At 38.1% G+C, this 57,671-nt stretch carries 44 protein-coding genes (1 of these 44 only partly in view); 26 read left to right on the forward strand and 18 right to left on the reverse strand.

Going from position 1 to position 57,671, the window contains the following annotated elements; translation table 11 throughout:
* Nucleotides 1–29 precede the first annotated feature (29 nt).
* Nucleotides 30–992 (reverse strand): S41 family peptidase, encoded by a 963-nt coding sequence (locus BCL90_RS21765; protein ID WP_121287165.1) that lies wholly within the window; start codon nt 990–992, stop codon nt 30–32.
* Between the two features lie 867 nt (nt 993–1,859).
* Between BCL90_RS21765 and BCL90_RS21770 the strand changes: the two genes are divergently transcribed.
* Nucleotides 1,860–4,304 (forward strand): outer membrane beta-barrel protein, encoded by a 2,445-nt coding sequence (locus BCL90_RS21770; protein WP_121287167.1) that lies wholly within the window; start codon nt 1,860–1,862, stop codon nt 4,302–4,304.
* Between the two features lie 98 nt (nt 4,305–4,402).
* Here the strand turns inward: BCL90_RS21770 and BCL90_RS21775 are convergent, their stop codons facing one another.
* The 3 genes from BCL90_RS21775 to BCL90_RS21785 all read right to left on the reverse strand — a co-directional run bounded on the left by BCL90_RS21775 (nt 4,403) and on the right by BCL90_RS21785 (nt 6,485).
* Nucleotides 4,403–5,512 carry an alpha/beta hydrolase family protein gene (locus BCL90_RS21775; protein ID WP_121287169.1) on the reverse strand — a complete coding sequence of 370 codons (1,110 nt, stop codon included), beginning with the start codon at nt 5,510–5,512 and terminating at the stop codon, nt 4,403–4,405.
* A 62-nt stretch (nt 5,513–5,574) separates the two neighbouring features.
* Nucleotides 5,575–6,153: an HAAS signaling domain-containing protein gene (locus BCL90_RS21780; protein ID WP_121287171.1), complete on the reverse strand. Its 579-nt coding sequence runs from the start codon at nt 6,151–6,153 to the stop codon at nt 5,575–5,577.
* Nucleotides 6,150–6,485, reverse strand: a complete 336-nt coding sequence (locus BCL90_RS21785) for a PadR family transcriptional regulator (protein WP_121287172.1) — start codon at nt 6,483–6,485, stop codon at nt 6,150–6,152. The genes BCL90_RS21780 and BCL90_RS21785 overlap by 4 nt, the downstream gene beginning before the upstream one ends.
* An 850-nt stretch (nt 6,486–7,335) precedes the next feature.
* Here BCL90_RS21785 and lat point away from each other — a divergent pair.
* Nucleotides 7,336–8,667 (forward strand): L-lysine 6-transaminase, encoded by a 1,332-nt coding sequence (lat, locus tag BCL90_RS21790; RefSeq protein WP_121287340.1) that lies wholly within the window; start codon nt 7,336–7,338, stop codon nt 8,665–8,667.
* 2 nt (nt 8,668–8,669) lie between these two features.
* Nucleotides 8,670–9,074: a hypothetical protein gene (locus BCL90_RS21795; protein ID WP_121287174.1), complete on the forward strand. Its 405-nt coding sequence runs from the start codon at nt 8,670–8,672 to the stop codon at nt 9,072–9,074.
* Between the two features lie 673 nt (nt 9,075–9,747).
* On the opposite strand, the gene BCL90_RS21800 is transcribed toward BCL90_RS21795, so the two are convergent.
* The 4 genes from BCL90_RS21800 to BCL90_RS21815 all read right to left on the reverse strand — a co-directional run bounded on the left by BCL90_RS21800 (nt 9,748) and on the right by BCL90_RS21815 (nt 13,166).
* Complete coding sequence (locus tag BCL90_RS21800) at nt 9,748–11,109, reverse strand: acyl-CoA dehydrogenase family protein (RefSeq protein WP_121287176.1); 1,362 nt, start codon at nt 11,107–11,109, stop codon at nt 9,748–9,750.
* Nucleotides 11,110–11,308: 199 nt separating this feature from the next.
* Nucleotides 11,309–12,025 (reverse strand): bacillithiol biosynthesis deacetylase BshB1, encoded by a 717-nt coding sequence (bshB1, locus tag BCL90_RS21805; protein WP_121287178.1) that lies wholly within the window; start codon nt 12,023–12,025, stop codon nt 11,309–11,311.
* Between the two features lie 7 nt (nt 12,026–12,032).
* Nucleotides 12,033–12,545: a glutathione peroxidase gene (locus BCL90_RS21810; RefSeq protein ID WP_121287180.1), complete on the reverse strand. Its 513-nt coding sequence runs from the start codon at nt 12,543–12,545 to the stop codon at nt 12,033–12,035.
* 6 nt (nt 12,546–12,551) lie between these two features.
* Complete coding sequence (locus BCL90_RS21815) at nt 12,552–13,166, reverse strand: DUF4294 domain-containing protein (RefSeq protein WP_121287182.1); 615 nt, start codon at nt 13,164–13,166, stop codon at nt 12,552–12,554.
* 110 nt (nt 13,167–13,276) lie between these two features.
* Between BCL90_RS21815 and BCL90_RS21820 the strand changes: the two genes are divergently transcribed.
* The 4 genes from BCL90_RS21820 to BCL90_RS21835 all read left to right on the forward strand — a co-directional run bounded on the left by BCL90_RS21820 (nt 13,277) and on the right by BCL90_RS21835 (nt 19,247).
* Nucleotides 13,277–15,484, forward strand: a complete 2,208-nt coding sequence (locus BCL90_RS21820) for a RelA/SpoT family protein (RefSeq protein WP_121287184.1) — start codon at nt 13,277–13,279, stop codon at nt 15,482–15,484.
* Nucleotides 15,485–15,690: 206 nt separating this feature from the next.
* Nucleotides 15,691–16,188: a Fur family transcriptional regulator gene (locus BCL90_RS21825; protein ID WP_121287187.1), complete on the forward strand. Its 498-nt coding sequence runs from the start codon at nt 15,691–15,693 to the stop codon at nt 16,186–16,188.
* Nucleotides 16,189–16,226: 38 nt separating this feature from the next.
* On the forward strand, nt 16,227–17,507 hold the full coding sequence (locus BCL90_RS21830) for an adenylosuccinate synthase (protein ID WP_121287189.1): 1,281 nt from the start codon (nt 16,227–16,229) through the stop codon (nt 17,505–17,507).
* 483 nt (nt 17,508–17,990) lie between these two features.
* A complete protein-coding gene (locus BCL90_RS21835; RefSeq protein WP_121287191.1) occupies nt 17,991–19,247 on the forward strand; it encodes an anthranilate synthase component I family protein in 1,257 nt (418 codons plus the stop codon).
* Nucleotides 19,248–19,591: 344 nt separating this feature from the next.
* Here the strand turns inward: BCL90_RS21835 and BCL90_RS21840 are convergent, their stop codons facing one another.
* From BCL90_RS21840 to BCL90_RS21855, 4 genes are all read right to left on the reverse strand, one after another.
* Entirely contained in the window at nt 19,592–20,398 is an 807-nt protein-coding gene (locus tag BCL90_RS21840; protein ID WP_121287193.1) for a M48 family metallopeptidase, read from the reverse strand.
* Between the two features lie 95 nt (nt 20,399–20,493).
* On the reverse strand, nt 20,494–21,141 hold the full coding sequence (gene plsY / locus BCL90_RS21845) for a glycerol-3-phosphate 1-O-acyltransferase PlsY (RefSeq protein WP_121287195.1): 648 nt from the start codon (nt 21,139–21,141) through the stop codon (nt 20,494–20,496).
* Nucleotides 21,142–21,190: 49 nt separating this feature from the next.
* Nucleotides 21,191–22,033, reverse strand: a complete 843-nt coding sequence (gene nadC, locus BCL90_RS21850; protein ID WP_121287197.1) for a carboxylating nicotinate-nucleotide diphosphorylase — start codon at nt 22,031–22,033, stop codon at nt 21,191–21,193.
* A gap of 159 nt (nt 22,034–22,192) precedes the next feature.
* Nucleotides 22,193–22,591 (reverse strand): DUF4783 domain-containing protein, encoded by a 399-nt coding sequence (locus BCL90_RS21855; protein WP_121287199.1) that lies wholly within the window; start codon nt 22,589–22,591, stop codon nt 22,193–22,195.
* Nucleotides 22,592–22,764: 173 nt separating this feature from the next.
* Here BCL90_RS21855 and gpmI point away from each other — a divergent pair, with 173 nt between their 5' ends.
* The gene (gene gpmI / locus BCL90_RS21860; protein WP_121287201.1) at nt 22,765–24,288 is read left to right on the forward strand and encodes a 2,3-bisphosphoglycerate-independent phosphoglycerate mutase; all 1,524 of its coding nucleotides are present in this window, start codon (nt 22,765–22,767) and stop codon (nt 24,286–24,288) included.
* Nucleotides 24,288–24,818, forward strand: a complete 531-nt coding sequence (locus BCL90_RS21865; RefSeq protein WP_121287203.1) for a hypothetical protein — start codon at nt 24,288–24,290, stop codon at nt 24,816–24,818. Before gpmI ends, BCL90_RS21865 begins: the two co-directional genes overlap by 1 nt.
* A gap of 53 nt (nt 24,819–24,871) precedes the next feature.
* On the opposite strand, the gene BCL90_RS21870 is transcribed toward BCL90_RS21865, so the two are convergent.
* Nucleotides 24,872–25,492 (reverse strand): tetratricopeptide repeat protein, encoded by a 621-nt coding sequence (locus tag BCL90_RS21870; RefSeq protein ID WP_121287205.1) that lies wholly within the window; start codon nt 25,490–25,492, stop codon nt 24,872–24,874.
* A 316-nt stretch (nt 25,493–25,808) separates the two neighbouring features.
* Here BCL90_RS21870 and lon point away from each other — a divergent pair, with 316 nt between their 5' ends.
* Together lon and BCL90_RS21880 are read left to right on the forward strand one after the other, a co-directional pair.
* Nucleotides 25,809–28,280, forward strand: coding sequence for an endopeptidase La (gene lon / locus BCL90_RS21875; protein WP_121287207.1), 2,472 nt, complete (start codon nt 25,809–25,811; stop codon nt 28,278–28,280).
* Nucleotides 28,281–28,363: 83 nt separating this feature from the next.
* The gene (locus BCL90_RS21880) at nt 28,364–29,314 is read left to right on the forward strand and encodes a lipid A deacylase LpxR family protein (RefSeq protein WP_121287209.1); all 951 of its coding nucleotides are present in this window, start codon (nt 28,364–28,366) and stop codon (nt 29,312–29,314) included.
* Between the two features lie 125 nt (nt 29,315–29,439).
* Here the strand turns inward: BCL90_RS21880 and arfB are convergent, their stop codons facing one another.
* Entirely contained in the window at nt 29,440–29,847 is a 408-nt protein-coding gene (gene arfB / locus BCL90_RS21885) for an alternative ribosome rescue aminoacyl-tRNA hydrolase ArfB (protein ID WP_121287211.1), read from the reverse strand.
* A gap of 136 nt (nt 29,848–29,983) precedes the next feature.
* On the opposite strand from arfB, the gene cmk reads away from it, so the two are divergent.
* The 7 genes from cmk (at nt 29,984) to BCL90_RS21925 (ending at nt 40,208) form a co-directional block, all read left to right on the forward strand.
* On the forward strand, nt 29,984–30,664 hold the full coding sequence (gene cmk / locus BCL90_RS21890) for a (d)CMP kinase (protein ID WP_121287213.1): 681 nt from the start codon (nt 29,984–29,986) through the stop codon (nt 30,662–30,664).
* A gap of 381 nt (nt 30,665–31,045) precedes the next feature.
* Nucleotides 31,046–31,876 (forward strand): 3-keto-disaccharide hydrolase, encoded by an 831-nt coding sequence (locus BCL90_RS21895; RefSeq protein WP_121287215.1) that lies wholly within the window; start codon nt 31,046–31,048, stop codon nt 31,874–31,876.
* A 56-nt stretch (nt 31,877–31,932) separates the two neighbouring features.
* Entirely contained in the window at nt 31,933–33,435 is a 1,503-nt protein-coding gene (locus BCL90_RS21900; protein WP_121287217.1) for a TPM domain-containing protein, read from the forward strand.
* 184 nt (nt 33,436–33,619) lie between these two features.
* Nucleotides 33,620–34,600 carry an SH3 domain-containing protein gene (locus BCL90_RS21905; protein WP_121287219.1) on the forward strand — a complete coding sequence of 327 codons (981 nt, stop codon included), beginning with the start codon at nt 33,620–33,622 and terminating at the stop codon, nt 34,598–34,600.
* 522 nt (nt 34,601–35,122) lie between these two features.
* Complete coding sequence (rpsA, locus tag BCL90_RS21910; protein ID WP_121287220.1) at nt 35,123–37,057, forward strand: 30S ribosomal protein S1; 1,935 nt, start codon at nt 35,123–35,125, stop codon at nt 37,055–37,057.
* A 481-nt stretch (nt 37,058–37,538) separates the two neighbouring features.
* Nucleotides 37,539–38,537 carry a S41 family peptidase gene (locus BCL90_RS21920; protein ID WP_121287224.1) on the forward strand — a complete coding sequence of 333 codons (999 nt, stop codon included), beginning with the start codon at nt 37,539–37,541 and terminating at the stop codon, nt 38,535–38,537.
* Between the two features lie 6 nt (nt 38,538–38,543).
* Nucleotides 38,544–40,208 carry a beta-N-acetylhexosaminidase gene (locus BCL90_RS21925; protein ID WP_121287226.1) on the forward strand — a complete coding sequence of 555 codons (1,665 nt, stop codon included), beginning with the start codon at nt 38,544–38,546 and terminating at the stop codon, nt 40,206–40,208.
* Here BCL90_RS21925 and BCL90_RS21930 read toward each other — a convergent pair.
* A complete protein-coding gene (locus BCL90_RS21930; protein ID WP_121287228.1) occupies nt 40,205–41,131 on the reverse strand; it encodes an AraC family transcriptional regulator in 927 nt (308 codons plus the stop codon). The genes BCL90_RS21925 and BCL90_RS21930 overlap by 4 nt on opposite strands.
* 323 nt (nt 41,132–41,454) lie before the next feature.
* Here BCL90_RS21930 and BCL90_RS21935 point away from each other — a divergent pair, with 323 nt between their 5' ends.
* The 3 genes from BCL90_RS21935 (at nt 41,455) to BCL90_RS21945 (ending at nt 43,984) form a co-directional block, all read left to right on the forward strand.
* A complete protein-coding gene (locus BCL90_RS21935; protein WP_121287230.1) occupies nt 41,455–42,960 on the forward strand; it encodes an aldehyde dehydrogenase family protein in 1,506 nt (501 codons plus the stop codon).
* Between the two features lie 199 nt (nt 42,961–43,159).
* A complete protein-coding gene (locus BCL90_RS21940) occupies nt 43,160–43,534 on the forward strand; it encodes a DUF779 domain-containing protein (RefSeq protein ID WP_121287232.1) in 375 nt (124 codons plus the stop codon).
* Between the two features lie 243 nt (nt 43,535–43,777).
* The gene (locus BCL90_RS21945) at nt 43,778–43,984 is read left to right on the forward strand and encodes a hypothetical protein (protein ID WP_121287234.1); all 207 of its coding nucleotides are present in this window, start codon (nt 43,778–43,780) and stop codon (nt 43,982–43,984) included.
* Here BCL90_RS21945 and BCL90_RS21950 read toward each other — a convergent pair.
* Nucleotides 43,981–44,382: a thiol-disulfide oxidoreductase DCC family protein gene (locus BCL90_RS21950; RefSeq protein ID WP_121287236.1), complete on the reverse strand. Its 402-nt coding sequence runs from the start codon at nt 44,380–44,382 to the stop codon at nt 43,981–43,983. The two genes, BCL90_RS21945 and BCL90_RS21950, sit on opposite strands and share 4 nt — an antisense overlap.
* 272 nt (nt 44,383–44,654) lie before the next feature.
* On the opposite strand from BCL90_RS21950, the gene pyrR reads away from it, so the two are divergent.
* From pyrR to BCL90_RS21975, 5 genes are all read left to right on the forward strand, one after another.
* Nucleotides 44,655–45,203: a bifunctional pyr operon transcriptional regulator/uracil phosphoribosyltransferase PyrR gene (pyrR, locus tag BCL90_RS21955; RefSeq protein WP_121287238.1), complete on the forward strand. Its 549-nt coding sequence runs from the start codon at nt 44,655–44,657 to the stop codon at nt 45,201–45,203.
* A 2-nt stretch (nt 45,204–45,205) separates the two neighbouring features.
* Nucleotides 45,206–46,135 carry an aspartate carbamoyltransferase catalytic subunit gene (locus tag BCL90_RS21960; protein WP_029279355.1) on the forward strand — a complete coding sequence of 310 codons (930 nt, stop codon included), beginning with the start codon at nt 45,206–45,208 and terminating at the stop codon, nt 46,133–46,135.
* Between the two features lie 306 nt (nt 46,136–46,441).
* Entirely contained in the window at nt 46,442–49,465 is a 3,024-nt protein-coding gene (locus tag BCL90_RS21965) for a tetratricopeptide repeat protein (protein WP_121287240.1), read from the forward strand.
* A gap of 4 nt (nt 49,466–49,469) precedes the next feature.
* On the forward strand, nt 49,470–51,167 hold the full coding sequence (locus tag BCL90_RS21970; RefSeq protein WP_121287242.1) for a porin family protein: 1,698 nt from the start codon (nt 49,470–49,472) through the stop codon (nt 51,165–51,167).
* 1,383 nt (nt 51,168–52,550) lie between these two features.
* Entirely contained in the window at nt 52,551–53,048 is a 498-nt protein-coding gene (locus tag BCL90_RS21975; protein ID WP_121287244.1) for a hypothetical protein, read from the forward strand.
* 69 nt (nt 53,049–53,117) lie between these two features.
* On the opposite strand, the gene BCL90_RS21980 is transcribed toward BCL90_RS21975, so the two are convergent.
* The gene (locus tag BCL90_RS21980; protein ID WP_121287342.1) at nt 53,118–54,713 is read right to left on the reverse strand and encodes a SusD/RagB family nutrient-binding outer membrane lipoprotein; all 1,596 of its coding nucleotides are present in this window, start codon (nt 54,711–54,713) and stop codon (nt 53,118–53,120) included.
* A gap of 8 nt (nt 54,714–54,721) precedes the next feature.
* Nucleotides 54,722–57,671, reverse strand: partial view of a SusC/RagA family TonB-linked outer membrane protein gene (locus BCL90_RS21985; RefSeq protein ID WP_121287246.1) — the 3' portion only. It continues 149 nt past the right edge of the window; only the last 2,950 of its 3,099 coding nucleotides appear in the window; its start codon lies beyond the right edge, outside the window; its stop codon occupies nt 54,722–54,724.

Raw genomic sequence — 57,671 nt, forward strand, 5'->3', positions numbered from 1 at the left:
ACAAAGCAGCATCTAGTTACCTTGGATTTCTATTTTATCAGTTTTAATGCTGTTTCAAGAGCTTTATCGCCTATCACTTCCTTATCAGGACGTACACCAACGCCCTCCCAGTTCGTTTTCGTAATCGGGTTTATTGCTCTGGAATTGGGAATATTAGCCGTAAATTCGTTACCTACCGGTTCTGGAGCTACGGGATGCGCACCGCCTCCGGTACGTTCTCCAACGATTAGCGCCCGGCGCTGGGCTTGAAGATCGTAAGCCAATTCCTCTCCAGCTGAAAAGGTTTGATTATTAGTTAAAATATAGATTGGGATGGTCTTAAGCGCCTGTAAAGAAGTTTCTGGTATTGCCCAGAATTGAGTATAAGAGCGGTCGTTACGGCAATAAAGGTCGTTTAGATGTGTTTTTTCTTTGAAGAAGAATCCGCAGAAAAAGCTTACAGCAGCCGGATCTCCACCCCGATTATCCCTGAGGTCGATTATTAGTGCATTACTATTGCTAACAAACTGCAATGCCGCTGTAACTGCTACCTTAGTCTCCTGGTCAGGCGAAAAAAAACCTTTCAACTTTAAATATCCTATATTTCCGGGCATAATTTCAGCTTTTTCCATTCCAAAATTCACTTCTTTTCTGAATTGAAGACGCCTTATCCTCTGTGCAACGGTATCAGATTTTTCTTCTAATTCAGCTGCCCGAGGATCATAGCTAATCGACAAGTGACCATCTTGATAAACCGACAGTAGGTCTGTAGTTATTTTTTTCGCAAAAACACTTGGTGTCTGGATGGTATCGTAGACACCCATTTTAAATTGTCGGCTGATAAAATTCCCCATCCGAATGGCAGTGTCAAGAAAAATATAATTTTCTTTTAAGCTCTTTGAGATACCAGCAATGGTTTCTGCTTTTATCTTCTTTGTTAGAAAACGATTCTGTGAAATCGCCGCAAAAGAACACGACAAAACTATCAAAAGGGACAGTGTAAAAGTTTTCATATGTTATAGTTTAATACAATTTAAAAAAATGCACCATTTGGCGGTTCTTTCTGCCTACATTCATAACATAGTTTCTTTGTAATGGCTTGCCAAGAACGCAAATGTACACTATTTATCCTGTCTGCAACATTAGCCCTCACTTTCATCTAACCGTGTACTTTATATTTAAAGCTACTCATGATGGTAAGGGTATTATATCGTCGGTTCGGGTTTCCTTTGATAAACTAAGTCCTATCCCTGTTATAATATCCTGTAAACTCCGGGGATTTTCGGGCTAAAAAGAGAACTTGATATCAAATCGCTACTGATTGCCTGTCTCATCTACTACCAGTTCATTAATTCCGTAGCTTTCCAGAAAAGAAGCAAAATTATTCATTGAAATTGCCTGCTGATCAATTTCACCGTGGCGGACGTATTAAGCTCTTTTAACGGAATTATTTCTTTGATCACAATGATTTTTTTAAAATTCCTGCAAAATGTACCAGAAAGCCGACACATTCCAAATTTATTTTTGCCGATGAAAATCCAGAATACATTGTGAATCGACGGTAAATATAGCTGATGAAATATGTTACCTATTGAAAATTTATATGAGATCTTTGAAATCTACCATCTTGTAAGTATTTAATATAAGTTCTTATCTTACAGGCCTGTCATAATGCACCCATAATCAAGTATTGAATGAATCCAACTTCAAATATCTGCGATCTGCTTATCCTAGATAACATAGAGATCTTAGTTCTGAGAATGAAAAGGACTATTTTCCTTTCACATCTGTTTTTAGTAACGAAACGCTAAAACAGCAATGGAAATACTAAAATAAATCAATATTTGAATTTTATCCGATTGAACAATATAAAAACTATTATGATAACCTATAAACTAAGGAAAACCTGTCATTTATTCATCATTTTGGCATGTTTTTGTTCGAAGTCTTTTGCGCAAAGTAATCAGGACAATACCTTAAAAGGTATCATTAAAGATTCGAATAATGAGGTTGTAGACGGTGCAACTCTGCTTTTAAAAAATGGGATTGATGGTCTGGCAATTAAACAGACATTGAGCGATAAGGATGGCAACTTTTCTTTTACGGTTAAGGGTGGTACATATCTGATTTTTATTAGTTATCTGGGCACGCTGTCTTACCAGAGTGAGCTGTTAAAATTAACAGGCAACATGGATGTAGGTGTTATAACGATTGAAACTACCGCCCGTAGTTTAAAAGAAGTTGTTATTCAGAGTTCCATGAGTAAGCCGCTTGTTAAAATCGAAGGAAGAAAAATGATTTATAACATTGAAAAAAGCATAACCGCTCAGGGTTTAAATGGCCTGGAAGCTTTAAGAAAAACACCAGGAGTAGTTGTTAACCAGGACAATACAATCACCCTGAATGGGGCCAGTGCTGCGTTGGTGATGATTAATGGCAGACAGACCTATTTACAGGCTGAAGAATTGGCTCAACTGCTTAAGTCAATGTCCGCATCCGATTTAAAAGCTATTGAAGTCATCAAAAACCCTTCTGCTGAGTATGACGCTGCCGGAACTGGTGGCATCGTTAATCTTGTACTTCAAAAATCAATTGCCGAGGGTTTCAACGGTACTATTAATAATGGTGTCGCTTTTGGTATTACCTTAAAGCAAAACACCAATTTGAACCTTAATTTCCGAAAGGGTAAATTTAATGCCTTCGGTAGTTACAATCATAATTTTGGACATTTTGCGATGGACTACGACTATGACCGGACAACAAACGGAAAGGTATATATAAACTCCAATCATGATGTGGACAAAAAACATAGTATTGGATCTACTGTCGGTTTAGATTTCGCAATAGATACCGCCAAAACAATCGGAATGGTAGTGAATGGTAATTTTTCAAGTGGTGGCGGCTTGATCACACCGACAACAAATATTTTTGATCAGTTAACAGGAGCACTTTTACAGACACTTAAAAGTGAGAGTAGCTATCCGGCACAAAGAGCCAGACGTTATAATGCCAATTTAAACTATAGGTATAAAGGTAGTAATCGCACAAGTCTGGACATAGATGCCGACTATGGAATTTTTGATGCCGCTACAGAAAATTTGAGTACTAATGCTTTTTATTCAGCTGAAGGGGAATTCCAGTCCTCAAATAATTTCTTTGTGGCCAATAGCCGAAATATTAAGCTATATGCGGTTAAGGGTGATTATGGCTTTCCAATTGGGAAAGGGCGGATGTTAACAGGCGCTAAGTTCTCTGAGGTAAATGCAAAAAATGTATTTGACCAGTATGATGCAAATGGCAGCGTCAATGTTATTGATATCAACCTGTCCAATACTTTTGACTACAAGGAACAAATAAGTGCCGGATACCTTAAATATGAAACGCCAATAAATGATGTACTGAGCTTTGATCTTGGCGTGAGATTAGAACATACACATTCCGAAGGAAACTTACTACCGACAGCAGGTAGTAGTCAATCTGCAACTTCTGTAGTTAGAAACTACCTGAACGTTTTTCCTACGGCTGCAATAACTTATAAAACTAAGCAAGAAGGCACCTACAACCTAAGTTTTGCACGTCGCATTGACCGCCCGGCTTATAACAACCTGAATCCATTTTCATATCCTGTAGATGAACTCTCCTATTGGAAAGGTAATCCGTTCCTGCAGCCACAGTATGCGAATACATTAGCGCTTCAATATAGTTACAAAAAGACGACCATCTCTGCCAGTTACACGCATACAAGCGATATAAGCAGCACTATTACGGAAGTAATTAAAGAGAGTATCATTAATATGGTGCCTAGGAATATCGGATTTCAGAACAATATAAACCTAACTGTCACACAACAGATCAGGTTGGCAAAATGGTGGAATATGAGTCTGACCGGTATTGGATATCGTCTGGAGAATAAAGTAGGAACTATAGATTATGGGAATTATAACCGGAGCCGTTTTGCAGGGACAATTAATATTCAACAAACCTTCAATCTTCCCAGTCACATTACTGCCGAGGCAATAGGCGTGGTTAACTCAAAAAATATAAGTGGATTAAATACTTATATAAAGGGTAATTCACAGGTTGACATTGGCCTGCAAAAGAATTTGATGCATGAAAAAGCAACGCTTAGAATAGCGGCTTCCGATATATTAAGGAAAAATAAGATTATTACAGATACTCAACTTAACAAGTTACTGCTTCATACCACCTATGTGGGTGAGAGCCGACAGATCAGATTGAGTTTTACCTACCGCTTTGGAAACACCAGGATCAAATCAAAAGACAGGCGCGAGTCTGGACTGGAAAATGAATCGCAACGATTATAGCGTTTTAAAATTATATTTTTTGCGGTTTAAACACTCGAAAAATCAGTAAATAAAACTCCTGAGATCAGAGTATTTCATAGGAATTGGTCAGCCGGTAATTACCTGCGAATAATTGAGTTAATCCAGGTAGCCATATCGTCCAATACTTTTGGCGACATGGTTTGTTCGATAAGCTGATATTCTTCGAAAGCCCCGGTTTTAGCCTCCTGAAAAAGGTGATTGACCCCTGGGTACTCAATTATTTTATAGTTCCTATTCCTGCCTTTATCCAAAGCTTGTTTGATTCCGTGGAGGTTCTCTTTAGATGTAACCTGGGCATCCAATGAGCCGTTAAGTACTAATACCGGACATCTGACAAGGCTTAAATTACGGGCGGGCTCATATTGAAGAAAATACTTAAACCAAGGAGTAGTCGACCGTCGTATCAGCGTTTTGATTTCCTGATCCATTACATCAGCGGCCGGCCGTATTTCAGGCGGCAAACTCGCCATAGCTTTGGTAAGGTAGGCAGTTAACCTGATATTTAAACTATTGGTATGGTTTTTCATGATGATCTCGTACATGCCATGTTCTAGTTTAACATTCTTATCAACCATCTCTTTGGTGCCCCCCGAAAGTATCCCCAAACGTTCCGACTGTAAATCCAGTAGTTTCACTATGGGAATACCAGGTGCAGCCATGAGTATGATAAAGGCGACATCCTTGTTACCTGCAGCAACCATAGGCGCAATCATACCGCCTTCACTATGTCCTGCCAAGCCAATTTGACGAGGATCAACTTCTTTCCGACTTTTTAGATAAGCAACGGCAGCCGCAGCATCGTCCGCGAAGCTGACCGATGTCGACGTTCGAAAGTTTCCCGTTGAATGAGCAGTACCACGATCGTCATAACGGAGCACGCCAATACCCTTCCTGGTAAGATAGTCAGAAATAACAAGAAAGGGCTTATGGTCAAATAATTCTTCGTCCCGGTTCTGCGGACCTGATCCGGATATCAAAATAACGACCGGGTATATTCCGCTATCCGCGGGAAGGCTAAGTGTGCCTGCCAGGGTAACACTGTCTTTGGCATTTGTAAATTTGACTTCTTCCGTATAATAAGGATAAGGGGCTTTTGGTGTCTGCGGACGTTTTGCGGACTTTTGATTCTGGGCTCCGGCAACAAGTACCCAGGTGATCAAGACAAGTGTTAAGAAAGTCGATTTCATTTTATTATGTTTTTAAATATTAAGCTATGTACTATGCAATACTATGTATATAAGCAAAAAAATTATTTGCGCCGGAGTAAACGGAGCAATAGTGTGTTGAGGAGATACGCGATGATCATGATCATGATCACTACTGGCACAAACATATTACCCAGCACCTCGCGGTTCCCAGCTGGCCGGTCCAGAATAAATCCAAACCCGATAAGCCGTCCATTACTTACAAAAAGACCGGTATCAGAAGGGTGGATAAATTTCAAAAATATCAGCAGGCCGAAAGTAGAGATTAGCAGATAGATCGCCGCCAATACCACATAGCCTGCGCCATTAGTAATGTTCAGTGTCAGGGCCTGTAAAATATGCCTTGGATTGAAGGTACGGGTAGCCTGGCGTATTTTCTTATCCGCGACCATGGGTTGAAGTACTTCTTCAGGCATTCCCAGTTTATTCAAAACATCCATTAGAATATCGATCTCTCTTTCCGGGGTACTATTACGGGTAGCTTCATAAACGTGGCTTTTCAGCTCCATGGTCAGTTCACGCTGATCATCTTCCGATAAGATGGCTATACAACGCCTGACCCGCTTAAAGTAATCATCGTATATCTTTTGTGCCGTCTGATTGTTAAAAGTCTGTTCTTTCATTTTTGAATTTTTCTTATAGCCGTTTCCAATGTTGACCAAATAGTGCGCATTTCAAAAAGCGTAGTTCTGCCATCAGCGCTAAGCGTGTAATATTTCCTGGGAATACCCGATTCCTGCTCTACCCATTTGGATTCGACTATACCTTCCGTTTTTAAACGGTTCAGCAGTGGATACAGCGTGCCCTCTGCCACTTCCAGGGTAGTATGGCGTTTGATTTCCTGTACCAACTCATACCCGTAATATTCTTTTTCGGAAAGAATATTAAGAATAATGTATGTCAGTGTTCCTTTCTTTACCTGCGAAAACCAATTCTGTACAAATTCACTATTCATCCGGCAAATATAATACATAGTTATACAATGTGTATTAGCTATACTAAGTATTCAATATAAAACATTGATTATCAGCGTTAATAATTTTTAATAATCTATTAAAAGTGTCCCCAGATAGTAGCATATTCTAAACTATCACATACTTGTTGAAAGCGTATACTAGCAGCTACTGAGATCATAACTACAATTCGTGCTTTGACTATACGGTCTCTTGGCTATTTGGAGGGATTATGGCACTTTTTTTAGCTTTGTATAACCTGCAAATGGATTTTGATTTTTAGAAACGTATGAATTGAGAATAAATCTCACAGCAGGATGAATTAAACCGAAAAGTCATGAGGAAAATGGATTTAGACCCGAAGTGTATATTTGTTCAGAGGGAAGGAACTTAGGTGTGCATCATACGGTAATTAAATTGGTACCCAGTTTGGCCCGAAACAACGGGGTCACTTTCAGATTCTTCGCACTTCCTTTATCCATCTGTACTCAGATTTTTTTACCACACTTTCTAAATGTTGTCAATTATTAAAAATCGGCTTAGGTAATTTTAGGATTTAATGATTTGATATAGATAAAAACAAAAATTCGAACCATAATCATATTAGGAGCAGACAACTGGAAAAGTCTGATCAAAACCATATTAATCTAATGGAGAAAGATGAAATAGAGATGCTTTGAAAGAGATTCCTGCCAAAAAGTTTTCCACACTTGTGAAGTCCAAAACCCTATTTTGTCTATAATCATACTTTAAACTGTTTAAACCTATTTTTTGCTCCACGGGCGCAAAAAGTGCTTAAATTTTGATTTTAGGCACATTTAACTAAATTTGGATTATACCAAAACCAAGTTTATGTATCAATTAACAGTACCTGCAGATCACGTTAACGAATCTTTAAGTAAGCACATTTTGGCCGATGGTTTCGACCTGACCTACGATATGGAAAAGAGTCACGGTGCCTATATTTACGATTCGAAATACAATAGAACTTTGCTCGATTTTTTCACCTGCTTTGCTTCCGTTCCTTTGGGTTATAATCACCCTAAAATGATTAATGATGAAGCCTTTAAAAAAAATCTTTTGCTGGCCGCTTTAGCCAATCCATCGAATTCTGATGTTTACACCCAGCAGTATGCACAGTTTGTTGAAACATTTTCTAAAGTTGGCATCCCTGATTATTTGCCACATGCTTTTTTTATTGCGGGTGGAGGCTTAGCAGTAGAAAATGCAATTAAAGTAGCCATGGACTGGAAGGTTCAGAAAAACTTTGCAAAAGGATATACAGAAGAAAAAGGCTTTAAGGTTTTACACTTCGAAAGAGCTTTTCATGGCCGTACGGGTTACACGCTTAGCTTAACCAATACCCTACCTGATAAAACCAAATGGTTTGCCAAGTTCGATTGGCCAAGAGTAGCTGTTCCTGAAGTTAAATTTCCACTTTCAGGAGATAATTTAAACCATGCCATTGCAACTGAAGAAGCCTCGCTGGCACAGATCAAAAAAGCCTTTGCGGATCATAAAGATGATATCTGCGCGATAATTGTAGAACCGATCCAATCTGAAGGTGGAGATAATCACCTACGGGATGAGTTTTTGATCCAACTTAAGACTTTGGCCGATGAAAACGATGCCTTTTTAATTTATGATGAAGTACAAACTGGTGTTGGCTTAACCGGCAAATTCTGGTGCCACCAACATTTTAGCGAAAAAGCCAGACCTGATATTTTGGCTTTTGGTAAAAAAATGCAGGTTTGCGGTATCCTTGTTGGGAATAAAGTAGACGAAATTGAAACCAATGTATTTAAAGTACCCAGCCGGATTAACTCAACATGGGGAGGCAATCTTGTAGATATGGTACGTTCTACCCAGATTTTACAGATCGTAGAAGAAGATCAGCTATGCGACAATGCTGCAAAAATAGGCATGTATTTAAAAGAGCAGTTGAAAAATCTGTCACACAAGTTTGATCAAATGACAAATATACGCGGAAGGGGTTTGCTGTGTTCGTTTGATTTCCCGACAAAAGAAATGCGCAATGCATTTATTGGTAAAGGATTGGAGAACAATGTGATGTTTTTGGGCTGTGGCGATAAAACCATACGCTTTCGTCCGGCACTTTGTATTGAGCAAAAGCATATTGACGAAGGCTTGACGGTTATGGAAAAAATATTGCCTTTATTGTAGGCATGAATAGAAAATCGTTAGTTTATTTCTTCGTTGCAGGGATTTTAGTATTGATCATTTTCATGGTTAAAGATGTTTTCGACCAACCTGGGATTGGGGATATGAAAGCTGGCTTTAAGGAAATTATCAAGTATAGAAACGCCAATAACACTGGGCCGGTACAACGGATTTACATCGTAACGGTTAAAGATTCGATATGGAAAGAGATGGAAGATTATGGTAACCTAATGCCCCATACTAAATACGGGAATACGAAAGTTTACTTCTTTATGCAAAATGGAAATGTTCCAAACACATTAGCGCCTGGAGAAGTAAACTTCGACCCAACATTTAACAAATCATGTATTGCCCTATATGAAAAAAGTGCGATGAGCCAGGTGGCGTTTAATAAGTATCCATTCAAGTAAGAGTAGAGACATTAATGGATACCCCCGTCCTTATTCTGATCGATGATTTGAAAATGAGCGGTTCTGAGCATTTGGCAACTATAGTCCCGCTCCCTCCTGCCAATTTGATCCCGATGTAAAATCGGGAGGCATCCGTTCCAATCGGGTTTATGAACAATGTTTTGTGCATTGAAAAAAACACTGTTCAATAAACCTGACAGCAGCGAAAATCCTTTTTGCTTGCAGCAACCCTTAATATGCTGTCATGCTGAGGCACGAAGCATCTGCAAACTATGGAACAGAGCCCTCATCACTTCAAAACCCGTAAAAAGATTGCAGCAAATGGCAGGACTGTAGCACCTATGAAATGCTAACGTTCATTTTCTAACCCTAAAAATTCATTATTACCCGCAGGAGTCTTCGACTACGCTCAGACTGACAAGTATCTTATATAATTTAGCTCAGGACTATCCCCGGTCTGTGTCCTCACAGAACGGAACACGCAAAATATACGCTACCACTACAGCAACTATGATACACTAGCATTTATTTCCTAACCCTAAAAAATCCTGCTATTTATCATACTACATCAGTCTTCGGCTGCGCTCAGACTGACAAGCAACTAATTGCCCCAGCTCAAAACTAACGAAGTTCCCAAACTGCTCTTACCCTTTAAACTTCGTGAGTTTCCCCTCTAAACAAATGCTGAAAATCCGGTTATTGCACGGCCAACAATCAACGTATTAATTTCTTTCGTACCCTCATAAGAATAAATCGCCTCGGCATCGGCCACAAAACGTGCTACATTATATTCGAGTAAAATACCGTTTCCACCCATTACTTCCCTTGCTTTGCTTACTACATCACGCGTTCTTAATGAACAGAAAACTTTGGCTAGCGAAGCATGCTCATCTTTCAATAAACCCTGATCCTGCAATTGTGACAACCTAAAACATAATGTTTGCATGGCCGTTAAATTCGACAACATTTCAACTAAATGGTTTTGGATCAACTGAAAAGATGCAATGGGTTTACCAAACTGTTTTCGGGTCTGGGTATATTCCAAAGCATTTTCATAAGCACCCCGAGCGCAGCCTACCGCCTGCCAGGCAACCCCTGCTCTTGTCATTTGTAGTACCTTAGCGGTATCTTTAAATGAGTTTGCATTTTGTAAGCGATCTGCTTCTTCTACCTCGCAATTGGTTAAGGTAATAATCCCATTCTGCACGATCCGCAATGCCATTTTATCCTGCATTTTCTCTACAGCAAAACCTGGATTATCTTTTTTCACGATAAAGCCTTTTACTTCTCCGCTTTCCTCATCTCGTGCCCAAATAATTAAGATATCTGCAAAGGTGGCATTACCAATCCATTTTTTTTGGCCATTTAAAATCCATTTACCGGCTACCTTTTTACATGTTGTGGTTAAACCGCCAGCAGCAGCTGAGCCAACTTCGGGTTCGGTTAATCCGAATGCACCAATAATTTTAAATTGCTGCATGAGCGGTAACCACTGTTGTTTTTGTTCTTCCGATCCACATAAATAGATCGATCCCATGGCCAGGCCGCTCTGTACACCAAAAAAAGTAGAAATAGAAGTGTCAATCCGCGCCATTTCCATCGCTAAAATCCCTTCCATTAAATTCGATTTCCCCGGACAACCATAACCTTTATAGGTTAATCCACAAATGTTGAGTTCGGCAAGTTTTGGGATAATTTCGAAAGGGAATTCAGCTTTGTTCCAGTAATGGTTAACTATGGGTTTTACTTCTTTTTCTAAAAAAGCACGTACTTTTAACTGAAGCTCACGGTCTTCATCTTTGAGCGCTTCATCGCCCAAATGATAAAAATCACCTTCAATGGGTGGTAATTCTTTCTTTTTACCCGATCCACCCATCATTTTCATCATCCCCTGGATTTGTTTATCATCCAGGCTTGATATGGTTTCGACCATTTTGGGTAAATCGACTTTTTTCGATAAAGCCTCTAACTTATCGAAATCTACGTGTTTAAAAAGATTGTACGCGTTTTTGAGAGATGAGAATATATTCGCCATTATTATTCGTTTTGAGAATAACAAATAAAGGGCGGTTTTGTTGGACTCCGGGCTTTGTCATTCTGAGGAACGAAGAATCTTTAACCGATGAAAAAGATGCTTTGTGCCTCGCACGATAAGAGTACAAAAAAATTTGTTGTATTTGCGTTAGTGCATTTACCTGAAAGATTCTTCTCTGCGCTCAGAATGACAAATTTTTCTACCTTAAATCAAACAAATTATCAACACCTAACAATTTCCGCGAAGTAAAGCCTTCGCCAAAAGTGGCGCCAATGCTTTTACCGAATTCTCTTGAACGGCCAATTACGCTTTCGAAAAACTCCGGCGATGAAATATAAGTTTGCAAATCATCTACATCAGGATTATAAAACTGTGTTTTAAAAGCTTTGATCGATTCAATTTTCTTATCCATGTGGTCAGATATATCTACAATAATATCAGGCTTCAAGTATCTGTCCTGGATGTATTGCAATAACAACCTCGGGCGGTGGGCCTCTTGTTTAACACCATCTATCAACGTTTCAATTTTTGGCAAACCTGATAAAAAAACCGAATCATAAACCAGGTCTCCTGCCCTTCCATGATCAGGGTGACGGTCTTCCAAAGCATTGCTTAAAATAATTTCGGGTTGATATTTTCTGATGGCTTTAATTACTTCTAAACGGTGAAATTCATCATTCTGAAAAAATCCGTCTCTCAATCTTAAATTTTCGCGAACATGTAAGCCCAAAATTTTTGCAGAGTCTGCAGCCTCTTCATCTCTTGTTTCTGCTGTACCACGCGTACCCAGTTCGCCTCTGGTTAAATCTACAATTCCAACTTTTTTACCAAGGGCAATATGTTTTAAAATAGTACCGGAACAGCAAAGCTCTGCATCATCAGGATGCACGGCTATAACTAAAATATCTAACTTCATGATGTAATTATTGGGTATTTTGGCTCAGCAGCTGCTGAACTTTCTTTTTAATTTTCGAACTCAACGGCTTGGTGAAGGGCAAGAAATAATCTTCCAGTTCGCCATTTTTGTTTAGCAGGTATTTATGAAAGTTCCAACGGGGTTTCGAACTTAATTTTGTGTTTTGCTTTTTATCGCTCAGGAACTGATAAAGTGGGTGAGCATGTTCGCCACGGACCATAATCTTTTCAAAAACAGGGAATTTTACACCATGGTTAATCTCGCAAAAAGATGCGATATCAGACCCATTTAAAGGTTCTTGTTTTCCAAAATCATTTGTGGGAAAGCCCAGAATTTCAAAATCAGGGCTATTAATCTCATCCTTAAGTTGCTGTAATTCTTTTAACTGCGGCGTAAAACCACATTCTGATGCGGTATTTACGATCAAAACAACTTTGTTGCGATAGGCTGATAAAGGCTGTTCTTCGCCATTAATTTTCTTAACCTTAAAAGAATAAATATTCGGAATGCGATCCTGCATTATATGTTATTGATAAAATCCTGAGGTACGGATAATAGATTCTATATCCCTATCTGTATTTGGATTGTAAGTACTTTTTAAATTATGTCCTACCACGCGGGCAACAATCTGATAAGAAAATGCAGCGAAACCTCCTTTTGTTTGCTTTACTATATCGTATGTTGTTCTGCCCACTTCACGGTCGATCAGTTTTGTTAAAATCTGACCTTGAGTAATTGTTAATTCTTTTATTTCACGGTTAAACATGTCTTTAATTTCTTTATCACATTGTTTAACCAGTTGTTTCTGTTCTTTTTTCTCAGGAGTCCGGGCCAAATCCTGCTCTAATTGTTCATAACGCCGTTTTGCAAACAGCGCATAAGGCATTACTTTTAATACGTTATACCTTAAACGGTTATAGGCAGCCTGTTCTGCTGGCGATTTCCAGATTCTGGCTGCGTAAATGTTAACCTCATTAAGTTGCATCCAGGGAATCATAACACCATTATCGTTTGTTGAAGCTACTTTAATTGTATCACTTTTTCCTAATTTAGGGAATACTGGAGCAACAGGATCCTGGGCCCATAGCGAAATGCTACAAATCATTACAATACAAAGAAAAAAGAGCCCTTTAAATTTCATAAATTTATACTTTTACAAAGTTAGGTGTTATTTCATATATTAGTTGTTTCACAAAACTAATATAAGTTTTATTCATAAATAAGACGCAAATTTTTACGCAAAAAATACAAATGAAAACAGAGTTAGTGATTGATTTAGAGGCGGAAAAGCAAGAGATTCTAAAAAGATATAGGGCATTACTACGGGCAAGCAAATCTACTTTACAAAAGGGCGATAAAAAAGAAATCAGAAAAGCTTTTGATATGGCACTGGAAAGCCATAAAGATATGCGCCGTAAATCTGGCGAACCTTACATCTACCACCCTATCGCTGTCGCGCAAATTGCTGCCGAAGAAATTGGCCTGGGAACAACCTCAATAGTATGCGCCTTACTACACGATGTGGTAGAGGACACCGATATCACTTTAGAAGATATTGAACGTGAGTTCGGTAAAAAAACCGCTAAAATTATCGACGGCTTAACCAAAATCTCGGGTGTTTTCGATACCAACAGTTCTTTACAGGCCGAGAATTTCCGTAAAATGCTGCTCACTTTGGCTGATGATGTGAGGGTAATCCTGATCAAACTTGCAGATCGTTTGCACAATATGCGTACAATGGATTTTATGCCCCGCCACAAGCAGCTTAAAATCGCTTCAGAAACCATTTACTTATACGCTCCATTAGCCCATAGATTGGGTTTATATGCCATAAAATCAGAATTGGAAGATCTTTCAATGAAATATCTTGATCCTGATACTTACAAATTCATTGCAAAAAAATTAAACGAGAAAAAAGCAGAACGTGCGCTTTTCATCAAAAAATTCGTAGAGCCTATTGATGAAATTGTTCACGAACAAGGTTTAGTTGCCGATGTTTACGGCAGGCCGAAGTCAATCCACTCCATCTGGAACAAGATGAAAAAGAAAAATATCCCTTTCGAAGAGGTGTATGATCTTTTTGCCATCCGGATTATTTTGGACTCGGCCCCGGAAAATGAAAAGGCCGATTGCTGGAAAGCTTATTCTATTGTTACCGATTTATACCGCCCAAATCCGGATCGGTTACGCGATTGGGTTTCCTCACCAAAAGGAAATGGTTACGAAAGTTTGCACACCACGGTAATGGGTCCACGCGGACAATGGGTTGAGGTACAGATCCGTACACAACGCATGAACGAAATTGCGGAGAAAGGTTTTGCTGCACACTGGAAATATAAAGAATCAAGTAACGATAACGGTCTGGATCAGTGGATCCAGAAAGTTCGCGAAATGTTGAGTAATCCAGAAGCCAATGCTTTAGATTTCCTTGACGATTTCAAGATGAACCTTTTCTCTGATGAGATTTTTATTTTCACACCAAAAGGTGCTTTAATCCAGTTGCCTTTAGGCGCAACCGCATTGGATTTTGCTTTCGAGATCCATACCGATGTAGGCGCAACCTGTATAGGTGCTAAAGTAAACCACAAGCTGGTTCCTATTTCATATAAACTACAAAATGGCGATCAGGTAGAGATTATCACCTCGAGCAAACAAACCCCTAAAGAAGATTGGCTAAATGTGGTGGTTACCGCCAAAGCCAAATCTAAAATTAAGTCATCTTTAAAAGAAGAAAAGCGGAAAATTGCTGAAAACGGGAAAGAAATCCTGGAAAGAAAGCTCAAATCGTTAAAAATCACCTACAACACCGATAATATACAAAAGCTTAGCTATTTCTTTAAGCTACCTTCTACACAAGAGCTTTTTGTAAATGTTGCCTTGGGCAAAATCGAGCTGAAAGACATAAAAGAATACCTGTCTAGCGAGAAAGAAGTCGAAAACCGCAGCCCGGAGCGACCTGAGAATCTTTCTGTGGATGGAATCAAGAGTAAAATAAAAGGCGGAGAATCTGATATTTTACTGATTGGTGAAGATATGCAGCGTATTGATTATACCTTGGCAGCCTGTTGTAACCCCATTCCTGGCGATGATGTTTTTGGATTCATCACCGTGAGTGAAGGTATAAAGATTCACCGTACCAATTGCCCAAATGCAGCACAGTTAATGGCCAATTATGGGTATCGTGTGGTAAAAGCCAAATGGAACAAACAACAGGAATTAACCTTTTTAACAGGCTTACGGATTGTTGGTATTGACGATGTCGGTTTGATCAACAACATCACCAGGGTTATCTCTACCGACTTTAAAGTAAATATGCGCTCGATTACTGTTGATACCAATGAGGGGATTTTTGATGGTTCGATTATGATTTTCGTAAACGATACCGAACACCTGGAAAACCTGATTAAAAATTTATTAAAAGTTAGAGGGGTAACCGGAGTAACAAGGTTTGATGCCTAGTTAGTCAGAAGTTTTTAGTCCGGAGTCCGAAGTTTAGATGCTAAGGAACACGCTATTTGACAGATTGAACTTCGGACCTCTGTCTCCCGAACCTCCGACTTATTTCAACAATCCAACAATATAACAATTCAAATCTATGTAATCATTTCATCGGTGTAATCATTTTTCAAAACTATTTACCTACCTTTGAATGGAGTTTAAAAACTATGTCTGAACAAAAAACAAATGAGCTCGTTCGCAAGATTTTTGAGGCTTATTTAGAAAACAAAAATCTACGTAAAACACCAGAGCGTTTCGCTATATTGGAAGAAATATATTCAAGAAACGATCACTTTGATGTAGAAACCCTTTATATCCACATGAAAAACCAAAAGTACCGCGTAAGCCGTGCTACAGTTTATAATACATTGGAGTTATTGGTTTCCTGCGATTTAGTTACCAAACACCAGTTTGGTAAAAACATGGCACAATTCGAAAAATCTTATGGTTACCGCCAGCACGATCACGTAATCTGTATCGAATGTGGTAAAGTAGTAGAATTCTGCGATCCCCGAATCCACCAGATCCAAACCATGGTTGGTGATCTTTTAAAATTTGATGTTAAACATCATTCGTTGAATCTTTATGGTTTCTGCTCTGATTGCAGTATGGCCAGAAAAGTAAACGAAAGTGCAGCGACAGCCGCGAAAAGTGTAGAAAATTAAATCAAAATACAAATAAAACCAGCTTAATTTATTAAATAATGACGCAAGTAGATGTACTTCTCGGCCTGCAATGGGGTGATGAAGGAAAGGGAAAAATCGTTGATGTACTAAGTCCAAAATATGATCTTATTGCCCGTTTTCAGGGTGGCCCAAATGCCGGACATACTTTAGAGTTTGATGGCAAAAAATTCGTTTTAAATACAATTCCTTCAGGAATTTTTAACGAAAAAACCATGAATCTTATTGGTAATGGTGTAGTAATCGACCCTATTATCCTAAAAAGAGAGTTAGATAATTTAAAAAAAGCTGGTCATGATCCGGTTGCCGATGGCAAATTGGTGATTGCCCGTAAAGCACACTTAATTTTACCAACCCACCAATTATTGGATGCTGCTAATGAAGCACGCATGGGTAAAAATAAAATTGGATCAACTTTAAAAGGTATCGGTCCAACTTATATGGATAAAACTGGCCGTAACGGTTTACGCGTTGGCGATACTACACTACCTGATTTTAAAGACCGTTATGCTAAACTAGTAGAAAAACATACTGAAATCCTTTCTCATTACGAAGGCTTCGAATATGAATTAGCGGAAAAAGAAGCATCATTCTTTGAAGCAATCGAATTCTTAAAAACCATCCCTCACGTAGATAGCGAACATTATGTGAATGGTTTCTTAAAAGAAGGAAAAGCGGTTTTAGCAGAAGGTGCTCAGGGAACGTTACTGGATGTAGATTTCGGTTCATACCCTTTTGTAACTTCTAGTAACACTACAACTGCAGGTGCCTGTACTGGTTTAGGTATTGCGCCGAATAAAGTAGGAGCCGTTTATGGTATCTTCAAAGCATATTGCACACGTGTTGGTGGCGGCCCTTTCCCTACTGAATTAGATAACGAAGTTGGCGAAAATTTACGCGCATTAGGTCATGAATTTGGTGCAACTACAGGTCGTGCCCGTCGCTGTGGCTGGATTGATCTTCCTGCATTAAAATATGCCATTATGTTAAACGGTGTAACCGAATTAATTATGATGAAAGCTGATGTATTGGATACTTTTGATACCATTTATGCTTGTACGCATTACGAATATAATGGCGAAACAATTGATTACATGCCGTATGATATCATATCTATCGAACCAAAACCAGTATTGAAAGCAATTGACGGTTGGGCTACTGATGTAACTAAAATTACTTCTGTAGATGAAATTCCAGCTAAATTGAGCGATTATATTGCTTTCTTAGAAAAAGAATTAGAAGTGCCGATTAAATTCCTTTCAGTAGGACCAGATAGAGCACAAACGCTGGAATTACGTTAAAAATACTCGATTCGTCATGCTGATCCGATAGCTATCGGATCAGCATAACGACCGATATAAGAAAGCAATCCATAATTGGGTTGCTTTTTTGTTTTTTAGTTATTATTATAAAAAAAATCGTCATTCCCGCGCAGGCGGGAATCTTAATGCAATAGGGCTTCAGGATTACTTAACTACACGTTACCGTCATCTCGACTGAAGCGTAGCGAAATGGAGAGATCTATCTAAACAGATTTATCGACTCCGTTGCACTCCGCTCGAAATGACGTTTTATCTGAATGAAAGTGCTATGAGAAAACCCTGATCGTCCTCATTTATAACGAGGATGCCAGAGATTCACATTTGTAATGTGAGTAGATGAATTAAGCGATAAAATCGCTTTTTTAACCAATTCTTTTTTTCAAACGAGGACTATATTGCTCTTCAAAAAGATAAAAATTAATTTCTTACAATTACCATCTCTATTTTTACCTTTGCGGCAGCTTGAAAACCCCGCAAAACATATCCGATTTCAAACAAAAAGCATTACAATGGGCCAACCAGTTCGAGGTTTGCTGCTTTTTAGATTCAAATAACTACAAAGATGCTTATTCAGCTTACGACTTCATTATCGCGGCCGGTGCTAATGCAGAATTAAAAAGCGGAGCAGGAAATGCATTTGATGAGCTAAAAAGTTTTCATTCTCAACATCAGCAGTGGATCTTCGGCTTTTTCAGTTACGACCTGAAAAACGAAATCGAAGATCTTCAATCTAATCATCCTGATGGATTAAATTTTGCTGATTTATACTTTTTTGTTCCAAAACACCTGATTGCTTTTAAGGATGGTAAAGCCGAAGTTCTCCTTGGTAATCTGTCAGTTTTAGGGGAGATTGAATCTTATTCTATTGAAGACAAGAAACCATCAAAAGCCATACAAATTTCACAAAGATTATCGAAAGATCAATATATTCATAAAGTTGAAGCTTTAAGAAGTCACATTATAAAGGGAGACATTTACGAAGTCAATTTCTGCCAGGAGTTTTTTGCAGAAGATGCCGAAATAGATCCGGTTCAAACTTTTGAGGCGCTAAATCAAGTCTCTCCCACTCCTTTTGCAGGTTATTTTAAGATTTATGGCAACTATATTTTATCTGCCACCCCAGAAAGATTTTTGTGCAAACGTGGATCGAAACTTACCTCACAGCCTATTAAAGGCACTGCCAGAAGAAGCATAGATCAGGCAGAAGATGAAGCCATAAAACTGCAGCTTAGAAACGACATTAAAGAACAGGCAGAAAATGTAATGATTGTTGACCTGGTACGTCATGACCTTACTAAATCAGCCGTTAAGGGGTCTGTTAAAGTCGACGAATTATTCGGCATTTACAGCTTTCCACAGGTGCACCAGATGATTTCTACCATTAGCTGTGACCTAAATCCAGAAGTCCATTTTATCGATGCCATTAAAAATGCTTTCCCAATGGGCTCCATGACGGGGGCTCCAAAGGTTAAAGCCATGAAGTTAATTGAAGAATATGAAGTCACTAAAAGAGGTATTTATTCTGGCTCTTTTGGCTGCATCAGTCCTAATGGAGACTTCGATTTTAATGTGGTTATCCGCAGCATCTTATACAATGCTGAATCTAGCTACCTATCCTTTCAGGTCGGAGGAGCGATTACTTATCAAAGTGATGCAGTATTGGAATATGAAGAATGTCTGTTGAAAGCCAGTGCTATTTTAAAGGTGCTGGGCGGTTAATTGCTTCACTTACCATTCATTCATTAGCCAGTTTGTCATTCTGAACGCAGTGAAGAATCTTTTCTACCCTAGTTGTAGCGTCTCGCTACGACTTAACCACTACTCCTAATTTATTATTCAAATAAAAAGCTCTTAGCGAGACGCTAAGAGCAGGACGTTAGAGTATGTCATTCTGAACGCAGTGAAGAATCTTTTTATTTCTTGCTATATCCTCTTGTAATCTTTTTACACTTTCGAATTGTAGATTCTTCGTAAACTCAGAATGACAATTTTCGGAAAACAAAAAAGGCAGAAAATTCTGCACCATGCAAAACCTTCCACCTCTTTACCTTCAGCCTTCAACCTTATTTCTTATAATATTGCTGCGCCTCAGGTAAGTATTTCTGAATCTGCGCAATACGTGTAGCATCACTTGGGTGAGTGCTTAAAAATTCAGCTGGCTTTTGGGCGCCTGCAGATGCAGCCGACATTCTATTCCAGAAACTGGTCGCATTTTGCGGATTATATCCGGCCATGGCCATAAAAATCAAGCCTAAACGATCGGCTTCCAATTCCTGGTTACGGCTGAATTTCAACATCGCAACTGGTGTACCAACGCCATATAAGGTATTAAAAATAGACTGCGTTTTAGGGTTTTTAGATAAAGCAACTCCCGCTGCTGCGCCAACACCCTGGGCAACCATCTCTTGCGACATCCGTTCTGCCGAGTGACCTGCTATAGCGTGTGCAATCTCGTGTCCCATCACCGTTGCTAAACCAGCGTCATCCTGGGTAACAGGCAAAATACCAGTATAAACCACGATCTTCCCTCCTGGCATACACCATGCATTTTTCTCGTTGTTCTGTACCACATTTACTTCCCATTGGTAATCAGCAATCAGGTTACCATAATTATTGCTGTTCATATAGGATTTTACAGCTGTAATTAACCTGCTTCCAATGGTTTTTACTTTTAAGGCCTGGGCATTTGAAGCGGGTAAAACGGTTGCTTTATTTTCTGTTAAAAAGGTACTATAGGCTTGGAATGCCATTGGCAAAACCTGATCGTTACTTACCAGATCAAATCGACTACGCCCTGTTAAAGGAACGGTAGAACAGGAGTTAAATAATAAGATCCCAGCAACACTTACTGTTAAAAATAACTTTTTCATAAATGCGTTTTTAAATGATTAGTAATACTTATAGGTAGAACCGATGATTAAACAGTAAGCCTGTAAATAAGTTTTAAAGAAATGTGTTTTGTTAATTAATCAGTCTTCTTCCTAAACAAATACACTTTAGACTCTTTGCCTTTCAGCAATCTTTCGAGATTTTTTTGGTGCGTAACTAAGATTAAAATACAAACCACCATGCCGTAAAGCACTTCAGATTTGATGGAAACCTGAAACAAGAAAACTACACTTAGCGGAAAAGTAAATCCGGCACAAATAGAGCTTAGTGAAACATATTTAGTTAACAGCAATACCACCACAAAAACCAGAACGCAAAGCATAGATGCTTCGAAGTTAACTGCTAAAATCATTCCAAAAAGTGTGGCTACCCCTTTTCCTCCCCTGAAACCCGCAAAAACAGGAAATAAATGTCCCATTACCGCGGTTACACCCAGGGCGAGTTGGTAGTTAACAAAAACAACTGAATTTTGTGGTCCGGTAACCGACATGCCGATCAGATAGGCAAGATTGGTCGCAGTATAGCCTTTGGCAATATCAATGATCATAACAGCAATTCCGGCTTTTTTGCCCAGTACTCTAAAAGTATTGGTTGCACCAGCATTGCCACTTCCGTATTCCCTTACATCAACGCCATAGAAGGCCTGACCAAGCCATACAGCTGTTGGTATAGATCCGAAAAGGTAAGCGATTAATAACGCGCTGAGAGAATAAACCGTAACCATAGCCTACAATGATACAAAAAATAAGCTTTCAATTTTATAGCAAATCACTTTAGTATGCTTTTAAACTCATATCCAGGCTTTTCACAGAATGTGTAAGTGCGCCCATCGAAATAAAATCTACTCCACAAGCTGCATATTCTGCAACGTTCTCTTCGGTAATTCCTCCGGAAGCTTCTGTAATAAATTTCCCGTCGATTAATGCAACGGCAGTTCTTAAGTTTTCAAAACTAAAATTATCAAGCATAATACGGTCCACACCACCAATAGCCAAAACCTGCGATAACTCCTCTAAGTTCCTAACTTCAATTTCGATCTGTAGTGATTTATTCTGGTCGATCAGATATTTTTGCGCAGCAGTAATGGCGTTTGAAATCCCTCCTGCATAATCTACATGATTATCCTTGATTAAGATCATATCATATAAACCAATGCGGTGGTTTACCCCCCCACCAATCCTAACTGCCCATTTTTCTAAATAACGCAAACCAGGAGTGGTTTTGCGGGTATCTAAAATTTTGGTTTTAGTTGTTTTTAATAGTGAAACAATACGATGGGTTTTAGTAGCAATGCCACTCATACGCTGCATACAGTTTAAAACTAACCGTTCGGCTATTAAAATAGCATGCGTACTTCCAGCAACGGTTAAGGCAATATCACCTACTTTTACAGCAACACCATCCTGTAGCAATACATTAACTTCCAATTCGGCATCAACCTCCTTAAAAATCTCAAGAGCCAATTCAATTCCAGCCAAAACACCATCTTCTTTGATAATCAGTTTTGCTCTTCCCTGTGTTCCGTTTGGAATTGTTGAAAGTGAAGTATGATCTCCATCACCAACATCTTCGGCAAGGGCATTTTTTATGAACTGATGTATAAGTTGAGTATCCAAAATATAGGTTTTATGCCGCAAAAATAAGAATTATTTATTAGCAGGCAATTTACTGACGGGTTAAAGTGAATTTGTAAACTTCAGAAGTCCTAGCTTACGCGACTTATGAAATTGGCAAGACATAGCGTTGGCAAAATTCTGTAAGTCCTGCCTGGCCAATTAATCCTTAGCCGGTTCAATTCTTAATTCAGTAATTGAAAAGCTGGTATTGAATTTTTTCATGGTGATAGAAACCCGGAAGGTTTCTTTAGCAGTGCTTAAAATAATTACGCCAAAACGATAATTTGGATTTGTGTTGATTTTATGAAAAATACTTGTTTTTACCGGAGGGTGTTTAATAAAAAAATCTCTCAAAATCTGTTCACCCTGTGCTTTTGAGTATACATCTTCTTCATCAACAATGATAAGTTCGATGGTTGAGGCGAAACTTTTAGCAATTTCTTTTGAGTTGCCAGCTTTAAAATACGAAGATAAATCATCAATTATATCTGCTTGGATGGCTGTAGGGTAATATAATGACGATAAACTAATAACGAGTAAAAATAAGCTCCGGATCATTTCTGTATTTTATACAGAACCCTATAGCTAAAATTATGCCATTAGCATATCAAAAAAAGGATTTCTTCATTTGTATAAGCATCAATAAAGTTATATTTGCCATATAAACAAAATATTAAACCATGTTATACATGAAAATGTTTTGATTTGGATCAATAAATTTTACAATAAAAATGGTAAACGATAAAAAACTCGCGCTTATAATTCTAGATGGCTGGGGCTATGGAAAACAAGATAATTCTGATGCTGCATATGCTGCCAATACTCCTTTTTTCGATTCATTATTACAGAAATACCCAAATTCCAGGCTTGAAGCATCTGGTGAAGCAGTAGGCTTACCAGCCGGACAAATGGGAAATTCAGAAGTTGGACACATGAACTTAGGCGCAGGTAGAGTAGTTTACCAGGAGCTTGGAAGAATCAACAAATCGATTGCCGACAGAGAATTGCACCACAACCCGGTTTTGGTAAGTGCATTCGATTATGCAAAGCAGCATAATAAAGCAGTTCACTTCATTGGCCTGGTTTCGAACGGCGGGGTACATGCCCATATCGAACATTTAAAAGCTTTATGTGATGCCGCAAATGAAGCTAATGTACCAAACACCTTTGTACATGCTTTTTTGGATGGGCGTGATACAGATCCAAACTCTGGTCTGGGCTTTATTACTGATCTGGAAAACCATATCCAAAACACCAACGCTAAATTAGCAACCATGGTTGGCCGTTACTATGCTATGGACCGCGATAATCGTTGGGAGCGCGTTAAACAAGCTTATGATGTAATGGTAAATGGTATTGGCGAAAAAACCCAGGATGCTTTAGCTGCAATCAAAAAATCGTATGCCGATGGCGTAACTGATGAGTTTTTAAAACCAATAGTATTAACACAAGATAATGGTGCTCCGGTAGCGACCATTCAAAATGATGATGTGGTAATCTGTTTCAATTTCCGCACAGACAGAGGACGTGAGATTACAACAGCATTAACACAGAAGGATTTCCCGGAGCAGCAAATGCATAAACTACCATTGTATTATGTTACCATGACTACCTACGATGAGAGCTTTGAAAAGGTAAATGTAATTTTCACCAAAGATGATTTAATCCAAACCATCGGTGAAGTATTGGCCAATAATAATAAAAATCAGATCCGTATTGCTGAAACTGAAAAATATCCTCATGTAACCTTTTTCTTCTCTGGCGGAAGAGAAGCTGAATTTGCCAATGAGAAACGCATCTTAATTCCTTCACCGAAAGTAGCAACTTACGATCTTCAACCTGAAATGAGTGCAGCAGGAATTACCGATGCCATTACCAAAGAAATGGAAACAGGATGGGCTGATTTTATTTGTTTAAACTTTGCCAATCCAGATATGGTTGGACATACCGGCGTTTTTGAGGCAGTAGTAAAGGCGGTTGAAACCGCAGATAAATGTGCTGAAACCGTGGTAAACAAAGGTTTGGAAAATGGTTATTCGTTTATCCTTTTAGCCGATCATGGAAACTCCGAATTTATGGTGAATGGCGATGGATCTGCCAATACTGCGCATACCACCAACCTGGTACCTTGTATTCTAATTGATAAAGACTATAAAACCATTGCAGATGGTAAATTAGGCGACATTGCCCCTACTGTTCTGAAAATATTAGGTGTAGCTATTCCGGCAGAAATGACAGGAAATGTTTTAGTATAATGGTTAAAAAACTTTTTATCCCGGTATTTGCTTTGGCATTGTTTTCATGCAACCAGCGAAAAGAAGCTGAAGCGAATACCAGTTTAAGTTATTTCGATGTTAAGGGTTATTTCGGAAAAGAAATTTCACGCTTGCAGCGTTTAAATCCCGAGGTAGATAAAACGGTGATTATAAATGGTATAGCGGAACATAAAAAAGCCAAAATTACAGATTGGACAAAGGAACTTGCCATTTTTGTTAATGCCGATATCAATAAAACCTCATGGAAAGGTAGTTTTAAAACTAAAGAACAAGATGGAGTAGACATTTACACTTCCGATAATAAAAAAATCCCTGTCAAGAAGATTTCTATAACCTGGAAAGGCCAGAAAGCAGGTAAAATAGAGATCATAATTGATAATAAAAATATCTTATACCAATCTCAGGATACTTTAACCTACTGCCCTGATAGCTTATACGAAATCAAAAAACAGCAGAAAATCAGATTGCTAAAGGAAAAAAAGTATTCAGTTATCGGAAAACTGAAATAAAAAAAATGGGACTCGAAAATATTCAGGCCCCATTTTTTTTGAAAGGATGTATTTTATTTTAGGCTGGCAATCTGCGCCTTATCGTAGGTTACCCAATCAATAATATCTTTCCTTAATGGCTGCAGGGTTAATACCTTCTGAAAATCAGCGATAGAGTTATTGAACAAAGCTACACAAGCTGCTTTTTCTTCTTTTTTCTTTGCTTTAAATGACCTGAAAATTGCATAATCTTTGTAAGCCAGGCCACGGTTCTGGAACATCTGTGCATCTTCATCACCATTAATTTCAATGGCTTTTGTAAAATCTTTGAGAGATGCCAGATAAAAATTTTCGCGCATGTTATTTAACGATTCTTTAGGATCGTTAGCTATTTTTAATCTTGCGATGCCACGATAATAATAAGCAGAAACCTCTGTTGGCTTAATGTTTAATAATCGACTGTATGTGGCAATACATTTCTCGTATTCACGGTTTTGGAAATAAGAATATCCAAGCATCTGGAGTACGGTTGCATTATCAGGAGTTTTAGCATCCGCTTTTTCTAATTGTATAGCGGCAGTTTTATAATCACCTTTCATAATAGCCTGCATGCTTCTATCGTAATTGCTTTGCGCAAAACTACTCGTTGATGTAAAAATAATTAAACCTAAAATCGCCTTTTTAAAATAGTTCATGTATGAGTAATAAGTTAACAAATCTAACGCCTAACCGAATTTTATAGGAGAAATTTTTTGCAATATAATCCTATTCTGATAATTTAAAAGTTTTTAATTTTCTTTCATTCCAACCAGGTGCCCTAAACATTAGCTTAAACGCTAAAAAATGCTTTATATGATATTGGCGAAAATATTTATATTTTTCTGCCTTTTTAACATAAGATTAATATTATTTTCATTTTGGCACAAGAGTTGAATTTATTAAGCCAATACCAAAATTAAACAAATTGAATGCGATCAAACTGCCAGTTTGTCGTTAGCGGAAAATGTGATAATGAGTAAACAAGATATATTTGATTTCCATACAGCAATGCCAATTATAAATGAAGATACAGAGTTTTTTCCTTTAATGTCTCAACAAGACGAAGAAGAAATGAACAATGAGGAAACACCCGAAACCTTGGCCATATTGCCTTTGCGAAACACAGTTTTATTTCCAGGAGTAGTTATTCCTATTACAGTTGGAAGAGATAAATCGATTAAGCTAATTAAAGAAGCTTACAAAGGGAATAAGATTATTGGTGTTGTGTCTCAAAAAGATGTTTCTATTGAAGATCCCACTTTTGAGCAGCTTAACACGGTTGGTACAGTTGCCAACATCATTAAGTTGTTGCAGATGCCTGATGGGAATACGACTGTAATTATTCAGGGTAAACAACGCTTTAGCTTAATTGAAGAGGTACAGAATGAACCTTATATCAAAGCAGTTGTTAAAAAGTTCGAAGAGCAAAAGCATAAGGCGGATAAGGAGTTTAAAACATTAATTGCTTCTATACGCGAGATGTCTGCACAGATTATCCAGCTTTCGCCAAATATTCCGAGCGAAGCCAGTATTGCACTAAAAAACATTGAGAGCAATTCATTTTTGATCAATTTCATTTCATCAAATATGAATGCCGAAATGGCCGATAAGCAAAAAATCCTTGAAATGGATAAATTGCATGAAAGAGCACAGAAGGTAATGGAACTTTTAATGGTCGAATTGCAGATGCTGGAGCTGAGAAATCAGATCCAATCAAAAGTGCGTACCGATTTAGATAAACAGCAACGCGATTATTTCTTAAATCAACAGCTAAAAACCATCCAGGAAGAACTGGGCGGAAACTCTGCAGATTTAGAATTTGATGCTTTACAGGAAAGGGCTAAAAAGAAAAAATGGACCCAGGCCGTTGCTGATCATTTTGATAAAGAAATAGATAAGTTAGGCAGAATGAATCCTGCTGCGCCTGATTATTCGGTTCAGTTAAATTACTTAGAGCTACTATTAGATTTACCCTGGAGCGAGTTTACAAAAGATAATTTTGACCTAAAAAGAGCACAGCGCATCTTAGATAAAGATCACTTCGGTTTGGAAAAAGTAAAGCAGCGTATTATCGAATACCTGGCTGTGCTAAAACTAAAACGCAATATGAAAGCGCCTATTTTATGTTTGGTTGGCCCTCCGGGAGTTGGTAAAACATCTTTAGGAAAATCAATTGCAAAGGCATTAGGCCGTAAGTATGTACGCATGGCTTTAGGCGGTATCCGCGATGAAGCAGAGATTCGTGGCCACCGTAAAACTTATATCGGTGCCATGCCAGGCCGTATTATTTCATCGATTAAAAAAGCCGGAGCAGATAACCCTGTTTTTGTTTTGGATGAGATTGATAAAGTAGGTACTGATCACCGTGGTGATCCATCATCAGCTTTGCTTGAAGTTTTAGATCCTGAGCAAAACAATGCTTTTTACGATCACTATGTAGAGGTGGATTACGATTTATCAAACATCTTATTTATTGCCACAGCAAACTCTTTAAGCACCATACAGCCTGCTTTGTTAGACCGTATGGAGATTATTGAGGTAAACGGATATACGATTGAAGAAAAAATAGAGATTGCAAAAAAATACCTGTTACCAAAACAGAAAGAAAACCATGGCTTGCAGACCAAAGATATTAGCCTTAAAACTACCCTGATCGAAAAGGTGATCGAAGATTATACAAGAGAATCGGGTGTGCGTGGTTTAGAGAAAAAAATCGGCTCTTTGGTACGTGGTGTGGCCACTAAAATTGCCATGGAAGAGACCTACGAAGCAAACTTAAGCAATGATGATGTTGAGCGTATTTTGGGTGCCCCGATTTACGATAAGGATTTGTACGAAGGCAATGAAGTTGCCGGGGTAGTAACAGGTTTAGCCTGGACAAGTGTTGGAGGTGATATTTTATTTATTGAATCGAGTTTAAGTCCTGGGAAAGGAAAATTGACCTTAACCGGTAACCTGGGTGATGTAATGAAAGAATCGGCAGTAATTGCTTTGGCTTATCTACGTGCCCATGCAGCTGAATTTGGCATAGATTACACTTTATTTGACAATTGGGATGTTCACGTTCACGTGCCTGCAGGTGCTACACCAAAAGACGGGCCATCGGCTGGGGTAACGATGCTTACCGCACTAACTTCGGCATTTACACAGCGTAAGGTTAAACAACATTTAGCTATGACGGGTGAGATTACTTTACGCGGAAAGGTACTTCCTGTTGGTGGAATTAAGGAAAAAATTCTTGCAGCAAAAAGGGCGAACATTAAAGAAATTATCCTTTGCAAAAGCAATCGTAAAGATATTTTAGAGATTAAAGAAAGTTACATTAAAGATTTAACGTTTCACTATGTAACTGAAATGAGCGAAGTAATTGAATTGGCATTAACTAAAAATAAGGTAAAAAAACCTATAGATCTGAGTGTTAAAATTGCTCCGATTATAAACTAATTGCTAATTCTTTTGGATTAACAATCAAAAATCCAATTACAATAAATACTTTTATAGCCCAGGTAAATTGCCTGGGCTTTTTTATGAGATCATTTTTATTCACCATAGTTTTCTGTTCGGTTGTTTCAACCAGTTTCGCCCAATCTTTTAAAAACGAATTCGGTTTTAAAACTGAAAACGATGCTTATCTGGCTACATTAAACGACCGGTATTATACCAACGGATTATTTATTTACTTCCGTCATGCCATTAATACGGAAAAACTCTCCGATAAGATCGAAAAGAAAACCTACGAAATTTCTGCCGGACAAAAAATGTATACGCCCTATTGGGGCCAGGTACCCAATAAAGCAGATCAGGACAGGCCTTTTGCAGGTTACCTTTATGCTGGTGGCGCTTATTCGGTTTTCTACAAAAATGAAAGCGTTTTAAAAACAAGTGTAGAATTGGGAACTGTTGGCCCTAACTCGCTTGCCCAAACCGCACAACGTTTCCTCCATAAAACCGTAGGTTTTTATACTCCTGCAGGCTGGGATTACCAGATTAAAAATGAACTGGCCATAAACCTCGCCGCCAACTACAGTAAACTACTTTTTAGACCTGAAGATCCAATTGTGGATATCAGCGCACAGGGTTATGCCAATTTAGGTACCACTTTTTCAGGATTAGGCACCTCGGTTTTATTTAGGGCAGGTAAAATCAATCAATTGTTCAATAGTGCTTACCATAATGCGGTAATTGGAAATTCGAAAACCAAAAGCCTAAATAATTCAGAGTTTTTCTTTTACGTTAAACCGCAGCTCAACTTTGTTGCCTATGATGCCACCATACAGGGAAGTCTTTTTAATAACAATAGTCCGGTAACATTTGGTGTAAAACCAATCGTTTTTGAACAACAGTTTGGTGTAAATTATAGTTCGAAGCGATTTACAGCTGATTTTAATGTGATTTTTAAAACGAAAGAGGTTAAAAGTGTGGCAAAAGCGCAGAATTATGGTGGTTTGAGTTTATATTACAGGTTTGGAAAGAGTTAGGTTAACTGTTAATATTGTTTTATTTTTAGATGGTTCATTATCCAAAACAATCGTCATGCTGATCCGATAGCTATCGGATCTCTAAGAACTAACATCTACAGAAGGTCAGATAACTAATAAAATTATTAAAAATCAATTACTTTCCTATTCTTCTTCTTTTCAGCCGTTGAGGCTTTATTCTTTAGCCTCTTTTCGATAATGCCTTTGGGAATTTTAGTGGGTTTTCTTTTTTTCTGAACAGTTAATGACCGCTTTAATAAATCGATCAGTTTTGCAATGGTTTTTTCCTTGTTTAAGAGCTGACTCCTATCTTCCTGCGAAACAATATGTAACAGTCCTTCAGAATCTAAGCGATTCTCCAGTTTTTCCTTTAATAGTGTTTTCTCCTCATCGCTGAAATGCTCAAAGGCATCGATATTAAAAATGAGTTCTACCTTACTAGAAACCTTGTTTACGTTTTGACCACCTTTGCCCCCACTTCTGGAAGTTTTGAAAGTAACAGACCGTAAAATTTCTTCTCTTGTAGGTAACATGCCGCAAAAGTAATAATTTGGAATTTAACAAAAAACACATCCAGCAAACTAATATTTTAGCCCTAGTCTGTTTATAATCTATCTTTATGCCCAAAAAATTCAGCATTCTGTTTCTATTTTTTACCTTTGCGCTACGATGAAGAAAAACCTGGTAATAGCAATAGATGGCTATTCATCTTGCGGAAAAAGTACATTAGCGAAGGCGCTGGCTAAAAAATTAGGTTTTATTTATGTAGATAGCGGGGCGATGTACCGTGCTGTAACCCTATATTTCTTAAGGAATAATATTGATATTACTGATGATGCTAAAGTTGTTGATGCTTTACAGCATATTGAACTGAATTTCCACTCGCGCGATTACGAATCGCACATTACCCTTAACGGTGAAGAAGTTTCTGATGAAATCCGTTTAATGCCTGTTTCTGAAAATGTAAGTGAGGTTTCAGCGCATAAAATTGTCCGCCATGAAATGGTGAAACAACAGCAGCGCATGGGAAAATCGAAAAATATCGTAATGGATGGCCGCGATATCGGCACTACCGTTTTCCCTGATGCTCCTGTGAAATTCTTCATGACGGCCGATCCAAAAATCAGGGCTGAACGCAGGTTTAAGGAACTAGAAAGCAAAGGCAATAATGAAACCACGTTAGAAGAAGTTTTTGAAAATCTTGCACATCGCGACTACGCTGATACCACCAGAAAAGAAAGTCCGTTGGTTAGGGCTGATGATGCTATCATTTTAGATAACACAGACCTTACACAGGAAGAACAATTGGATTTTGCATTAGAGAAAGTTAATCCGTTTTTGGTTTATTAGGCAGTAGTTCATTTGTTCACTGGTCATTAGTTCATTGGTCCATAGTTTAGTATTTGATAGTTGATGGCCATATTCGTTACTACAAAGCGACGAAAAATATTATAAAAGTTTGGTTAACCGTTTAAATTGGTAAACAGATGCCTATCGCTGCATCCCAAATGCATTGCTTAATTAATCGTCTTAAAACTAGGGATTTTAGACTATATAGATTTCTCCATTACGCGGTGCTCCAGTCGAAAGGACGTATCTTTAAGGTTAATTATTATCGGTTAACCGGTTCCAAGCTATGAGCTACAAGACTATCAACCATGATCTATCTGGCTATCGAACTTTGACTTCAGAAAAAAATTCATATTTTTAGCACATAACCCAAATGTCGCTATGAAATTAAAATCAATTTACCTTACTGTATTATTTCTATCCCTTTTTATTTTAAATGTAAGTGCCCAAAAAGGCTGGATCAATCTCTTTAACGGAAAAGATTTAAAAGACTGGAACATTAAAATTGCAAAACACGACTATAAAGAAAATTATGCCAACACATTCCGTGTAGAAAACGGTGTAATGAAAGTAAGTTATGATGGATACAATGAATTTGACCAACAATATGGTCATATCTTCTATAAAAAACCATTTTCGGCTTACCTATTAAAAGTAACCTATCGTTTTGTTGGCGAACAGGCTAAAGGTGGCGAAGGCTGGGCAACCCGAAACAGTGGTGCCATGTTACATTGCCAGGATCCGGCAACGATGTTAAAAGACCAGGATTTTCCGATTTCTATTGAAGGACAGATTTTAGGTGGAGACGGAGAACATGAACGCCATACCAGCAATGTGTGTACGCCTGGAACGCTGATTAATTATAATGGTAAATTGTTTACACCACACTGTTTAGATTCCAGATCGAAAACCTATGCAGGCGACCAATGGGTGACTGCAGAATTTTTAGTCTTAGGTGATTCTGTTATCAAACACATTATAGCAGGCGAAGTGGTTTTAGAATATACAAAACCTCAAATTGGCGGTGGCAACGTTTCTAACTTCGACCCGAAAGTTAAAATAGATGGTAAAGCATTAACATCAGGTTATATATCATTACAAAGCGAAAGCCATCAGATAGAATTTAAAACGGTAAAACTTTATGATTTAGAAGCCTATATGAAAAACAAGGCCAAACTGGATAAAGTATTGGCTAAAATATTAAAAGAGTAAACTATGTGACTACTTAGTTGTTGAATGATGATGTAAAAATATTACACCTAATTTATATGATGCTCAACACCCGTTTATTTACTCCCCTTGCCCTGCTATTCTTTCTTTTAGTTGCCAATATCACCTTTGGACAAACGGCTTATAAAGTAAAAGACATACCCGATCCTAAAAATAATGGGGGTGGTTATGTGAGTGACCCTGATAAAATACTGGGTACCAATGCGGTTTCGGAGATCAATAGCACCATATCCGATTTCGAGAGTAAAACCAATGTGCAAGTGGCAGTGGTGGTAGTTAACGATTTCGACCATAATAAAGAGGATTTCGACTTTGCTTATGAGCTTTTCAATACATGGGGAATAGGTTCAAAAACCAGTAACAATGGTTTGTTGTTATTTATTTCAAAGGAGCGCCGTAAATACAGGTTTATTACGGGTACTGGTGCAGAAGGTGTTTTACCTGATGTAAAGCTTAAACATATTGCCGAACAAAACCTCTTGCCTGCTTTTAGAGAAAATGATTTTGCCACCGGAATTACCAATACCATTAATGCCATTGGTGAGATTATTTTAAACCCTGAACATAAATCGGAGCTCAATCAATTGTTTACTCAGCAAGAAAGTGATAATGATTTAGAAAATTTCTTACTTCCTACCGGGATAATCATTATGCTTTTTTGGGGTGCATTCAAAATTTTAAACCGGCAGGCTAAAAATGCTACAAAAGATAAATCCAAGTCAGATGTAAACCAATATGAAAAGATTGGAAAAGGCTGTGCCGTGGCTATGATGATCACTTTTGTAACTGGCTTTATATTCTTCTTTTTTGGTGGACTGGAATTAGTTAAAAAAATAAGGCCAAAAGATGTTCCGATTATTCTGTATGTTATTTTGGCTCTTGTACTTTTCGGCAGATACCTTTTCCACATTTCAGCATTGCGGAAAATACACAATGACGATAAAAACTTTTTTAATTCGGTAAGTAGCTTTCATAAAAAGAATTTTTGGCTAATCATTTTTTCTCCCCTTATTTTAATCAACATCATCATCTATTTATTTAAAAGGGTTAAGAACATTAACCGCTTTAAAGCAGTGCTGGATAGTAAGGGTCAGGAAATGATACGTTTGGACAGAGATATCAATATTGAAGGCGAACCTTTTTTAACAAAGGGCCAACGTAAAGAGGAAATAGTAAAAGCTTATGATTACGATATCTGGGAAAGTGCCGACCATAAAGAACATATTATTAAGGCATGGCCTGCAGAAAACTACAATAGCTATACTGAATGCCCGGATTGTTACTTTAGAACTTATAAACTAAATAAACGCATAACTACAAGAGCAGCAACCTACAGTCATGAAGGCCAGGCAAAACTGATAAATGAGTGCAGTTTTTGCAAAAAAACAGAATTTATAAAGTGGATTAAACTGGCCATGCTGGTCGAATCGAGTTCGTCATCAAGTTCCTCTTCATCAGGCAGCAGTTCATCGTCTTCGTCATCAAGCAGTAGCTGGGGCGGCGGCAGTAGCAGCGGTGGTGGTACGGGAGGCAGTTGGTAACTTGCCTTATTAGATAGCTGCTTTGTTCTGACTAAAAGAAGTTTTTCAAGAAAAACGAACAGTACCTTTTTTCAATCTTATCTCCACCTATTAAAAGTATTTTCTAATTTTGAAACTCTTAGCACGGTGTTTGCTTATAGCGTGTTGCAATTATCGATTAAACTGTTCGCAGAATCTTATACTTATGACTAGAATTTTCTTCCTCATCATCGCTCTTTCTATTTTTGCTAACCGTTTAAATGCACAAGAATTGTATCGTGTTAAGGCCGATAAGTTGCGCGTAAGAGAAAGCAGCGATCCGAAAAGCAAGGTGATTGGAAATTTTGCCCAAAATGGAAACATTACCGTTTTAGACGTAAGTAATGACAAGTTTTACAAAGTAAAGTTTAAAAACCGCGAAGGTTGGGTAAGCAAGGATTTTGTAGAAAAAATTACACCGGCAACTAAACCGACTACTGCGCAGGCAACTACTGCACAAACAGGTGCTGCCACTCAAACGGCAACAAGCACCGACATGTATCGCGTAACTGCCGACGATTTACGTGTAAGACAACAAGCTGATCCAAAAAGCAAAATTGTAGGATACCTGCCTAAAAATGAAAATGTGGCCGTGATTGACTCATCGAATACGAGCTTCTATAAAATTAAAGTTACCAACGGTGAAGGATGGGTGAGTAAAGAATTTTTAGTCAGGGTTTCTCCTGTAAAAGCTGCAGTCGAAAAAACCAGCGTAACCGCATCAGTACCTCTGGTAAAAACAGATTACACAAACATTATCTTTTTTGTAGTTGTAGCCTTAATACTCTTCACTATATTATACTTTTCGATTAAATATGCCAGTAGCAACAAATTTTTGATCGGTTTTGCAGTAGTTGTAATCCTGGTAACCGGGTATTTCTGCTACATTACTTTTATACAGGCAAAAGTGGTAACAGGCACCTTTGCAAGCAATGAAGATATTCAATACAAAACCTTCAATTTTAAATCGAAAGATTCGGTAACCGTTACCGATGCCTATACTGATTCTATTTTCACTTCAAAATATGTTATTGAAGGGGACATGATCAAACTTTATGATCAGCAGAACACGATTATGCTATTGATCAGAGATGATAAAACATTGGTTGGCGAGGGCTTTACAAGGGGAAAGTTTACGAAAAAATAAATCTACCACCCATAAAACGTTCCTACGGAACGAAAAAAACATATATTTTTTTTCTACCCATGATTCGTCCCGATGGGACGGCAAATATTGTTATAGTCGTTTATATTTAATTGACTTTTTTTTGTCATTGCTGTAAACCGTCCCATTGGGACGGATCATGGGTAGCCAATTTGTTATTGGCGTTTCGTTCCGTAAGAACGTTTGGTAGGTATTTGTGCACAGCCCCTTTGTTTATAAACCCGATAAAGCAGAATAGCCCGGAGCGCAGCGAGGACTATAAGCGATAGCGGGGCTGCTGTTCCCGATGAAATACGGAGTGCTGATTTTCAAATCCTAATGAAAAATCAATCCATAAAAGCTGTAGCCCTCTTCGCCCATATCCTGAAATAAATCCAGGATGACGGATCGATATATTATAATCATCTAAAAATCAGCAAGATTTATTAAAAAAATCTTTTCTATTAATTAAAATATTTTTACCTTTGCAGTCCCTAAATAGGGAAAAAAGGAGATAATTAATTAATGGCTAAAAAACAAGTAGCAGAAAAAGAATTAGCAGCTAAAACAGCTGAACTTCAGGGAGAAGGCGGACGCCTGACTGAAAAAGAAACTATCGAATCAGAAGCTGATTCAGTTTCGATCGAATCGATCAAATCATCATTAGCAACACCAACCGAAGATTTCGATTGGGATGCAGATGAAAAAGTTTTCGGTAATTACAATGATGCAGACCGTAAAAAGTTTGAAGATATGTATGCCGGAACATTCAATCAGATCACTAAAGGTGAAATCATTAGCGGTATTGTTGTTTCAATTAACAACAAAGATGTAGTATTAAACGTTGGTTTTAAATCAGACGGTTTAGTTTCTACTTCAGAATTCCGTGATACACCAGATCTAAAAATCGGCGATTCAGTTGACGTTTTCGTTGAAGCACCAGAAGATGCTAACGGTCAATTGATCCTTTCTCGCAAAAGAGCAAAAACCCAAAGATCATGGGAAGCTATTAACGAGGCTCTTGAAAATGATAGAATCATCAACGGTTTCGTTAAGAGCCGTACTAAAGGTGGTTTAATTGTTGATATCATGGGCGTTGAGGCTTTCTTACCAGGATCTCAAATTGATATTAAACCTATCCGCGATTACGATGTATACGTGGGTAAAACAATGGAATTCAAAGTTGTTAAAATTAACCATGAGTTTAAAAACGTAGTTGTTTCTCATAAAGTGTTAATCGAAGACGATTTAGAAAGCCAAAAAGTAGAGATCGTTTCTAAATTAGAAAAAGGTCAGGTACTTGAAGGTACTGTTAAAAACATTACTGATTTCGGTGTATTCATCGATTTAGGTGGTGTTGATGGTTTACTTCACATTACTGATATTTCTTGGGGCCGCATAGAGCATCCAAAAGAAGTATTATCATTAGATGAAAAAATCAACGTAGTTGTTTTAGATTTCGATGATGAGAAAAAACGTATCGCTTTAGGCTTGAAACAATTAACTCCACACCCTTGGGAAAACTTAAGTACTGACATCCAGGTTGGTTCTAAAGTAAAAGGAAAAATCGTAACTGTTGCAGATTACGGTGCTTTCTTAGAAATCATCCCAGGTGTTGAAGGATTAATCCACGTTTCTGAAATGAGCTGGTCACAAAACTTAAGAAACCCACAAGAATTCTTAAAAGTTGGTGATGAGATCGAAGCTGAAGTTTTAACTTTAGACAGAGACGAGCGCAAAATGAGCTTAGGTATTAAACAATTATCTAACGATCCATGGCAAGAAGTTGCTGCTAAATTCCCAGTTGGAAGCAAGCACCAGGCAACTGTTAAAAACATGACTAACTTCGGTGTTTTTGTTGAAATCGAAGAAGGTATTGATGGTTTAATCCACATTTCTGACTTATCATGGTCTAAAAAAGTAAACCACCCTAACGAATTCACTAAAGTTGGTGATGTGTTAGACGTAGTTGTTTTAGAATTAGATGTTGATAACCGCAAATTAAGCTTAGGTCACAAACAACTAGAAGAAAACCCTTGGGATACTTTCGAAACGATCTTCACTTTAGATTCGGTTCACCAGGGTACTGTTGTTAAAGTAACTGATAAAGGTGCTGTTATTGCTTTACCTTATGGTGTAGAAGGTTTCGTACCGACTAAACACATGGTTAAAGAGGACGGTACTTCAGTTAAAGCTGAAGAAACCAATGACTTCAAAATCATTGAATTCAACAAAGAAGCAAAACGTATCGTAGTATCTCACGCCCGTATCTGGGAAGAGGTTAAAGCTGAAGCTGTAGCAGAAGAAAGAAATGCTAAGAAAAAAGAAGCTAAAGCTGCTGTAACTGCGGTTAAAAAAGTTAAAGATTCTGTAGAGAAATCTACTTTAGGAGACTTAGACGTATTGGCTCAATTGAAATCGCAATTAGAAGGCGAAGAAAGCAAAGCTAAAAAAGGCTAGTTCTTTTTAACTGAATATATTAATCCCGATGGCGAAAGTTATCGGGATTTTTTTGTGGTTATTTTTTGCCACGGAAACACGGAATGCACGGATCTCCTCCATGAATCGTCATTTCGAGGCTGGGATTGCGCGAGCCGAAGCAATCTTTTTCGCTTTTCTTTTTATCAGAGCGGAAATTTGCAACCTGAGCTTATATTTTTTCAAATACCTTATATAGTAAATCATAATTAGAAAACGAAAGCAAGCGCTTATCGGTAAATGCAATCCCGCTATACTTTCTTCCGTGAAAAACGGCATTAATCTTATCGTCTGCATGCTAGACTTTATTTAACAGAGGAAGTAGACCTTGGCTGATAATTTCTTCCATCTTTTTAAACAAAACTAGTTGCAATATTTCCGGAAGGAGTTAGTACTCATTGGTAAAACTACCAACTTTCATCGGGCGCGTTTTTTTCTTACTTTTGATTAAATCCCTCTTAATATGTATAAAATAAGCATTATAATCATTTTTTGTTTCATCTCTATTGCCAATACTGCATATAGCCAAGCGGATAGCGTTAAAAAATACTTAATATCTGCATTGGATATGATGAAAGCAAAATCGGTTAACAAGGGCAAAGTCAACTGGGATTCACTATATAATTCTTCTTTAAAATCGGCTGCCACCTGCAAAACAATAAGAGATACATACCCTATTATTACCGATGCCCTTAAAGGGCTAGAAGATGCGCACTCAAGATTTTATGCCCCGGAGACTGTAAAAGAATATTTGCTCGGTTATAGGGCAACCGGACAAGAATTCCCTGTTATTAAAGCTGACTTTTTAGAAAACAAATATGCTTACATTACTTTACCAGAAATTGGATGTTATAATTTTGATGACTGGAATGAATATGTAGATACTTTCTATAAGCGATTAACCGAACTGCAAAAACACAATCCCAAAGGCTGGATACTAGATTTGAGGGATAATATTGGCGGAATGTTTTACCCAATGTATGCCGCTATTTCCCCGCTTTTAAATGATCAAAAGGTAATTGCAACTAAAGATGCTAAAGGAGAAATCACATATTTCGCTTACAAAAACGGCAAATTTTACGAAGGGAAAAACCTTGCTCATCAATTTAACCTTAAAAACAAAGGCGTTACTACAGTAACTAAACCCCTGGTGATCCTCATCAATAAGAAAACAGGAAGTTCAGGCGAGTTTGCGGCCATCTCATTTGCCGGACAAAAAAACGTGAAATTCATTGGAGAAAACACTCAAGGATTAACCTCAGGGAATCAAGAGTATAAATTAAGCGATGGTGCATTTTTAGTACTTACCATTGGAAATACAGTGGATAGAAACCAAAAAGAATATACTAAAATTGGGGAAGGGCTTACTCCTGATTTTAAAATAGAAACATCTGGTAAACAAGCAGAAACAAATCGGTTATACATGAGTAAGGCAATTGAAGTTTTAAATACCATCAAATAAGAAATAATGAGAAGTATTTTTTTAATAGCAATAGCTTGTCTTAGCGTTAAACTTTCAGCACAGGAAATTAATATCATTCCGCAACCAGTTTCTATTAAATTAGATCAAAAAGCACAACCTTTTAAAATAGATATTACGACTAGCTTTTATGCTGATTTTGGTGCGAACAGTTCCATTATTTTTTTAGATGAGTACCTGAATAAATATTATAATCTAAAATTGAAATGGTTCAAAAACCTAGACATTAAAAGAAAAAATATGATCAATGTGATCATCGATAAAGGGGTAAGCAATGCAAATCAATATCAATTAAAGATAGATCAAAATACCATTACGATTACCGCCGGATCGGATACTGCTGCTTTTTACGGCATCCAAAGCTTGATACAATTATTGCCAACTTCAAAATCAACCAGCTTAAATATTCCTGCTGTCGAAATTACCGATTACCCGCGTTTCGATTACCGAGGCATGCACCTCGATGTAAGTCGCCATTTTTTTGATGTAGCCTTTGTAAAACAGTACATCGACTACTTAGCGCTGCATAAAATGAATTATTTTCATTGGCATTTAACTGATGACCATGGATGGAGAATCGAGATTAAAAAATATCCAAAGCTGACTGAAATCGGTGCCTGGAGAAACGGAAGTATTATTGGTTTATGGCCGGGAAAAGGAAATGAAAATATTAAATACCAGGTTTTACCAAAAGAAGTAAAAATTACACCAAAAGATGGCGTGCTTAAAACCGATGGCATTAAACATGGCGGATATTATACCCAGGAGCAGATTAAAGAGGTAGTTGATTATGCCGCCAAACGTTACATTACCATTATTCCTGAAATTGAAATGCCTGCGCATAGTATGGCTTTATTGGCTGCTTACCCTGAATTAGGCACCGAGCCCAATAAAAAATATGAAGTTGCCGAAACCTGGGGAATGATGAACAAATACAATAATGTATTACAGGCTTCTGATACCACATTTAAGTTTTTAGAAAATGTTTTAACAGAAGTAATGGACCTATTTCCATCGCCATACATCCATATTGGTGGTGATGAAGCTTCGAAAATATGGTGGAAAAAATCGGATGTTTCGCAAGAGATCATGAAAGCCAACGGATTGAAAAATGAAAGTGAGCTACAAAGTTATTTTATCCGGAGGATGGAAAAATTTGTGAATAGCAAGGGCAAAACCATCATCGGCTGGAACGAGATTTTACAAGGAGGCCTGGCACCAAATGCGGTGGTAATGAGCTGGCAAGGCGAAAAAGGTGGTATTGAAGCCGCCAAACAGCAACATAAGGTAATTATGACGCCTGAAATTAAAATGTATTTTAACCACGCCCAATTTGTAAAAGAAGACAGCTTAACCGCAAACAAATTTTCACCTTTAATTAACGTTTATAATTATGAGCCCGTACCAGCTGAATTAAGTACCGAGCAGGCTAAATACATTTGGGGTGCACAGGGCTGTTTATGGAGTGAATACATTACCAATCCGGCAAAAGTGCAGTATCAGCTTTTCCCACGCCTGGATGCCCTGAGCGAAATTTTGTGGAGCCCCAAAGAAAAACGCAATTATCCTGATTTTCAGAAAAGACTTAAAACACAGTTTAAGCGATACGATTTAATGGGCATTACCTATTCGAAAAGATATTTAGAAAATTAGTGAATGATCTGTTTTGCCACCTGCATCTGATAAGTACCCGGTGTAATACCCACGATCTTTTTAAATGCCCTGATAAAGTAATTGGCATCGTTAAAACCTAGCTCGTAACTTATTGAGGCTACTTTTGTGCCGGGTTGGGCCAATAAAAGCTTGGCCTTATTGATTTTTTCTGTCAGGATAAAATCGTTCGGGCTGATGCCCAGTTCGCGCTTAAACAACCTATAAAAGGTTGCCTTGCTCATACAGGCCTTATCGCTCAGACTATTGATGCTGATCTTCTCGTTAAGGTTAGATTTAATGTAGTTCAACACAAAGGCCAAAGGGTTTTGATTGAGGTTATAACCTTCATCGCTGATGGTTTTAAGATTTTGAGTCTGCATAATGCGAACCAATAATTCTTTTAAAGTTAAATCGGCTAAAACATCTTTTTCTTTTGTCCGTTCAGAGCAGATCCTGATTACTTTATTGATAAGATAGGCAATCTCCTCATTGTTATAAAAATGGTATTCATCGTAGTTTAGCAGCCATTTCTCATTGCTGCCTTCTTTCGGGAAAAATTCGTTCAAATAAGAAATTGTTTTTTGGATCTGCTCCTGATCTATAGCCAGGGCAATACATTGAGTGGGATTAAGATCAGAAGCTTCAGGAAAATCAATTTCCATGGTAACGGCAGGCGGAACAATAACAGTTTGGCCAGGAAAATAATCAAAACCTTTCTTATCAAATAAATGCATTACCTTTTTGCCCCTCAGCATGCTCGTAATCACAAAATCATTAAAAGTAAGCGGAACTTTATACGATTCGGTATAGGTTTCGAAAACATTTAATTCGCAACGTTCTAAGGTATAAGAGGTTCTGTTCTCTACCAAAGTTTGCAAGGCTTCCGATGCACTGAGATTTACCTGATCTAATGTATGTTGCATAAACCGAAAAGATTTGGTCAGACATATTTAATAAACTCAAATATAATTATTTCAGCTAGTTATATCGTATAGATAAATGCCTGGAACCTGCATGACATGACCTAATCTGCATTTGCTGACTGTTAAGATCATTATGGTTACATAGCCTGAAATAATAATGCTATCAATTGATTCGATTGTACTATCTGCTCCATAGGCTTTGCCATTAGGTTTGTATTAACCAAATCTTAAAAAATTAAAAATCACAATGAGCCATCCCATTAAAAATCTTATACCAAACACCGCTCAAAATGATTTTTAAAATTTAATAATCAATAATAATTATGGAAAATTTAATTGAAAAACCATCATTCAAGCCGCATTACGATAATTACATTGGAGGGAAATTTGTAGCCCCGGTAAAAGGTGCTTACTTCGATAACATATCGCCAATTGATGGTAAAGTTTTTACTAAAGCAGCACACTCCACAAAGGAAGATTTAGAATTAGCCGTTGATGCCGCATATCAGGCATTTAAAACCTGGAGCAAAACATCTTCTACCGAAAGAAGTATCATTTTAAACAAGATTGCACAGCGGATGGAAGATAACCTCGAATACCTGGCGGCGGTTGAAACCATCGATAATGGTAAGGCGGTTAGAGAAACCTTAGCTGCCGATTTACCATTAGGCGTAGACCATTTCAGGTATTTCGCGGGAGTAATCCGTGCCGAAGAAGGTTCACTTTCAGAACTCGATCAAAATACTGTTTCGTTAATCGTACATGAGCCGATTGGTGTGGTGGCGCAAATTATTCCATGGAATTTTCCATTGTTAATGGGCATCTGGAAACTTGCCCCTGCCCTTGCCGCGGGTAACTGTGTGGTGTTAAAACCAGCAGAAAGTACACCAGTTTCTATTATGATTTTAATGGAATTAATCGGCGATTTATTACCTCCGGGAGTAATAAATGTGGTAAACGGTTTTGGAGCTGAACTTGGACGTGCCTTAGTGACTAATCCTAAAATTTCGAAAGCCGCATTTACAGGCTCTACCCCTACAGGCAGATTGGTAATGCAATATGCAACCGAAAACATTATCCCGGTTACACTGGAACTTGGTGGAAAATCACCCAACATTTTCTTCAGTTCGGTAATGGCAGAAGATGATGCCTTTTTAGATAAAGCGGTAGAAGGTGCGGTAATGTTTGCTTTAAACCAGGGTGAAATTTGTACCTGTCCATCACGTTTATTGATCCAGGAAGATATTTACGAAAAATTTATTGCCAAAGTAATTGAGAGAACAGAAGCGATAAAAGTCGGTAGTCCTTTGGATAGAACGGTAATGATGGGTGCGCAAGCTTCAAAAATCCAATATGAAAAAATTGCGCAATACATTAAATTAGGTAAAGAAGAAGGTGCCGAAGTGTTAACTGGTGGCGAGGTGAACGAATTACCTGGCGAATTGGGTGGCGGTTATTACATCAAACCAACCATCTTTAAGGGCCATAACAAAATGAGGATTTTTCAGGAGGAAATTTTCGGTCCGGTATTGGCCGTTACAACCTTTAAAACAGTAGAAGAAGCCATTGAAATTGCAAACGACACTTTGTATGGTTTAGGTGCCGGTGTTTGGACGCGCGATGCACATGAGCTTTACCAGGTACCGAGAGCCATTCAGGCAGGTCGTGTTTGGGTAAATCAATACCATGCTTATCCTGCAGGTGCTCCTTTTGGTGGCTACAAGCAATCGGGTGTGGGCAGAGAAAACCACAAAATGATGTTAGGCCACTACCGCCAGACCAAAAACATGCTTATATCTTACGATAAAAATAAATTAGGTTTCTTTTAGTTAGATCATAGTTGATGGTTTATTGCATAGCGTAAAAGATCATAGTTGATGGTTTGTTAGTTCATAGCTTAGTGTTTCATAAAAACTAAATCTTGCGATAAATGAAATAAGCACCACGACTATCAACCTACCTGACCATGAACCATCAACCACATAAGTATCAAAATATGAAGAACCATAAAACCACCTATACATTATCATGATCGAGCGAATAGACAGTACAGAAAAAGCAAAAGAGCTGATTGCGATACTTAAAGAAAAGCATGGAGAACTCATGTTTTACCAGGCTGGTGGTTGTTGCGAGGGTACACAGCCTCAATGTTTCGAAAAAGGAGGTTATTACCTGCGGATGCGCGATGTTTGTTTAGGTGAAATAGAAGGTTGCGAGTTTTGGGTAGACAGAGACCTGTTCGAGTATTGGAAATTCTCACACTTTACTTTAGATGTACTGGATGGATTTGGTGTAGGTGGTTTTTCGTTAGAAACCCCGCTTCAAAAAACCTTTAAGATCCATTACCGCCTATTCTCTGAAGAAGAATTAAAAGATTTAACTCCAGTTAAAACGGCGGAGTAATTGTTGTTTATTTGGTTTAAACAGAAGCCAGTTCGGAGAAATCCAGCTGGCTTTTTTTGTTTATATATTCTATAAGAAATCGTCATCTCGACCGGAACGCAGTGAAATGACGACCCTCTGTGGCATAGCATTGTTCATTTCACTTCATTCCTAATACCTTGTTTAACAGAATTTTAGATAACTATAATAAAGCACACGCACTATTTTAAAAATTTATGCAATCTTTGCATTAAAAATTAAACAATGCGTAAACTATTTGCCGTCCTTTCTACCATCATTACCTTATTTGCCATTAAAGAAACGGTCTATGTATTTACTTCTAATGAAGCAGACATGGTTAAGCAAAAAGCCATCATGATTGTAATTGCTTTAAGCATTACCATACCTTTAATCATTTTAACACTTTGGCTTTGGTCGCCGGGTAGAAAGAAAAATGGTCAACAAAATTAAGCTATAAATTTACTTTTCAATTCGGGAGTCGGCACCCAACAACTCTCCTGCCTTCCCCACCATTTGTAACGGTTTTTGGCAATTATATCATAAACCCAGTCACGTATAAACTTGGGAATAATGAGAAATACATAGAGAAGCGGAGTTAATCCATTGAGTTTTCGGGCCACTCTTAGTGCCGCTGAAGATTTGGTATAGAGTTTTCCATCCTCCAGCAATAAGATGGTATTCAATTTTTGCGGATCAGCATTAAATTTAGGCAGCATTTCTTCAGCGTAATCACCTTGTAGCGCAGTAAATTTGAATTGATCCTTTTTATCATGTTCAATAACAAATTGCACAGATGAATTACAGAGGTTACAAACGCCATCAAAGAAGATTACTGGTTGCCGGATCATAGATTATAAAAATAAAGTTTTTTAATGCAAAAACAGCCATCGTTTTCTCAGAATATTAAGCTTGTAGCAGAAAGACTAAAGCTTAAAAAACATAATCCCTATTATATTTTTTAATTCTATCATTTTACTTTAGTCTTTAAAGCACTATCAAAAAAATAATTTTACGTTTTTATATTTTGATAGAGAACAATTTAGCCATGAAACGCTAAAACAATCCAGCTTCAACTTTCTTACCTTAAAACATTTTTATATATTTGCCCAATCCTTCTTCCATGCAAAAGAAAACACTTCTTGACGGACAAAAAATTCAGATTACAATTAAGAGGCTCTGCCATCAATTAATTGAAAACCACGACGATTTCGCAAATACCGTTTTAATTGGTATCCAGCCAAGGGGTATTTTTTTAGCAGATCGTATTCATCAGGACCTTCAGCTTATCCTTAAAAACAAGAAAATTTTAAAGGGAAACCTCGATATTACTTTCTTTAGAGATGATTTCCGCCGTAAAGACGGACTGGTTACCGCAAGCAGCAATTCTATCGATTTTATTATCGAAGGCAAAAAAGTAATCTTAATCGATGATGTACTTTGGACAGGCAGAACCATTAGGGCAGCGCTAGATGCTTTGCTTGCTTATGGCCGACCAGAGAAAGTGGAACTTTTAGTTTTAATAGACCGTAGGTTTAGCAGACATTTACCTATAGAACCCGATTATATTGGGCATCAGGTGGATAGTTTAAACTCGCAACAGGTAAAAGTAACCTGGACGAGTGAAGGAAGTGAAGATAAAGTGATTTTAATATCCGAAAATAATAAATAAAAATGGCAGCAGAAAAACTATCAACCCGACATCTTTTAGGTATTAAAGATATTAACCGGAATGATATCGAATTGATTTTCGAAACTGCAGATAATTTCAAGGAAGTGATTAACAGGCCGATCAAAAAGGTTCCTTCACTTCGTGACATTACGATTGCCAACATCTTTTTCGAAAACTCTACCCGTACCAAACTTTCATTCGAACTTGCTGAAAAAAGGCTTTCGGCCGATGTGGTTAATTTTGCCGCTTCCTCTTCATCAGTAAGCAAAGGTGAAACCCTGATTGATACCGTAAATAACATCTTATCAATGAAAGTTGATATGGTAGTAATGCGTCATCCTTATGCCGGAGCAGGTCAGTTTTTAAGTAAACATGTAAAGGCTCAAATTGTAAATGCCGGAGATGGTGCACATGAACACCCAACACAAGCCTTACTAGATGCTTTCTCCATCCGCCAGAAACTGGGCGATGTAGCTGGCAAAAAGGTAGTAATTGTGGGCGATATCCTGCATTCACGTGTAGCTATCTCAAACATTCTTTGCCTGCAGCGCTTAGGTGCTGAAGTAATGGTTTGCGGTCCTACAACCTTAATCCCTAAACACATTCACCAACTCGGCGTAAAAGTTGAGCATAATTTAATTAAAGCTTTAAACTGGTGCGACGTCGCAAACATGCTGCGCATCCAATTGGAGCGTCAAGACATTAAATACTTTCCATCTTTAAGGGAATATGCGATGATGTATGGCTTAAACAAACAGATTTTAGATAATCTTGATAAAGAAATCATCGTCATGCATCCCGGTCCAATAAACAGAGGTGTTGAGATTACCAGCGACGTAGCCGACAGCAAACAATCGATTATTTTAGAACAGGTAGAAAACGGAGTGGCCGTGAGAATGGCGGTATTGTATCTATTGGCAAGTCAGGGCTAGGTTAGTTTGGATTTCTTAGTCCGAAGTCATCAGTCTATAGTCATCATCTGCATTCGTTGATGGCTTGACGTACTTCAAGATTTTATATTGGTAGTTGGCAATGTAACAATCCCCAACAATTTAACAATTGCCACAATACTGTTAACCAGTTTAAACAATGAACCACATCATTTTTCCACATTCGTTCACCCCTGAATACCAAACCTAAAATCCTATCGTTAGTTTGTGTTATTAACAGATGTTAATTACTTCTGTTGATAAGCTTTGATACTATTTCTAATTTAGTACCAACCATATTTGAAACCAATGCAGAAAAAATACTTACTAATTCCGCTAATTTTAGCTGGAAGTTTTAGCACTTACGCTCAGGTTAGCGCGGTGCAGAACCTCAACAAAAACTATCAAACGGGCTTAGAATTATTAGACAAAGAAAAATACACTGCAGCTGCACAACAGTTTAAACTTGTTGAGCTGCAACGTTATAAACCTTCTACCCAAACAGAGAGCAACGCTGAATTATCTTTACTGAAAGAGAACGCAAAATTTTATGCCGCCGTTTGCGCACTGGAGTTAACCAATGCAGATGCTGAAAGTTTATTTCAGGCCTTTATCCGGGATTACCCGTTAAATCCGAACACCAAACTTGCTTATTTCTATGTTGGAAAAACTTATTTCAACCAGAAAAACTATAAAAAAGCTTTAGAATGGTTCGAAAAAACAGATCCTTCTACACTTTCTGGCAAGCAGAGAAACGAATATCAGTTTAAACAAGGTTACGCCTATTTTGAACTTAAAGACTACGAAAAAGCAGAACCTTTATTCGAAAAAGTTAAAAAAGAAGAGGGCGATTTTCAGGAAAGCGCTACTTACTACTTTGCTTATATCAATTACTTAAACAAAGAGTATAAAACAGCTTTAGCTAACTTCGAAAAATTAAAGGGCTCTCCTACTTATGAGGCGAGTTATCCCTACTACATCACTTCGATGTACTATCTTGATGAGCGTTACGATGATGTAATCAGCTATGCCTTGGCATCGATTCAAAAAACCAAACAACAATTCGAACCAGAAATGTTGAGTTTGGTTGCCGCATCGTACTTTGCAAAATCTGAATTTAAAAATGCTGAAAAGTATTTCGCCGAATATTATGCAAAAGATAAAAGCGAAACCAAGAACAATCTCTTCATTTACCAATACGGATATTCCTTGTTTCAGAATAAAAAGTACAAAGAGTCTGTTGCCGTTTTAGAAAAACTGAATACTGATGACATTTACCTGCAAAATGGTATGCATACGCTTGGTAAAGCATTTATCCAGTTGGGCAACAAGCAGAAAGCACAAAGTGCTTTTTTCAGGGCTTCTCGTTTAAGTTTTGATAAGGGTATACAAGAAGAAGCCTGGTTAAACTATGCCAAATTAAGTTACGAATTGGAATTTCACCAACAAGCTTTAGAGGCTACACAAGGTTTCTTAAAAACTTTTCCGAAATCGCGCAAAATAAACGAGGCGAAAACCTTATTGGGTGAGGTTTTATTAACCACAAAAAACTACCAGGCAGCTGTAGATATTCTGGAGCCAATTCCAGATAAAAACCTTGAGGCTAAAGAAGCTTATCAAAAGGTAACCTATTTCCGTGGATTAGAGTTTTATAATGAAAGAGCTTTCCCAAATGCATTATCAATGTTTTTACGTTCTGAAACGTTTCCCGAAGACAATGAGATCAATGCATTAAATACTTACTGGAAAGCAGAGGCAATGTACGAACTGCGTAAGTATGGCGAAGCGGTTAGCACTTTCGAGAAATTCTTGAAGATGCCGGATGCCGATAAAACAGGCGTTTACAATTTCGCGAATTATGCTTTGGCTTATGCTGCTTTCGAAGATGAGAAATACAGCAAAGCAGCTACTTATTTCGAAAAATTCCTTGCTGGTAATGATAAAGATCAAAAAACCATTGATGATGCAACCATTCGTTTAGCCGATTCGTATTTCGTAAATAAGAATTATGGCGATGCAATGGCCAATTACAACAAAATCATCAGTCGCAAAACAACTTCTGAAGATTATGCCACTTTCCAAAAAGGAATGATCCAGGGGTTGGAAACGCAGTATGATGCGAAAATTGCAACGATGCAAAGCTTGTTAAATAATTTTCCAAATTCAAACTATGCTGATGATGCAGGCTTCGAAACAGCCTATACCTATTTCAACAAAGGCGATTTTGATAAATCTAAATCAGATCTTGTTGCATTGGTGGCCAAATACCCGCGCAGCAGCTATGTAGCTAAAGCACTGGTTACCATTGGCTTGGTTCAATATAATCAAGACCAGGATGATGCCGCTTTAGAATCGTTCAAAAAAGTAATCCGAGATTATCCAACTGCCGATGAAGCTAAACAGGCGATGGAATCGATCAAAAACATTTATGTAGACCGTGGCGACGCAAATGGTTTTATTACTTATGCGGCTACTACCCCACTTGGAAATTACTCTGGTTCAGAACAGGATAACATTGTTTTTGCCGCAGCCAATAATACCTATCTAAAAGGAGATGCCAATGGCGCATTCCAGGCAGTAAATGCTTATTTCGATAAATTTCCTAAGGCCAACCATGAAAAAGAGGCTAAATTTATCAGAGCAGAATCGTTGGTGAAACTGGGCAGGCCAGATGAAGCCATTCCTGATTACGAATTTATCTTAAACGACTGGACGAGCGATTACACTGAACGTTCTTTGGTAAGTATCTCTCAACTCTTCTTAAATCAGAAGAAATACAACGAAGCGATTGTTTACCTGAAAAGATTAGAAACGACAACCGATTACAAGTCTCACTATAGTTTTGCCATCAACAATTTATTGAAGGCTTACACGGCTTTAAACATGCCTGATGATATGCTTAAGTATGCACAGCTGACCAAAGAATCGGAAAAAGCTTCAGAAGAAGAAAAAAACAGTTCCAGCTTATACTCTGGTAAAGCTTACTTGTTAAAAGGCGATACTACCACAGCCATCAAAGAATTTAAAAATGTAGTGGCTAAAACAAAAACAATTGCCGCTGCCGAAGCAAAATACAATCTGGCTTTATTAGAATACAACAAAGGTGATTTCAAAACTTCATCTAAAACCTGTTTTGATCTGGTTAACAACATGGCCGCTTACGATTATTGGGTAGCGAAGGCATTTATCCTTTTATCTGATAATTATGTGGCACTAAAAGACAATTTACAGGCAAAAAGTACACTTCTCAGTATAATTGATAATTACGAAGGCAAGGACGATATCATCCCTACAGCCAAAGAAAAACTAGAAAAACTAAACCAGAAGAAGTAGCATTATGAAATCGATTAAATATATATATAGTTCACTGTTTTTTTTAGCTGCTGGATTAATGACTGCTCAGGCACAGGATAAAAAAACTGAAGAAAAAGGGGTGGTAAACGAAGAGATTGAAGTAGTGCGCCCATATAAACCAATTTTGGCCGAAGCGGTAAAGTTGAGAAGAAGCCCGAATTTGGACGACGTTAAAACTTATAAAGCAAAATTAAACTATAGCATTTTAGATAGAAAGCTGGAGTTGAACAGCGATATCCAAAAGCTACAGGCACAGGCGCTTGCCGAAGAAAAAGAAAGCATATTGGTTAACAATTATGTAAAAGGTGCATTCGGATCGTTGGGTACCCTTTTGGGCGAAGCTTATTTTAACACCGGCAAAGATGAAGGACTACAGGTTGGTGGTTATTTTAAACACTTTAGTCAGGAAGGAAAGCTAAACAAACAGAATAGCAGCAACCAACAGTTAAGTGTTTTTGGTCGCAGTATTTTAGATGAAAATACTGTGAGTGGCCGCATTAATTTTGAGCGCAATGGTACCTACTTTTATGGTATAGATGATGCCCGGCCAACCCTAAATCCTAATCCTGGTAAGCAGGCTTTAACTACCATCGAATTAGAAGGTGAACTGGTGAAAAACTTTACTGAAGATGAAGATGCTTTTAGTTATGCCTTAAAAGCGAATGGTTATATCTGGAACGATAAATTTAGCGCCAAAGAAAATTACCTCAGCTTAAACGGTTATGTAAACAAACGTATCAATTCTTTAAACCTTGGCTTAGCTGCATCAACCGAATTTGGTAATAGCAAAGATGCTTTAACCAGTGTTGGCAATAACCTGTTGCGTTTAAACCCTTATATCCGTTTACAGGTTAAAGGTGCTAAAATTACCGCAGGAGTTAATTTTGTACAGGAATTTGGCGCCTACAGCAGTTCAAAGATATTCCCGGCAATTACTGCTGATTTCACACTGATTCCTGATTATCTGCAGGTTTTTGGCGAGGTGAAGGGAGATGTAAACAGAAACTCTTTAAAAGGCTTTACGGATGAAAACCCCTGGCTAAACAGCAATATCTTAGTGAAAAATACGGTGGAAAAATTAAGTTTTAGTGCAGGCATTAAGGGTACTGGCGGACCAGGTTTTGGTTATAAAGCCCGTATCTATGTAAAACAGTTTGATGATATGCCTTTGTTCGTAAATAACTTTACCGACTTTAATAAGTTTGATGTTATCTACGATTTCGGCAAAACGAAATTAACGGGTTTAGAAGGCGAAATTTCTGTTCAGGTAAGTGATGCTTTAAAATGGACAGGTAAATTAAACATCGACGATTGGAAACCTGCTTCTGAAACTTACTCTTGGTTCAAACCAGGTTTAAAAGTGAGCTCGAACTTTATGTATACCTTTAACAAAAAACTAAGCTTTAATGCAGGTGTGGTGATTCAGGATGACGTAAAAGCTAAAGTATACACGGGTGCTCCTGTTCCCGCTTCGCAATATGTAATCCCTAACACAGGTATAGAACTTATTGAAACAGTTAAAGGTTATGTAGATTTAGGGCTCGGTGCAGATTACAGGATCAATAAAAAATTCTCTGTTTTTGCTAAAGCAAACAACATCTTAAATAAAAACTACAGTAGATATTTGTACTATCAGGTTAATGGATTTAATATTTTCGGAGGCTTGACTTACTCATTTTAGGATAGAGAAACCTCTAAAGTCTTACTGAAAAAAAAAAATGCCTTCCGAAATCGGGAGGCATTTTTTTATGGGCTTTTTAGTAAAATCTTCATTGCCTAAGGTCTGTTTTCAAAAACAAAGTATTTGGAATAACAGATATAATCAGATAATCATTTCGACCGTATCATCATTGCGAGAAGGCTTTTTCAGCCGACAGCCTGCCCCGATTTTCGGGGAAGTAATCTTACAACGATCGCTACCAGCGTGCGCATTAAGATTATTCATTTTTCCAGTTGCTTTTAAAGGCATTCATGAGCTCAATCGTTCGGTTATCTTCGTGCCTCGCAATGACGATTTTTATATTGGAGGTCTTGTCAATGGTACAGGTTAGAATTTTTCAAATACATCGGAGGGCTGATGACAGATATACAAGGGCGTCATTTCGACCGCAATGGAGAAATCTTTGAACTATTTTAAAAGATTTCTCCATTTCGCTGCGCTTCAGTCGAAATGACGGCGATTTTTTAAATCTGTCAGTCGAAGGGCATTTATTTGCGATTTATCAATCTCAAGAAGTCTTCGACTACGCTACCATTGACGTTATTTAAAAACTATTATTAATTAGCACTTTAATTACTTTAGTATTTCCGCCCAGCTAGGCCATAGCACGATATCCCCGTTCTGCTTAAATCCGGCCTAACAAATTTTTCGGGTTGCACTGCCTAATCCAACCTACTAGCTTCGAAAGAAAACGGCGAAGCCCTCATGAATGCAGCTTAATTTATAAACAACAAATGAATAAATTTTCAGCCGGCATTTTTTGTTTCTTTTTGATGCCAAAAAGAAAGAGCCATTTGGCGGCGGCGAGCCGAGGCAAGACCGCGCCGTAGGACAAGGGAAACGATTGTACGTCACTCATATTGTTTTTTATAAAATAAACCCATCAGACTGACGACCGCCGTGCTTAACTTAATGACATTGCCTGAAAAAGCTTTCTCTGCAATGATGCTATTTTGAAAAGATTATTTTTCACTTAAACCTATATCCTATCCCAATCCTAAAAACCTGATTAGTCTGTTTAAAAGAGCCCAAACTATTGCTTACAATGTATGGCGTTAGCCATTGGTAGCAGCCATTGATATCAAATTGTTTAATGTGAATAGTGATGCCGCCTGTAATTTATAGCAAAAACAAACTGATTCCAACCACAGAAGCGATCAATCTATACATAATTAAAGAAGTTGAAATACTACCAATTCTGCTGTGTGGATATTTTCGATGGGATTTTTTATATTCGGGAGATGTATCCTTGTGCTCTGGTGGTTAAATAAATTATAAGGAAAATGCTTTTTATGCTTATGGCTTCACCAAACGACAAAATCAATCCTTTTAAAATAAGTTTCTATGAAAATATTTAATGCGCAGCCGATCAGCGTAAATGAGTACATTTATAACGGTGAACATTTGACAGAAAGCCAAACAAATTGGGGCTATTCATCCGGATTTGAAATTACCGGCGAGAAAGTAGGGGTTTTAAATATAATGTACATCTCTTTCGAGATTATTTATCATGTAGGGAGTACCAATAATAAGGAAATTATTACCCACACCGGCCCCGGCAAGTATAGTGTTGCTATTTCATTTGAAGAGGGAGAGGATATATTTATCTCTTACAAAAGTTCTTGTCAGTTTAACTTCGAAAGTGAAGGCTATAATGCAGATATAACTTCCTTAACTGATTTTTTAAGGGATTATCAAACGCATACCAGATCATTTTTTAATCAATACGGACATAAGCCATTAATCGCAATTGAAGAAGAAACGCGAAAACAACAGCCGCTACTGACTGATGCCGAAATAGCAATCGAAAACTTACGGGCAAATAATATGTATGAGTTTTAACGCGATCTGCTTCAGCTATAAAAAGCACTTATCTTGCAAAACATCTTTATTTGACTTACCTCCGGTTGATTACTTATCCCACCACACCCTGGCGGTAAGCACATCGCCACCAGCTATTCTTGCCACAGCATCTTTATAATTCTGGGGGTTGTTCAGCACTTCGGTTGATAGGTAGATCATTCGGCGGGGAATAGTGCCATTGGTAACGTTACCCTTGTAGTTTATCGGAATAAGTTTAGGGTAATCGCTTCTTTTCCAATTTAACCAGGCTTCTATAAAATTGAAATTGGTACCCGTGGCCACCCAATACTGTGTATTGATTGAAGCTAATGCATTTTGCATGCTACTTTCATCAAGTGGGTTTTGACTAACAAATGCAGTAATCTTGTTGGCGTCAACCGTTGCGGATGGATCTAATTGGGCAAGTGACTGTATAGCTCCGGTTAATCCGTTAGTATAATGTAGTTTTGCCGTACCATTAATATTCCAGCCCCTCACTTTAGCTTCGGCAAGTAAAAATTCAGTTTCGGCGTAACTTAGAATAAAAATCGGGCCGCCTAACTTAAGATATACTGCGGTACGTGGTCTGGAGTATTTCCCAAGCGGCGCAAAATCACTTCCGCTGCCTGTACCGCCCGGATAGTTTGGCGAATGACTGATATCAGTTGCCCCACCCTGCAGATCAAACCCATTAGGCATTCCCAACTGAACTGCTGCGTCGGTATTTCCGTTTAGGTTTTGATCGGAATTTTTAGTCAATCCATCTTTTGGCACTTCACCGATCACGCTCAACCTGGGGTCGTTAGTATTCCTTAACTGATCGATTAAGGTTTTACTCCAGCGTACTTCCAGGTAATCAGAAAAGGTCCTCAAAGCAAGTGATGTTCCGTTCTGGCTGTTAAATGAGGAGGCATCGGTTAACAGGATCGCGTTGTCATTGATGTCTGTAAATGTTTTATCAGCAACCTTCTCTGTCCAGTGCCTGGCTTTGTCTGGATCTACCTTGGTTAAGCGCATGGCAACCCTCAACATTAACGAGTAGCCAAACTTCTTCCATTTTGCAACATCTCCCTTATAAAAAAGATCGGCAGTAGGTCTTGGTTTTTCAATATCCAGTTGTGCTGTAGCGGCATCAAGATCGTTCAGCATTTGGTTGTAAATATCTTCCTGCCGATCGTAAACAGGGTATTTAACACCCTGCATGGCTTTAACTGCCTCCGTATAAGGTACGTCACCATAGGTATCGGTAATTCTTTGTAAAACCAGCACGAACATGATATCGCCAATGGCAATCAGGTTTTTATACGCTACAGGATCTTTCAATCTGGCCAGTCGTTGCATCTCTCTGATGGATGAAGCATCCTTATATCCTTCGTCAAAAATACGCCCCTGATAATCGGTAAAACTGCCCACATTGATGTATTTATCTCCATTATTGTAATAATAATAAGTTGAGGCAAGCAATTGCATCATGGTACTTTGGTACAAAAGCTGATAGTACCCCAAATTAGCATATTTTAACTGCGCCTGGGCAAGGAGGCTATTGGGATCGTAATTACTTTCAGTAAGTTTGGTTGGATCGGTATTGATTTCATCCAACTTTGCTTTAGAACAGCTGCCCATTAAAGCCAGAAAAAAAATACCCAAAACACACCACTTTCTCATCGCCATCGTTATTTGAATTTAAAATTAAAATTAACCCCAAAAGTACGCGTTGCAGGCAATGAAGCTCCTTCTATACCAGCATAACCTAGTGTGGGCGAAAACTGCGACTCGGGATCGATATTCTTACTATATTTAAGTAAAGTAAATAGGTTTCGGGCCACTAAATCAATCCCAATACTGCTAAAAGGTGTCCTTTTTAAAAAAATATTGTTAAAAGTATAGCCCAATGTGGCCTGTCTGAGTTTAACAAAACTACCATTGAGTACCGCTAACGCAGAAATATTGGTGGCCAGTTCAGGGTAATAGGCATAAGCAGGAACGTTAATTGTATTTTTTTGACCATTTTCCAATACCCCATCGGCTACAATACCGGTTTCTCTACCCACCAAAGTTGCCTTATTTAAGCCAAGCACGTAGCTATAATATTCTGTTGCGGATAGGATTTTATTGCCGAAGCGATAATCGATCAAAAAAGAAAAACTAAACTGTTTATAATTAAAACTATTGGTTATACCACCGTACAAAGTAGGCATAGTACCACCCATTGGAATAAAATTACCCCGTTTAGGGATGCCATCGGATCCAATGATAATATTGCCACCGGCATCGCGCAAATAATCATAAGCCATAACCTGGGTAATCGGTTTACCAACTACCAATGCAGTATTGGCGTTTAATGGCCTATAAGTACCTGTCAGCGTATAATTGCTATTGCCATCAATGGAGAGTAGTGTATTTTTCACCTTAGTAAGATTAAGGTTAACCTGCCATTTGCTGGTGGTGGTGAGGATTGGTGTGTAGCCTAAAGCCAGTTCTATTCCCGCATTACGGGTTTCACCAAGATTAACGTAAGCCGAGGTAAAACCAGTAGTAACAGATTGTTTTGCATTGATAATTTCGTTGTGGGTAACGCGATTAAAATAAGTGAAATCAATATCCAACCGGCTGTTAAAAAACTTAAGGTCGAGACCAGCTTCTATTTCGTTTAAGGTGAAGGGTTTTAAATTGTAGTTGGGTAAATCGCTGGAAAAGCTGCCAACAGGAATACCATTCACCTGATCATCTATTGTATAATAAATTTGTGTGGTATAAGGAACGATAGGTTCGCCGCTGGTTTTGGCAAAATCAACGCGCAGTTTACCAAAATTCAGAGCTTTTAATTTCAACAGATCTGAAAAAATAAAACTGCCCGATACCCCTGGCACAAAAATCCCACGGTTATTAGCAGGCAAGGTTGAATAGATATCGTACCGACCCGTAACTGAGAAATTAAGAAAATGCTGATAACTCAGGTCAGCTGTGTAATAAGCAGATTCTGTTACGATTCTAGAGATAGCTAATGTTTTGGTACTGGTAATCAGATTTTCGGGAGTATATAAGTAAGGTACCTTAAATTGTGAGCCTTTTAACTTTTCGCTATTACCTTTTCTTTCACGGTAATTTGCGCCCATAGAAAGTTCGAGATTTAATTTATCGCTAAGATTCCTGGTGGCACTGAACAGGATATCGCTATTCAATTCAGAGGTAAGGTTCTGATCGTAGGCATTTATACCGCCCTGCCGGTTGATAGAAAAAGCAATTCCGGTAGGCAAAATGCTTACCAATTCATCCTTACTCGAATCGTAACCAATTCTTCCCTGAACAGATGCCCAACTGGCCAGTTGATACTTCAGCACTGCGGATGAAATATAGCGGTTGCGGCTGGCATGATCAGCTTGTTTATTCATCAAAAAATATGGATTGGTTTTGTATTCATCGGCATTCCAGCGACTTTCGAAACCTGTTTCCGCATCAAAACCGGGTGCCAGAATCGATTGATCCAGACTGGTAGCCAGGGCAGAAATTCCATAATTAGGATTTAATGGACCATCACTTAAATAACTCTTGTTTTTATTCCATTCGTAAATATAATTGCCCGTTAAACTCAGCGATATTTTAGGGCTTAAAGCTACTGTGCCATAAAAATTTAACGTTTTACGGTTTAGTGCGCCATTGCTTAAAATAGAATTGTAATCTAAATTGGAAACCGAAACCCGATAGTTATTCTTTGTATTTCCGCCAACAAGTGAAAGTGTATTGGTAAATGCCGGAGCAATACGGTAAAAAGTCTGGATGTTATTTTTGACGGGAGCGTAAGGTCGCATAGAACCATCTACCTGAGGAGTTAATTTGCCATCCATCATTTCTCCCCAGCTTAACAAACCTGTTGAAATGGCATTATACAAATCGGCAGGACGTTTGTTCTGAGTCCCTTGCCCGTATAAATATTGAAAATCGGTTGAGTTAACAGGAACATCGAAAGCCAGGTTGGTATTGTATTCAAATTTAGCTTTAGTATTTTCTCCTCCACTTTTAAGGTTAATCAGGATCACACCATTGGCGGCCCTCGCCCCATATAAAGCTGAAGCTGCCGAACCTTTTAATATGGTTATTGTTTCAATATCGTCTGGATTAATATTACTGATCCCATCACCATAGTCGGCACCACCATACTCGTTAGCACTTCCCCTGATGCTATTATCAATGGGTACACCATTTACGACAAACAATGGAGAGGCGGCAGTCATACTCGAAACACCCCTAATGAGCACACGCGCAGCAGACCCAGGGCCACCGTTTACATCTGTAATATTTAGTCCGGCTACCCTCCCCTGCAGTGCCATTATCAGATTACTTTCTCTTGCTTTGGTAATAGATGAGCCTTTAATAGTGGTAAGGGCATAACCTACTTTATCATTATCTTTTTCAATGCCCAAAGCAGTAATGACCACTTCTTTTAAAAAACGAACACTATCTGTTTCCATCCCTCCGGCATTTTTTCTAATTACAATGAGATGATTGGGCAGCAAGGAATAGGTGTAACCACTGTTAAGCAGAAGTTGATCAATTACTTTTACAGCGTCCTCTTCTTCTACCTTGATGGATACCTGATGTTTAGGAATTTTAGATTCGCTGTAG

This window comes from Pedobacter alluvionis (assembly GCF_003664035.1).
GTDB lineage: Bacteria > Bacteroidota > Bacteroidia > Sphingobacteriales > Sphingobacteriaceae > Pedobacter > Pedobacter alluvionis.

Coding starts and splice junctions, on each gene's coding strand:
- BCL90_RS21765 (WP_121287165.1), bottom strand. CDS start 992: ATGAAAACTTTTACACTGTCCCTTTTGATAGTTTTGTCGTGTTCTTTT.
- BCL90_RS21770 (WP_121287167.1), top strand. CDS start 1,860: ATGATAACCTATAAACTAAGGAAAACCTGTCATTTATTCATCATTTTG.
- BCL90_RS21775 (WP_121287169.1), bottom strand. CDS start 5,512: ATGAAATCGACTTTCTTAACACTTGTCTTGATCACCTGGGTACTTGTT.
- BCL90_RS21780 (WP_121287171.1), bottom strand. CDS start 6,153: ATGAAAGAACAGACTTTTAACAATCAGACGGCACAAAAGATATACGAT.
- BCL90_RS21785 (WP_121287172.1), bottom strand. CDS start 6,485: ATGAATAGTGAATTTGTACAGAATTGGTTTTCGCAGGTAAAGAAAGGA.
- lat (WP_121287340.1), top strand. CDS start 7,336: ATGTATCAATTAACAGTACCTGCAGATCACGTTAACGAATCTTTAAGT.
- BCL90_RS21795 (WP_121287174.1), top strand. CDS start 8,670: ATGAATAGAAAATCGTTAGTTTATTTCTTCGTTGCAGGGATTTTAGTA.
- BCL90_RS21800 (WP_121287176.1), bottom strand. CDS start 11,109: ATGGCGAATATATTCTCATCTCTCAAAAACGCGTACAATCTTTTTAAA.
- bshB1 (WP_121287178.1), bottom strand. CDS start 12,025: ATGAAGTTAGATATTTTAGTTATAGCCGTGCATCCTGATGATGCAGAG.
- BCL90_RS21810 (WP_121287180.1), bottom strand. CDS start 12,545: ATGCAGGATCGCATTCCGAATATTTATTCTTTTAAGGTTAAGAAAATT.
- BCL90_RS21815 (WP_121287182.1), bottom strand. CDS start 13,166: ATGAAATTTAAAGGGCTCTTTTTTCTTTGTATTGTAATGATTTGTAGC.
- BCL90_RS21820 (WP_121287184.1), top strand. CDS start 13,277: ATGAAAACAGAGTTAGTGATTGATTTAGAGGCGGAAAAGCAAGAGATT.
- BCL90_RS21825 (WP_121287187.1), top strand. CDS start 15,691: ATGTCTGAACAAAAAACAAATGAGCTCGTTCGCAAGATTTTTGAGGCT.
- BCL90_RS21830 (WP_121287189.1), top strand. CDS start 16,227: ATGACGCAAGTAGATGTACTTCTCGGCCTGCAATGGGGTGATGAAGGA.
- BCL90_RS21840 (WP_121287193.1), bottom strand. CDS start 20,398: ATGAAAAAGTTATTTTTAACAGTAAGTGTTGCTGGGATCTTATTATTT.
- plsY (WP_121287195.1), bottom strand. CDS start 21,141: ATGGTTACGGTTTATTCTCTCAGCGCGTTATTAATCGCTTACCTTTTC.
- BCL90_RS21855 (WP_121287199.1), bottom strand. CDS start 22,591: ATGATCCGGAGCTTATTTTTACTCGTTATTAGTTTATCGTCATTATAT.
- gpmI (WP_121287201.1), top strand. CDS start 22,765: ATGGTAAACGATAAAAAACTCGCGCTTATAATTCTAGATGGCTGGGGC.
- BCL90_RS21865 (WP_121287203.1), top strand. CDS start 24,288: ATGGTTAAAAAACTTTTTATCCCGGTATTTGCTTTGGCATTGTTTTCA.
- BCL90_RS21870 (WP_121287205.1), bottom strand. CDS start 25,492: ATGAACTATTTTAAAAAGGCGATTTTAGGTTTAATTATTTTTACATCA.
- lon (WP_121287207.1), top strand. CDS start 25,809: ATGAGTAAACAAGATATATTTGATTTCCATACAGCAATGCCAATTATA.
- BCL90_RS21880 (WP_121287209.1), top strand. CDS start 28,364: ATGAGATCATTTTTATTCACCATAGTTTTCTGTTCGGTTGTTTCAACC.
- arfB (WP_121287211.1), bottom strand. CDS start 29,847: ATGTTACCTACAAGAGAAGAAATTTTACGGTCTGTTACTTTCAAAACT.
- cmk (WP_121287213.1), top strand. CDS start 29,984: ATGAAGAAAAACCTGGTAATAGCAATAGATGGCTATTCATCTTGCGGA.
- BCL90_RS21895 (WP_121287215.1), top strand. CDS start 31,046: ATGAAATTAAAATCAATTTACCTTACTGTATTATTTCTATCCCTTTTT.
- BCL90_RS21900 (WP_121287217.1), top strand. CDS start 31,933: ATGATGCTCAACACCCGTTTATTTACTCCCCTTGCCCTGCTATTCTTT.
- BCL90_RS21905 (WP_121287219.1), top strand. CDS start 33,620: ATGACTAGAATTTTCTTCCTCATCATCGCTCTTTCTATTTTTGCTAAC.
- rpsA (WP_121287220.1), top strand. CDS start 35,123: ATGGCTAAAAAACAAGTAGCAGAAAAAGAATTAGCAGCTAAAACAGCT.
- BCL90_RS21920 (WP_121287224.1), top strand. CDS start 37,539: ATGTATAAAATAAGCATTATAATCATTTTTTGTTTCATCTCTATTGCC.
- BCL90_RS21925 (WP_121287226.1), top strand. CDS start 38,544: ATGAGAAGTATTTTTTTAATAGCAATAGCTTGTCTTAGCGTTAAACTT.
- BCL90_RS21930 (WP_121287228.1), bottom strand. CDS start 41,131: ATGCAACATACATTAGATCAGGTAAATCTCAGTGCATCGGAAGCCTTG.
- BCL90_RS21935 (WP_121287230.1), top strand. CDS start 41,455: ATGGAAAATTTAATTGAAAAACCATCATTCAAGCCGCATTACGATAAT.
- BCL90_RS21940 (WP_121287232.1), top strand. CDS start 43,160: ATGATCGAGCGAATAGACAGTACAGAAAAAGCAAAAGAGCTGATTGCG.
- BCL90_RS21945 (WP_121287234.1), top strand. CDS start 43,778: ATGCGTAAACTATTTGCCGTCCTTTCTACCATCATTACCTTATTTGCC.
- BCL90_RS21950 (WP_121287236.1), bottom strand. CDS start 44,382: ATGATCCGGCAACCAGTAATCTTCTTTGATGGCGTTTGTAACCTCTGT.
- pyrR (WP_121287238.1), top strand. CDS start 44,655: ATGCAAAAGAAAACACTTCTTGACGGACAAAAAATTCAGATTACAATT.
- BCL90_RS21960 (WP_029279355.1), top strand. CDS start 45,206: ATGGCAGCAGAAAAACTATCAACCCGACATCTTTTAGGTATTAAAGAT.
- BCL90_RS21965 (WP_121287240.1), top strand. CDS start 46,442: ATGCAGAAAAAATACTTACTAATTCCGCTAATTTTAGCTGGAAGTTTT.
- BCL90_RS21970 (WP_121287242.1), top strand. CDS start 49,470: ATGAAATCGATTAAATATATATATAGTTCACTGTTTTTTTTAGCTGCT.
- BCL90_RS21975 (WP_121287244.1), top strand. CDS start 52,551: ATGAAAATATTTAATGCGCAGCCGATCAGCGTAAATGAGTACATTTAT.
- BCL90_RS21980 (WP_121287342.1), bottom strand. CDS start 54,713: ATGAGAAAGTGGTGTGTTTTGGGTATTTTTTTTCTGGCTTTAATGGGC.